The organism is Haliea salexigens DSM 19537 (genome assembly GCF_000423125.1).
Classification (GTDB): domain Bacteria; phylum Pseudomonadota; class Gammaproteobacteria; order Pseudomonadales; family Halieaceae; genus Haliea; species Haliea salexigens.
In genome coordinates this window covers 57,672-115,342 of record NZ_AUHJ01000012.1, presented here as the reverse complement: position 1 = coordinate 115,342, position 57,671 = coordinate 57,672, and the positions used below count along the sequence as shown (strand labels likewise).

Annotated in this window: 47 protein-coding genes and 2 tRNA genes (2 of these 49 cut by a window edge); 18 read left to right on the top strand and 31 right to left on the bottom strand. The window is 62.2% G+C overall.

Going from position 1 to position 57,671, the window contains the following annotated elements:
* The 3 genes from G533_RS0114180 to G533_RS0114170 all read left to right on the top strand — a co-directional run.
* Nucleotides 1-1,642, top strand: the 3' portion of a protein-coding gene (locus G533_RS0114180) for a TonB-dependent receptor domain-containing protein (protein WP_051230377.1). It extends 731 nt beyond the left edge of the window; 1,642 of the gene's 2,373 nt are visible here — the last part of the coding sequence; its start codon lies off the left edge, out of view; it ends in the stop codon at nt 1,640-1,642.
* 57 nt (nt 1,643-1,699) lie between these two features.
* Nucleotides 1,700-3,391, top strand: a complete 1,692-nt coding sequence (locus tag G533_RS0114175) for an alkaline phosphatase D family protein (protein WP_027950525.1) — start codon at nt 1,700-1,702, stop codon at nt 3,389-3,391.
* Between the two features lie 68 nt (nt 3,392-3,459).
* On the top strand, nt 3,460-4,110 hold the full coding sequence (locus G533_RS0114170; protein WP_027950524.1) for a tetratricopeptide repeat protein: 651 nt from the start codon (nt 3,460-3,462) through the stop codon (nt 4,108-4,110).
* Between the two features lie 16 nt (nt 4,111-4,126).
* Here G533_RS0114170 and G533_RS0114165 read toward each other — a convergent pair whose 3' ends face one another.
* Genes G533_RS0114165 through mpl form a run of 4 tightly spaced genes read right to left on the bottom strand, consistent with a single transcriptional unit; the run spans nt 4,127 to nt 8,988 of the window.
* Nucleotides 4,127-4,726, bottom strand: coding sequence for an LON peptidase substrate-binding domain-containing protein (locus G533_RS0114165; protein ID WP_035528275.1), 600 nt, complete (start codon nt 4,724-4,726; stop codon nt 4,127-4,129).
* A 13-nt stretch (nt 4,727-4,739) separates the two neighbouring features.
* Nucleotides 4,740-4,997, bottom strand: coding sequence for a YkgJ family cysteine cluster protein (locus G533_RS0114160; protein WP_027950522.1), 258 nt, complete (start codon nt 4,995-4,997; stop codon nt 4,740-4,742).
* The gene (locus tag G533_RS0114155; RefSeq protein WP_051230375.1) at nt 4,997-7,618 is read right to left on the bottom strand and encodes an efflux RND transporter permease subunit; all 2,622 of its coding nucleotides are present in this window, start codon (nt 7,616-7,618) and stop codon (nt 4,997-4,999) included. The genes G533_RS0114160 and G533_RS0114155 overlap by 1 nt, the downstream gene beginning before the upstream one ends.
* Nucleotides 7,618-8,988 (bottom strand): UDP-N-acetylmuramate:L-alanyl-gamma-D-glutamyl-meso-diaminopimelate ligase, encoded by a 1,371-nt coding sequence (gene mpl / locus G533_RS0114150; RefSeq protein WP_027950520.1) that lies wholly within the window; start codon nt 8,986-8,988, stop codon nt 7,618-7,620. Before mpl ends, G533_RS0114155 begins: the two co-directional genes overlap by 1 nt.
* A 176-nt stretch (nt 8,989-9,164) precedes the next feature.
* Between mpl and G533_RS0114145 the strand changes: the two genes are divergently transcribed.
* Nucleotides 9,165-10,427, top strand: coding sequence for a 6-phosphofructokinase (locus tag G533_RS0114145; RefSeq protein WP_027950519.1), 1,263 nt, complete (start codon nt 9,165-9,167; stop codon nt 10,425-10,427).
* A gap of 56 nt (nt 10,428-10,483) precedes the next feature.
* Entirely contained in the window at nt 10,484-11,029 is a 546-nt protein-coding gene (gene ppa, locus G533_RS0114140; protein ID WP_027950518.1) for an inorganic diphosphatase, read from the top strand.
* Between the two features lie 67 nt (nt 11,030-11,096).
* On the opposite strand, the gene G533_RS0114135 is transcribed toward ppa, so the two are convergent.
* The 3 genes from G533_RS0114135 to G533_RS0114125 are packed head-to-tail and all read right to left on the bottom strand — an operon-like array spanning nt 11,097 to nt 13,680.
* Nucleotides 11,097-11,792, bottom strand: a complete 696-nt coding sequence (locus tag G533_RS0114135) for a M15 family metallopeptidase (protein ID WP_027950517.1) — start codon at nt 11,790-11,792, stop codon at nt 11,097-11,099.
* The gene (gene sfsA / locus G533_RS0114130) at nt 11,786-12,505 is read right to left on the bottom strand and encodes a DNA/RNA nuclease SfsA (protein ID WP_027950516.1); all 720 of its coding nucleotides are present in this window, start codon (nt 12,503-12,505) and stop codon (nt 11,786-11,788) included. Before sfsA ends, G533_RS0114135 begins: the two co-directional genes overlap by 7 nt.
* The gene (locus G533_RS0114125) at nt 12,505-13,680 is read right to left on the bottom strand and encodes a pyridoxal phosphate-dependent aminotransferase (RefSeq protein WP_027950515.1); all 1,176 of its coding nucleotides are present in this window, start codon (nt 13,678-13,680) and stop codon (nt 12,505-12,507) included. Before G533_RS0114125 ends, sfsA begins: the two co-directional genes overlap by 1 nt.
* Nucleotides 13,681-13,900: 220 nt before the next feature.
* Between G533_RS0114125 and dksA the strand changes: the two genes are divergently transcribed.
* The 10 genes from dksA to panC all read left to right on the top strand — a co-directional run bounded on the left by dksA (nt 13,901) and on the right by panC (nt 25,002).
* A complete protein-coding gene (gene dksA, locus G533_RS0114120; protein WP_027950514.1) occupies nt 13,901-14,374 on the top strand; it encodes an RNA polymerase-binding protein DksA in 474 nt (157 codons plus the stop codon).
* Between the two features lie 78 nt (nt 14,375-14,452).
* A complete protein-coding gene (gene gluQRS / locus G533_RS0114115) occupies nt 14,453-15,388 on the top strand; it encodes a tRNA glutamyl-Q(34) synthetase GluQRS (protein ID WP_027950513.1) in 936 nt (311 codons plus the stop codon).
* A gap of 51 nt (nt 15,389-15,439) precedes the next feature.
* Entirely contained in the window at nt 15,440-15,658 is a 219-nt protein-coding gene (locus G533_RS24555; protein WP_144079887.1) for a hypothetical protein, read from the top strand.
* On the top strand, nt 15,648-18,617 hold the full coding sequence (locus G533_RS0114105) for an ATP-binding protein (RefSeq protein WP_027950512.1): 2,970 nt from the start codon (nt 15,648-15,650) through the stop codon (nt 18,615-18,617). Before G533_RS24555 ends, G533_RS0114105 begins: the two co-directional genes overlap by 11 nt.
* Nucleotides 18,618-18,712: 95 nt before the next feature.
* Nucleotides 18,713-20,140, top strand: a complete 1,428-nt coding sequence (locus G533_RS0114100; RefSeq protein WP_027950511.1) for a sigma-54-dependent transcriptional regulator — start codon at nt 18,713-18,715, stop codon at nt 20,138-20,140.
* Between the two features lie 428 nt (nt 20,141-20,568).
* Nucleotides 20,569-21,882, top strand: coding sequence for a polynucleotide adenylyltransferase PcnB (gene pcnB / locus G533_RS22115; RefSeq protein WP_035528272.1), 1,314 nt, complete (start codon nt 20,569-20,571; stop codon nt 21,880-21,882).
* A complete protein-coding gene (folK, locus tag G533_RS22110) occupies nt 21,882-22,409 on the top strand; it encodes a 2-amino-4-hydroxy-6-hydroxymethyldihydropteridine diphosphokinase (RefSeq protein WP_051230374.1) in 528 nt (175 codons plus the stop codon). The genes pcnB and folK overlap by 1 nt, the downstream gene beginning before the upstream one ends.
* The gene (locus tag G533_RS0114080) at nt 22,406-23,089 is read left to right on the top strand and encodes a deoxynucleoside kinase (protein WP_027950509.1); all 684 of its coding nucleotides are present in this window, start codon (nt 22,406-22,408) and stop codon (nt 23,087-23,089) included. The genes folK and G533_RS0114080 overlap by 4 nt, the downstream gene beginning before the upstream one ends.
* Nucleotides 23,090-23,097: 8 nt before the next feature.
* A complete protein-coding gene (panB, locus tag G533_RS0114075) occupies nt 23,098-23,889 on the top strand; it encodes a 3-methyl-2-oxobutanoate hydroxymethyltransferase (protein WP_027950508.1) in 792 nt (263 codons plus the stop codon).
* Between the two features lie 228 nt (nt 23,890-24,117).
* Nucleotides 24,118-25,002 (top strand): pantoate--beta-alanine ligase, encoded by an 885-nt coding sequence (panC, locus tag G533_RS0114070; RefSeq protein WP_027950507.1) that lies wholly within the window; start codon nt 24,118-24,120, stop codon nt 25,000-25,002.
* A 14-nt stretch (nt 25,003-25,016) separates the two neighbouring features.
* Here the strand turns inward: panC and G533_RS0114065 are convergent, their stop codons facing one another.
* From G533_RS0114065 to hppD, 14 genes are all read right to left on the bottom strand, one after another.
* Entirely contained in the window at nt 25,017-26,582 is a 1,566-nt protein-coding gene (locus G533_RS0114065) for an acetolactate synthase large subunit (RefSeq protein WP_027950506.1), read from the bottom strand.
* Between the two features lie 240 nt (nt 26,583-26,822).
* Nucleotides 26,823-28,949 carry a polyribonucleotide nucleotidyltransferase gene (pnp, locus tag G533_RS0114060; RefSeq protein ID WP_027950505.1) on the bottom strand — a complete coding sequence of 709 codons (2,127 nt, stop codon included), beginning with the start codon at nt 28,947-28,949 and terminating at the stop codon, nt 26,823-26,825.
* Nucleotides 28,950-29,009: 60 nt separating this feature from the next.
* The gene (rpsO, locus tag G533_RS0114055) at nt 29,010-29,279 is read right to left on the bottom strand and encodes a 30S ribosomal protein S15 (protein WP_027950504.1); all 270 of its coding nucleotides are present in this window, start codon (nt 29,277-29,279) and stop codon (nt 29,010-29,012) included.
* Between the two features lie 104 nt (nt 29,280-29,383).
* Nucleotides 29,384-30,313 (bottom strand): tRNA pseudouridine(55) synthase TruB, encoded by a 930-nt coding sequence (gene truB, locus G533_RS0114050; RefSeq protein WP_027950503.1) that lies wholly within the window; start codon nt 30,311-30,313, stop codon nt 29,384-29,386.
* On the bottom strand, nt 30,313-30,714 hold the full coding sequence (gene rbfA / locus G533_RS0114045; RefSeq protein ID WP_027950502.1) for a 30S ribosome-binding factor RbfA: 402 nt from the start codon (nt 30,712-30,714) through the stop codon (nt 30,313-30,315). Before rbfA ends, truB begins: the two co-directional genes overlap by 1 nt.
* 11 nt (nt 30,715-30,725) lie before the next feature.
* Nucleotides 30,726-33,407 (bottom strand): translation initiation factor IF-2, encoded by a 2,682-nt coding sequence (gene infB / locus G533_RS0114040; RefSeq protein ID WP_027950501.1) that lies wholly within the window; start codon nt 33,405-33,407, stop codon nt 30,726-30,728.
* Nucleotides 33,408-33,467: 60 nt separating this feature from the next.
* Nucleotides 33,468-34,961, bottom strand: a complete 1,494-nt coding sequence (nusA, locus tag G533_RS0114035; RefSeq protein ID WP_027950500.1) for a transcription termination factor NusA — start codon at nt 34,959-34,961, stop codon at nt 33,468-33,470.
* Nucleotides 34,954-35,448: a ribosome maturation factor RimP gene (gene rimP / locus G533_RS22105; RefSeq protein WP_051230372.1), complete on the bottom strand. Its 495-nt coding sequence runs from the start codon at nt 35,446-35,448 to the stop codon at nt 34,954-34,956. Before rimP ends, nusA begins: the two co-directional genes overlap by 8 nt.
* Nucleotides 35,449-35,576: 128 nt before the next feature.
* Nucleotides 35,577-35,653: transfer RNA gene (locus G533_RS0114025), tRNA-Met, on the bottom strand.
* A 169-nt stretch (nt 35,654-35,822) separates the two neighbouring features.
* A complete protein-coding gene (locus G533_RS0114020) occupies nt 35,823-36,299 on the bottom strand; it encodes a VOC family protein (protein ID WP_027950499.1) in 477 nt (158 codons plus the stop codon).
* A gap of 18 nt (nt 36,300-36,317) precedes the next feature.
* Nucleotides 36,318-37,190 (bottom strand): TIGR03619 family F420-dependent LLM class oxidoreductase, encoded by an 873-nt coding sequence (locus G533_RS0114015; RefSeq protein WP_027950498.1) that lies wholly within the window; start codon nt 37,188-37,190, stop codon nt 36,318-36,320.
* A 142-nt stretch (nt 37,191-37,332) separates the two neighbouring features.
* Entirely contained in the window at nt 37,333-38,334 is a 1,002-nt protein-coding gene (locus tag G533_RS0114010; RefSeq protein ID WP_027950497.1) for a fumarylacetoacetate hydrolase family protein, read from the bottom strand.
* Nucleotides 38,331-38,873 (bottom strand): VOC family protein, encoded by a 543-nt coding sequence (locus G533_RS0114005; RefSeq protein ID WP_027950496.1) that lies wholly within the window; start codon nt 38,871-38,873, stop codon nt 38,331-38,333. The genes G533_RS0114010 and G533_RS0114005 overlap by 4 nt, the downstream gene beginning before the upstream one ends.
* A gap of 10 nt (nt 38,874-38,883) precedes the next feature.
* Nucleotides 38,884-39,966: a 4-hydroxyphenylpyruvate dioxygenase gene (hppD, locus tag G533_RS0114000; RefSeq protein WP_027950495.1), complete on the bottom strand. Its 1,083-nt coding sequence runs from the start codon at nt 39,964-39,966 to the stop codon at nt 38,884-38,886.
* 227 nt (nt 39,967-40,193) lie between these two features.
* On the opposite strand from hppD, the gene G533_RS22100 reads away from it, so the two are divergent.
* Together G533_RS22100 and G533_RS0113990 are read left to right on the top strand one after the other, a co-directional pair.
* Nucleotides 40,194-42,041 carry a DUF3604 domain-containing protein gene (locus G533_RS22100; protein WP_035528302.1) on the top strand — a complete coding sequence of 616 codons (1,848 nt, stop codon included), beginning with the start codon at nt 40,194-40,196 and terminating at the stop codon, nt 42,039-42,041.
* A gap of 150 nt (nt 42,042-42,191) precedes the next feature.
* Nucleotides 42,192-43,931 carry an isocitrate/isopropylmalate family dehydrogenase gene (locus G533_RS0113990; protein ID WP_027950494.1) on the top strand — a complete coding sequence of 580 codons (1,740 nt, stop codon included), beginning with the start codon at nt 42,192-42,194 and terminating at the stop codon, nt 43,929-43,931.
* 4 nt (nt 43,932-43,935) lie between these two features.
* Here G533_RS0113990 and G533_RS0113985 read toward each other — a convergent pair whose 3' ends face one another.
* Both G533_RS0113985 and G533_RS0113980 read right to left on the bottom strand, forming a co-directional pair.
* Nucleotides 43,936-45,663 (bottom strand): N-acyl-D-amino-acid deacylase family protein, encoded by a 1,728-nt coding sequence (locus G533_RS0113985; RefSeq protein WP_027950493.1) that lies wholly within the window; start codon nt 45,661-45,663, stop codon nt 43,936-43,938.
* On the bottom strand, nt 45,660-46,568 hold the full coding sequence (locus G533_RS0113980; RefSeq protein ID WP_084639011.1) for a TauD/TfdA dioxygenase family protein: 909 nt from the start codon (nt 46,566-46,568) through the stop codon (nt 45,660-45,662). Before G533_RS0113980 ends, G533_RS0113985 begins: the two co-directional genes overlap by 4 nt.
* A gap of 225 nt (nt 46,569-46,793) precedes the next feature.
* On the opposite strand from G533_RS0113980, the gene G533_RS0113975 reads away from it, so the two are divergent.
* Nucleotides 46,794-47,906, top strand: a complete 1,113-nt coding sequence (locus G533_RS0113975) for a helix-turn-helix transcriptional regulator (RefSeq protein WP_027950491.1) — start codon at nt 46,794-46,796, stop codon at nt 47,904-47,906.
* Nucleotides 47,907-47,964: 58 nt separating this feature from the next.
* Here G533_RS0113975 and G533_RS0113970 read toward each other — a convergent pair whose 3' ends face one another.
* The 8 genes from G533_RS0113970 to ftsH all read right to left on the bottom strand — a co-directional run.
* A complete protein-coding gene (locus tag G533_RS0113970) occupies nt 47,965-50,262 on the bottom strand; it encodes a TonB-dependent receptor (RefSeq protein ID WP_027950490.1) in 2,298 nt (765 codons plus the stop codon).
* 96 nt (nt 50,263-50,358) lie between these two features.
* On the bottom strand, nt 50,359-52,146 hold the full coding sequence (locus tag G533_RS0113965; RefSeq protein ID WP_027950489.1) for a chloride channel protein: 1,788 nt from the start codon (nt 52,144-52,146) through the stop codon (nt 50,359-50,361).
* A 295-nt stretch (nt 52,147-52,441) separates the two neighbouring features.
* A tRNA-Leu gene (locus G533_RS0113960) sits at nt 52,442-52,527 on the bottom strand.
* A gap of 20 nt (nt 52,528-52,547) precedes the next feature.
* The gene (secG, locus tag G533_RS22095) at nt 52,548-52,919 is read right to left on the bottom strand and encodes a preprotein translocase subunit SecG (RefSeq protein WP_035528267.1); all 372 of its coding nucleotides are present in this window, start codon (nt 52,917-52,919) and stop codon (nt 52,548-52,550) included.
* A 44-nt stretch (nt 52,920-52,963) separates the two neighbouring features.
* Nucleotides 52,964-53,710 carry a triose-phosphate isomerase gene (tpiA, locus tag G533_RS0113950; RefSeq protein ID WP_027950488.1) on the bottom strand — a complete coding sequence of 249 codons (747 nt, stop codon included), beginning with the start codon at nt 53,708-53,710 and terminating at the stop codon, nt 52,964-52,966.
* 78 nt (nt 53,711-53,788) lie between these two features.
* Nucleotides 53,789-55,144 carry a phosphoglucosamine mutase gene (gene glmM / locus G533_RS0113945; protein ID WP_027950487.1) on the bottom strand — a complete coding sequence of 452 codons (1,356 nt, stop codon included), beginning with the start codon at nt 55,142-55,144 and terminating at the stop codon, nt 53,789-53,791.
* Nucleotides 55,141-56,040: a dihydropteroate synthase gene (gene folP, locus G533_RS0113940; protein ID WP_027950486.1), complete on the bottom strand. Its 900-nt coding sequence runs from the start codon at nt 56,038-56,040 to the stop codon at nt 55,141-55,143. The genes glmM and folP overlap by 4 nt, the downstream gene beginning before the upstream one ends.
* Nucleotides 56,041-56,055: 15 nt before the next feature.
* Nucleotides 56,056-57,671, bottom strand: partial view of an ATP-dependent zinc metalloprotease FtsH gene (ftsH, locus tag G533_RS0113935; RefSeq protein WP_027950485.1) — the 3' portion only. 310 nt of this gene lie beyond the right edge of the window; the window shows 1,616 of its 1,926 coding nt (coding positions 311-1,926); its start codon lies off the right edge, out of view; it ends in the stop codon at nt 56,056-56,058.

Below are 57,671 nucleotides of genomic sequence, written 5' to 3'. Positions count from 1 at the left end.
GTACATTTCCTACGACGACACACACGAAGACAACTACCAGCGCCTGTTCAGCCCCGAGGAATTTCGCAGCAACCCGGAGTGGGACCGACTAACGGACATCTGGACCGGCATTCCCTATGTGGACCAGGTTTATCGCCGCGGCTGGTCCACCCTGCGCGAAAACCTGCTGGCGTACGTGAAGGCCAGCATGGAGCTCAGCAGTGACGTGCGCCTGTCCGTGGGTGGCTACTATCACGACAACGAAGGCCGCGGAGACTGGATTCCGCCCTACCTGGTTGACGTCGTGAACGATGGTTCTGGACCCGAGTCAGAAGCACTGGGCGCAGCCAGCGTTAACGGTGGCGGCGCACTGGGCCAAATCTATTTCGTCGATGGCGCCGGTAATGCGCTGAGCCCACGCGCGGGCTGCACCTCCTCCATCACCTTTCCCTACGGTGGTGCCGGTGCCAACTACGACCCTGCCTGCTACGCGGCCGGGGCGATACCGGTGCAATCCTACCGCCACACCAACTACCAAAAGGAGCGCTATGGCTTCATGGTCGATGGCGATTGGAGCGCTGACCTGGGTGGCCTTGCCAACACGCTGCGCGCAGGGCTCTGGTATGAAGACCAGCAGCGCGACGAGACGCGCACCTGGCAGAAGCTTACCGACGCTCGCGTGGGCATCGAGTTCGACAACATACCGTACTGGACACAGTACGATCGCAGCTACCCGCAGGAAGTTTTCAAATGGTATGCGGAAGACAGTCTGCAGCTTGCCTCTGTGCAATTGACGCTGGGCATCAAGCAATTCCTGGTCGACCTGGAGCGCCAGGACAACTTTGCCGAGACCACAGATGTGAAGGTCAATTCTGACTCGGACGTTCTGTTCTCCGGTGGGCTGCTGTGGGAGACCCCGATTGAAGGACTCGAATTCTTCGCCGGCTACGCAGAGAATTTCAAAGCCATCTACGACGAGATTCTGGAACGGCCCGAGTCAGACCTGGACGCCCTTGAGCCGGAAACAGCCGAGAACCTGGAGGCGGGCCTGCGTTATCGCAACGGCGACCTGTTCCTTACCGCAACCGCGTTCCAGACCGACTTTGAGAATCGCATCATTTTCCTCAGCCCCGAAAGCGCCGCGGGACCCGACTACCTGATCGGCACCAACGGCACCTACTTCAACGCCGGCGGCATCGAATCGGATGGTGTCGAGCTTACAGCGGACTACCGTCTCAGCGACAAGCTCTCGCTCTACAGTGCATTCACTCTGAACGACGCCAGCTACGTGGGCACGGGTGACCCCGCGGTAGACACCGGCCTGGGTATTGCACCAGGCAACGATGTGGTGGGTATTCCCGACCAGCAACTGGTTCTGTCACTGGATTGGACCGGCGACCGACTGGCGACGGGAATCAGCGGCAAATATACCGGTGAGCGGCCCATACGGCTCGACAACAGCTGGGTAGCGGACAGCTACACCACGGTGGATGCCTACATCACACTCAACGGTGGCGGAGTGTCCAACGGCGCTGGCAACTGGAGCATCACCCTGCTGCTGAACAACGCCTTCGACGAAGACTATCTGGGCGGTATCGCAGGGGAAGGCGCCTGGATCGGCGCGCCGCGCACCGTCTCCGCGTCACTGACAGTGGATCTCTAGAACCCTGTAAGCGTGCTTGCCGGCCCACGGGCCGGCTTTTTTATGCGAGGAAATGACATGAAACGCCTTCCACTGACCCGCCGCCAGATTCTCTCCGGGTTGTCTGCAAGCCTGTTGCTACCGGTCGGGCTGCGTGTGCCGGGCGCTACCGCGAACCCGGATAGCGTCTTCCAACACGGCGTAGCAAGCGGAGACCCGGACCACAGCTCTGTTGTACTGTGGACGCGGTTGACCACCACAGCCAGCGTCGCCGAGTGCGAGTGGGAAATCGCTGAGAACCCGACCTTTGATCACACCCTGCAGCGCGGACGTAGCGCAACCGGGCAACAACGCGACCACACCGTAAAGGTTGTGGTCGACGGCCTGAAACCGGGTGCCACCTACTACTACCGCTTTCGTGCCGGTGCGCAGACATCGCCCGTGGGCCGTACTCGCACCCTCCCCAATGGAGCCCTGGATTACCTCGGCCTGGCAGTGGCGTCGTGCTCCAACTTCCCTTTTGGTTACTTCAATGCCTACGAGGCCATTGCCCGGGATGAGTCGGTCGAATTCGTGTTGCACCTCGGGGACTACCTCTACGAGTACGGCCCCGATGGCTATGGCGGCGGGATTGGTGCGCAGCTGGGGCGGCAGCACAACCCGCCGCGGGAAATGGTATCGCTCGCCGACTGTCGGCTGCGACACGCCCAGTACAAGGCGGACGCGCAATCGCGAGAAATGCATGCCGCGCACCCGCTGATTCCCCTGTGGGACGATCACGAATCCACCAACAACCCCTGGCAGGAAGGCGCGGAGAACCACCAACCCGCAACGGAGGGCAGCTGGCGCACGCGGCGCAGCGCTTCCCTGCAGGCCTGGTATGAATGGATGCCGGTGCGTGAACCGGGCCGTGGCGAAGACCCGGCGGCCTACTGGCGACATTTCCGCTTCGGTGACCTGGCCTCACTGGTAACACTGGAAACACGTCACACCGGTCGTGCACAGCAAATTGACTATGACATACCAGCGCTGCTGGAGATGACACCGGCCTCGGCCGTTGCCTTCCTGCGCGACGTTGTGGGCGCGCCCGGGCGGGAAATGCTGTCGGCTGATATGCAGGCCTTCGCGGCGACCGCACTGGCCGAATCAGTTTCGGCTGCGCGGCCCTGGCGCCTGCTGGGCAATCAGATACCCATGGCGAGAATGTCTGCCCCCAGGCTTGATGCTGCGGACATGAGCTACCTCAAGAGCCGGGTGAGTAGTGAAAATCTGCAACGCGCGCAGTACTTCCAGCGCCTCGGGGAGCTGGGCCTTCCGCTCTACCTCGACCCCTGGGACGGCTACCCGAAGGCACGGCAGGCGTTCTACCAGAGCTGCCAGGATGCCGGCGCCAACGACCTCGTGGTGCTGACTGGCGATAGCCACAGCTTCTGGCAGAATGCACTGTACGACAACGGAGGCCGTGCGATGGGAGTTGAGCTGGGTACCACAGGCATCACCTCACCCGGCGATTTCCTTGAATTCGGCACTGAGGGTGCGCGGAGGATGGACGAGCGGCTGGTCTCCAGCAACCCCGAGGTGCTTTGGACCAACGGCATCAGCAACGGTTACCTGCGTTTACGGGTCACCCCGGAGCGACTGCAGGCTGATTTTGTCAAGGTCAGTAATATCCTCAGCCGTGAGTACCACACCGGCATGCTTCGCAGTGTGGTAATGAGTCACAGCGACTCGGGGCTGCGCTACGAGGTTGCAGGCCAAAGTGCTGGCTGAGATGCGCATAAGGCCACGTTAAGGTTTTCCTCGTATAGTGCCCTGAACGCTCCTGGAGAGACTGCACCATGCGAACATACCCTCGACTGTGCTCCACACTTTTTGGTGTACTTGCAGGCCTTGCCGCCATCACACCCGCACTCGCTTCAGTAGACGCCGAGGTGAGCGCGCTTCGTAAACAGTGGGAACACGTCAACTTCGAACTGGCGGCGCAGGAGCAGGAAGGGGCCTATGGCGGTTTGCTCGCGCGCTGTGACAAACTGCTCGATGAGCAGCCGGATGACGCCCAGGCACTCACCTGGTGCGGCATCATCCGCTCGTCGTTCGCGGGCGTTGTCGGTGGCCTTGACGCACTGGGTTACGCCAAAGCCGCTCGCGACGATTTCGAGCGAGCCGTGGCCATTGATGCAACCGTCAGCGACGGCGCAGCTCTCACCAGTCTCGGCACGCTGTATGCGCGCGTACCCGGCTGGCCGGTGGGCTTTGGGAATAGCAAGAAAGCGCTCAAGTACCTTGAAGCGGGCCTGCAGGCAAACCCCGAGGGTATAGACAGTAACTTTTTCCTCGCTGAATTTCTGGCGAGCGAAGGCGAGACTGCAAAGGCAAAAGAGCATTTACGACGTGCCCTCAGGGCAGCACCTCGACCCGGACGTAGCGCTGCCGACGCAGCCCGCAAGGCCGAAGCGGAAGCACTGCTGGCAGAGCTTTCAGAGAGCTGACAGATTCTGACGCGAGCTAGCCCTCACCGCTGATATCGCTCAGGATGAGATCCAGTTGATCCATCAACTCCTCAACGTCGCCGGCGTTGAGGAGGGAGTACTTCAGTGACTCCTCCAGTGGCAACAGCTGCGCCAGCGTGTACCCCACTTGCCAGGCGTCATCAAAGTCGATCTCCAGCCCCATGCGCCTGACATGGGGATGCTGTTTCAGGTTTTCCAGAATTTCCCGCAACGATAGCCACGCATCATCAAATTCGGCCTGTTCGGGCATCGACTCGAATACGACATTACCCAATACCAGCCCATTCGACGCCACCCGCGTATCGCTGAGGTGAAACCGTTCCCGGCCTTCGATTGTCACGCCCAGCAAACCGTTCGGCAGCTGGTCGAAGTCCACAATGCGTGCGAGCGTTCCGAGGTCGCCAAGTTGTTGCCGCGAGCCCTTCACCGCCACTTCCTCACCGCGACGTATCCAGACTACACCGAAGTCGGTGCCGCTCTTCATGCAGTCACGCACCAGGTCCAGGTAACGCTGTTCAAAAATCTGCAGGGGCATCTTGCCGTAGGGCAAGAGCACCGCAGACAGGGGAAACAGGGGCAATTCGGTTGTCGACATCGGGTACTCCCGTTCAGTCAGGGCGGCTGAGAACTTCCAGCTGCTCCAGATTGGCCAATGCCACCCTGCGGTTGTCACCGCACACGTCGGCATCCGCCTGAAAAGCACTGCACACCGCGGGACGTCTGGGGTCGCCAAACAACCCGCAGAGGCGCTCCGGCGTCAGGTGAACACAGCGCACCCCCGCCGGCTTGCCCTCGGGCATGCCGTAAAAGCGTGTAGAGATGGAAGGTGCCACACAGCAGGCACCACACCCGGCGCGACACTGCATCAACCCACCTCCGCCCCGGTGGAAACATCGGCCTCGGGGCCGAGGGGGCGCATCAGCAGAATCAATCTGGGCAACAGCAGCAGCGCACCAATCACTGCCACCGCCATCGCCAGCACCGTGAGCAGGCCGAAATAAATACTCGGATTGAAATTGGACAGGGTCAGCATCGAAAAGCCGATCACTACCGTCACTGTTGTGTAGTACATGGCCCGGCCAATACTCCCGTGACAACGGTACATGGCCGCCACGTAATTGCGGTCGCGCGGGAACTCCCGCTGAAACCGGTGTACGTAGTGAATACAGTCATCCACACCGATGCCCACCACAATGGCGGCAATGGTAATGGTCATGATATCCAGCGGAATACCCGCCAGACCCATAACGCCGAGCACCATACCGGCGGCCACAATATTCGGCGCCAGCGCTATGAATGCCAGCGACAGGGAGCGAAACAGCAGCAGGAACATGAGCATGATGGCGATGAACACAGCGCCCAGAGTGAGAATCTGCGACTGGAACAGGCTTTGCAGGACGTTGTTGTACAGCACCAGCATGCCGGTGAAACGAATCCGCTCCGGTGCCAGCCCGGTCACCTCAACAAGCTCGTTGTGCAGGCGGGACAGGAATGCATCGCGGCGCAATTGCTCACTGGTTTCTTTGACCCGCACGGTAATGCGCGCCTGCTCTTTGTCCTCGGAAAAATAGGGATCTACCATCAGCTCGGCAACGTCCGCCGGGAGGCTCTTCTGCACCAGCGCCAGCTCGACGCTGCCGATGTCGTCGCCCAGCAGATCCTTCACCACCGAAAACGTGGTCGACAGCGACAGTACCTTGCCGGTTTCTTCCTGGCTGGCCACGTGCTCGTGGGCCGCATCCAGCAGGCGCATGCCTTCCAGGCTGAACCAGTAGCTCGGGGTGAAGCTGTCTTCGCTGCCAGCGAAGTCGTCGAATCCGCCATCGAAGTCATCGCCCCAGTCATCCGCAGCAGGCTCATCGGCGGCGGCGAATTCCGCTGTGTCACCGTCGAGGAACGGATCGTCGTCCGCGGGCGCGTCCGCCGCCGGTTGCATGCCTTCCAGACCCGGCAACGGCGCTGCGGCATCGGGGCCGGAGAAAATGATGTCCAGTGGAATGGTGCCGCCGAGACGGGAATCCAGCAGCTCCATACCCTGGTAGATTTCCGTGGTCTCCTTGAAGTAGTCGATAAAGCGGTTTTCCACCTGCAGGCGCGAAATACCCAGCACCGTGAGCCCCACAACAACCGCGGTCGCCACCAGGATGGTTTTGCCGAAGTGCTCGGTCGCCCGCGCAAAATGCAGCGTCAACGGCTCGCCTTCCTGACGGAAGCGGAAAGGGCGGCCTTTGGGCCACACTTCAATCAGGCATGGCACCATAATGAACGCCAACACCAGTGCCACCAGGATACCCACCGTCATCATCCAGCCGAAATCGATCACCGGCTGAATGCCGGACACCACCAGCGACATGAACGCGACGATGGTGGTAATGCCGGTATAGACGCAGGGTACCGCCATCAACGCCACCGTCTGCAACACACGGTCATGCAGGTCACCCTCCGGGGCCTCCGCATGCAGTTCCCGGTAGCGCACCACCAGATGGATGGCAATGGCGAGGCTGATGATCAACAACACGGCAACAAAGTTCGACGAGATCACGGTCATGCGCCAGTCCAGCCAACCCAGCAGGCCCAGCATCACCGTAACAGAGGCCATGCACGTAGCCAGAGGAATCACCGTCCAACGCACGCGGCGGAAAATGAGAGCGAGCACAACCAGCATGACGCCGAGTATGGCCGTGCCGAACAGCACCAGATCGCTGCGCACGAAACTGACCATATCCGCCGTGATCATTGGCACACCGCCGACAAAAATACGTGCGTGCTGGCGATAACCATCGGCGATGGTGCGCACCGATCGCACCAGCTGGCTCTGCTGCTCCAGCGCTTGTGCCGTGTGGGCCTTGAACTCCACCTCGACCGCCTCGAGGGCCGCCTCTTCCGCGGCGCTCAAGGTACCCGCCTCCGCCTTGGCGCGCAGCGCGTCACGCTGCTGCAACAGGTCGAAGTAGCGCGTGTCTCGTTGCAGGTTGACCTGCACAGCGGTCAGATCGCCGTCGCGGCTGGCCAGCAATTCCGCGTAAATGGGGCTGGTGGTGAACTCTTCCAACGCCATGGCGCGATCCACCTGCGGGTCGTTCAGGCTGGGCAGCGGATCGCCGGAGGTGATATCCGACAGGCTGACCGGCGGGCTCTCCAGCAGCGGCACATCCCACACGGTAACCACGGAGGACACCCGCGGCAGTGTGCGCAGCTCGTCCGCCATGCGCTTGAGCGGATCGAGCGACGCGTCACTGAGCAGCGGCGCTTCGGGCTGCCAGGTCAGCAGCAGGAAGTCCTCGGCACCGTATTCAGCGGACACCTCGCGAAAGAAGTCCAGCGCGGGGTCACCCTGCAACATCAGGGAGTCGGCCGACGCATCGAGCTTGATTTTGCCCAGTTGCGAGGCACTGAGTGCCAGCACCAGGGCGACGAGGGCCAGCGAGATCCAGGGGCGACGCAGTATCAGGGTGTCATAGGCGTGGAGCAGAGGGTGATTACGCATCAGGAGTTTACCGCCTTCAATTCATCCAGCAGACGCTGGTGAATGCCACCAAAGCCGCCATTGCTCATTATGACCACCCGGTCTCCGGGTCGCGACTCTTGCGCGACACGCCGCGCCAGCTGGTCGATGTCGTGGGCCACGGTGGCCGGTACAGTACTCGCCTCCGCGACCGCATCGAGCGACCAGTCCATGCCCGGCGGCTGGAACCAGTACACGGCGTCAGCGTCGCGCGTACATTCCTGCAGCGCAAGTCGGTGTTGACCGATACGCATGGTGTTGGAGCGCGGTTCAACTACGGCAATCACGCGGCCGACGGCGCTGGCGCGCAAACCCTGCAGGGTTGTCGCAATGGCAGTGGGGTGATGCGCAAAGTCGTCATAGACGGTCACACCACCCACCTCACCCAACCATTCCAGCCGGCGCTTGACCCCCCGGAACCCGGCCAGCGCTGCCGCACCCTGCTGCAACGGCACACCCACATGCCGCGCCGCTGCCAGCGCAGCCAGTGCGTTCTCCACATTGTGGTGCCCCAGGAACCCCCAGGCAACTTCCGCCGTGGACCCTGCAGGGTCGCGCACGGCAAAACGCGACGCATCCGGGGCCAGCAAGGTGGCACTCCAGTCGGCCTCGCCGTCCAGAGTAAACGACTGCGCCGGCGTCCAGCACCCCATGGCCAGCACATCATCAACCGCTGCCTGCCCCTGCGGATGGATCACCATCCCTTCCCCCGGCACACAGCGCACGAGATGGTGGAACTGGCGCTGAATGGCCGCGAGGTCCGGAAAGATGTCCGCATGGTCAAACTCGAGATTGTTGATGGTCACGGTGCGCGGCCGGTAGTGAACAAACTTCGAGCGCTTGTCAAAAAAGGCCGTGTCGTATTCGTCGGCTTCCACCACAAAGAAATTGCCGCTGGTGCCGCGTGCGGACTGACCGAAGTTTGCCGGTACACCGCCAATCAGGAAACCCGGTGCCAGTCCGGCATAGTCCAGAATCCAGGCCAGCAGGCTGCTGGTGGTGGTCTTGCCGTGCGTCCCCGCTACCGCCAGCACCCATTTGCCCTGCAGCACGTGTTCGGCGAGCCATTGCGGCCCGGAGGTGTAGGGCAGCCCCGCGTTCAACAGGTACTCGACCGCGGGATTGCCGCGGCGCATCGCGTTGCCCACCACCACCGTATCCGGCGCTGGCTGCAAATGCTCCGGCGCGTAGCCCTCCATCAACTCGATGCCCGCGGCTTGCAGCTGCGTACTCATGGGGGGATAGACGTTGGCATCGGAGCCGGTCACGCGGTAGCCGAGCTCGCGCGCCAACAGCGCAATTCCGCCCATAAATGTACCGCAGATACCCAGAATATGAATGTGTCCGCTCAAGCGCCGCTCCCTCCAGTGAAGCCGCGCAGTTTAGCACGCAGCAGGCAACCACAGCAGTAATCCACAACAAGCGGCCCGCGCACGGTCTACAAGCGCCTCAGTTTCCCGTATCATCGCCACTTGACTAAAAAACGCTCTCCCCGGCGCCGCAAGGCCCGGCCCACTACGGACTGACTATGCCTGTAAAGAATGCCTTCTATGCCCAGTCGGGCGGCGTCACCGCCGTCATCAATGCCTCGGCTTGTGGTGTTATTGAAACCGCACGGGAAAATCGCAAACAGATCGGCAAAGTGTACGCGGGCCGCAACGGCATAATCGGCGCCCTGCGCGAGGATCTGATAGACACCAGCAAGGAAACACCCGCGGCAATTCGCGGCCTGCTGAGCACGCCCGCGGGCGCCTTCGGCTCCTGTCGGCACAAGCTGAAAAGCCTGGAGGAAAACCGCGCCGAGTACGAACGCCTCATCGAGGTGTTTCGCGCCCATAATATTGGCTACTTCTTCTATAACGGTGGCGGCGACTCGGCGGACACCTGCCTGAAGGTTTCCCAGCTCAGCCAGGCCATGGGCTACCCGCTGCAGGCCATTCACATTCCCAAGACCATCGACAACGACCTGCCCCTGACGGATACCTGCCCGGGCTTTGGTTCGGTCGCAAAGTATGTGGCCATTTCCACACGGGAGGCGGCGCTGGACGTGGCCTCGATGTGCGAAACCTCCACCAAGGTTTTCATTCTTGAGGTCATGGGCCGCCACGCGGGGTGGATCGCCGCCGCTGCCGGGCTCGCAGCGGAACAGGAGGGCGATGCCCCCCATATCATCCTGTTTCCGGAAGTGGCGTTTGACCGCAAGAAGTTCCTGGCCCGGGTGAAGCACACAGTGAAGCGCTGGGGTCACTGCGTCATCGTTGCCTCGGAGGGCACGCAGGACCGCGAGGGACGCTTCCTGGCCGAGTCGGGCCTCACGGACGCCTTTGGCCACAGTCAGCTGGGCGGCCTGGCCCCCACACTGGCCGACATGATCAAGCAGGAACTGGGCTACAAGTACCACTGGGCCGTTGCCGACTACCTGCAGCGCTCCGCCCGCCACATTGCCTCGCAAACCGACCTCGAGCAGGCCTACGCCGTGGGCCGCGCCGCCGTTGAATTTGCCCTGCAGGGCCGCAACGCCATCATGCCCTCAATCGTGCGCGGCAAGAGCAAAAAATACAGCTGGCACATCGGCGAGGCGCCCCTCGAGGCGGTCGCCAATCAGGAAAAGAAAATGCCCCGCAGCTATATCAGCCGCGATGGTTTCGGCATTACCGATGACGCGCGCGCCTACCTGGAACCCCTGATTACCGGCGAGGCCTACCCCGAGTATCGCAGGGGGTTGCCGCGCTACGTGCGCCTGCGCCTGACCCCGGTGCCGCGCAAACTGAACACAGCGTTCAAGGTTTAGCCGCAGCCTGCTATACTCCGCTGCCCATTTAACAACCACTCGCAACAGGAAAGCCCATGAGCCTGCACCTCGTGCCCGCCGGGAAGAACATTCCCGATGAAATCAATGTCATTATCGAAGTTCCCGCCCATTCAGACCCGGTCAAGTACGAGGTCGATCACGACAGCGGCGCGATCATGGTCGACCGCTTCATGACGGCGGCAATGTTCTACCCCTGCAACTACGGCTATATTCCCAACACGCTGGCCGACGACGGCGACCCGCTGGACGTGCTGGTGCACACGCCGCACACGGTCATCAGCGGTTGTGTCATACCCTGCCGCCCGGTAGGCATTCTGCACATGTCGGATGAAGCCGGCGGTGACGCCAAGCTGATCGCGGTGCCGACCGACAAACTGAGCAAGGCCTACAAGGATATCAAGGAGGCTACCGATCTGCCGCCGCTGCTGATCCAGCAAATCCAGCATTTCTTCGAACACTACAAGGATCTGGAACAGGGCAAATGGGTGAAAATCGACGGCTGGGGCACCTCCGATGAGGCGCGCAAAGCCATTGTGGACGCCGTACGCAACTTCGACGAAACCAGCCAGATCGACCGCTGAGTCCGCTGCACGATCCCGGGGCCGGCCACTGCCGTGCCCCGGTTTTTTCCCTACCGCAGCACCGCAATCACCCGCACCAGTTCTCCGCAACAGCCACGTAGCGCGCCAGCAGTGCCGGCAGCTCGGCTTCAACCTCCGCGCGCAATGCCAATGGCTCGCGATCGCAATCCCAGCATTCCTTCAGCGCCTGAGCGGTTACTCGTCCAGCCAGCTCACGCGAGAGAGGCGCATAACTCAGGTGCCAACGCTCCGGCGCCACACCGCCACAATCGCGCGCATAAGGACGAAAAAAACCCTGCGAGGCGTACGCTGCCATCCGCTCGTCCAGCCAGCGATGCAACGCGTCAAAAGGCCCACCCGGCGCCACTTCCGCAGGGGTTAATTCCACCGCGTAGTCCGCCGGAACTGCCGCCGCATCATAGATATCGAGGTCTGTACCCCAGTGATGACGCGAGGTGCCCGGCAGCGCGGAGAAACGCAGAATGGCGTGCAGACGGGCGGCAGGCGGCAGCGCCAGCACATCCACCGGCGCTCCGGCATCATCGTGCACGGCGCGCTCGCCGCCCGCCTTGCCATTCCAGATAATGCGCTGGCGCTCGTAGGAACGGTGGCTGCTGGCAATCGCGAGCTCAAAGCCCGCCTCGCGGGCATCGGACTGCAGCCGTTCGAACGCGGCCGCCGCATCCGCCTGCAGGCGGTGGGGACCGGCGCAGGGCACGAGGTGACTGTCGTCGCGGCCGGTAAGCTGGGCAATGGTCAGCATGATGGTTGCGCCTGCGGATCGAGTGAAAACGGCAGCGGGTGCGCCAACGTGAGACCCTGGGGCGTGATCTCTGCGCCCCAGGCCAGCACCTCTACACCCGCCGCCTGCGCTTCGCGCAATGCCTCGCGGTACGCCGGGTCGATGCCACCGGCGCTGCTGACCCGCGCAATGCCGCGGTGGAATACGCAGAACAGCAGCACGCTGCGCGTGCCCGCATCGAGCACCTCACGTAGCGCTGCCAGGTGTTTGCGGCCCCGCTCGCTCACCGCATCGGGGAACAGGCCCTGACCGCCATCCACACACAGTGTCACCGACTTCACTTCGATGTACACCCGCCCCGCGGGCCCGCTGAGCAGCAGGTCCGCCCGGCTGCCGCCAGCGTAGGCCACCTCCGTGGCGATTTCGGGGTAGCCTTCCAACCCGGGTATACGTTGCGCCTGCACGGCTTCCTTCACCACCCGGTTGGCCAGCGCCGAGTGAATACAGGCAAGACCACGGGAGGTCTCCACCAGCTCCCAGGTATGCGGGTACTTGCGTTTGCTGTTGGCCGATTGCGACAGCCATACACGTGCGCCCGGCTCGGCACAGCCCGTCATGGCGCCGGTGTTGGGGCAGTGCACAGTCAGTGTTTCGCCCGACGGCATTGCCACATCCGCCAGGAAGCGCTTGTAGCGGCGTATCAGGCGACCCTCCAGCAGCGGAGCAAACTCCACTACGCCAGTACCCGCGACAGCCGGCTCACCGCTTCTTCCAGACGCTCCATACTGGTGGCGTAGGAAAAACGGATATGCTCGCGGGCCCGCACGTGGCCAAAGTCGACGCCCGGCGTGAGGGCAACGCCGTGTTCTTCCAGCAGGCGCCAGCAAAAGGCCTCGCTATCGTCGGTAAAGCGGGCCGTATCGGCATAGATATAGAAGGCACCGTCCGGTCTGCAGGGAATTGTCAGGCCCAGGCTTTCCAGCGCCGGCAGCAGGAAGTCGCGCCGCTGGCGAAAAATATCGCGCCGCTCTTCGAGAATGTCACGGGTACCGGGCTTGAAGCAGGCCAGGGCAGCGTGCTGGCCCATGGTGGACATGGAGATGAACAGGTTCTGGGCCAGCTTCTCCAGGCCGGGCACGGCAGCCTCTGGCGCCACCAACCACCCGAGCCGCCAACCGGTCATGCCGAAGTATTTGGAAAAACTGTTGACCACGAAGGCCTCCGGGTCCACTTCCAACACAGAGCGAGTGGGGCCGTCGTAACCGAGACCGTGGTAGATCTCGTCCACAATCAGGTGGCCGCGGCGGGCGCGCACGGCCGCTGACAGGTCGGCCAACTCAGGCAGGGAGAGCGAGGTCCCGGTTGGGTTGGCGGGCGAGGCAACCATCGCGCCGACGGTGTTCTCACGCCAGTGCGCGGTCGCCAGTGCGCCCGTGAGTTGATAGCGGGTACTCGCATCCACGGGCACCAGGTGCCCGCGCCCCTCAACCAGGCGCATGAAATGCCGGTTGCACGGATAACCGGGGTCGGTCAGCAACATGCCTTCGCCCGGGTTGAGCAGCAGCGCGCTGAGCAGTAACAGTGCACCCGAGGCGCCGGGTGTCACAATAATCCGGCGCGGCGCAATATCCAGGCCATAGACCTGCGCGTAATGCGCAGACAGGGCTTCACGCAGGGCCGGCAAGCCACACGCCGGCGAGTAATGGGTGTGCCCATCGGCAAGCGCCTGGCGACCGGCTTCCACAATGGGCGCCGCCGTGACAAAGTCCGGTGCCCCGGCAGACAGGTGCACAATATCGCGCCCCGCCGCCGCGAGCTCAGTCGCCCGCGTAAGCACTTCAACTACGCGAAATGGCTCGATATCAGCGATGCGGTCCGCAAAGCGGAATTCCCCTGCGTGCGTTGTCATGGTTCCCCCTGAACGGGCAAAGACCCGCATTCTATCAACGCCGGGCACACGGTGTTAGCTCCCCATAGCCCGCGCACGCTGACGTGCACCACAGCTGCGAATTTTGTGGCGAAGCCGGGTGATATCTGGTAGTTTCTCGGCGCTCAATCGCCGGCGCCCGGCGCCGACGCACCCACTCCGGTGGGTTTTCGAACCACCCGATCCGTATGGGGACCCAGCCATGCCCAAAGCAGCAAAGAAAGCGCCGGCAAAAGCAGCCAGCGCGAGTACCTCAGCGAGCACTGAGTTCAAGAACTTCGAGCCCTACAAGCCGAAGCGCGGCGAAGAGTACATGAGCGACAACCAGCGGGAGCACTTTCGCGCCATTCTGCTCAACTGGAAATCAGAACTGATGCAGGGAGTTGATCGCACCGTTACCCACATGAAAGACGAGGCGGCCAATTTCCCCGACCCCGCCGACCGCGCCACGCAGGAAGAAGAATTCAGCCTGGAACTGCGCACACGGGACCGCGAGCGCAAACTGATCAAGAAGATAGACAGCACAATTGAGCGCATCAACCAGGACGACTACGGTTTCTGTGATGCCTGCGGCGTGGACATTGGCATCAAGCGACTTGAAGCCCGCCCCACCGCTACCCTGTGCATCGACTGCAAGACCCTTGATGAAATCAAGGAAAAGCAGGAAAAGGGCTGATACCGGGTGCGACCATTGCCGCTGGCCTGCTGCACGCGGGTCAGCAGCGGTCGGCTGCACTGAGCTACACCGGATAGTATGACCACCGCAGGCCACAGCGCCTACCGCGGCCGCTTTGCCCCCTCCCCAACCGGCCCACTGCACCTTGGATCACTGCTCGCCGCCCTGGCCAGCTGGCTGGAAGCGCGCCATGCCGGGGGCTGCTGGCTACTGCGCATGGAAGACATCGATCCACCGCGAGAGCAGGCCGGCGCCGCTGACGCCATTCTGCACTGCCTGCAGCAACACGGGCTGCACTGGGATGAAGCGGTGCTTTGGCAAAGCCAGCGCGACGCGGCCTACGATAGCGCGCTCTCCGAGCTCAACGCCCGGGGCCACCTGTTCGCCTGTGCCTGCAGCCGGCAGCAGCAGGGCCCGCTGGGTGAATGTGTGCGGGGCTGCCATCAGCGGGGCTGCCATCAGCGGGGCTGCGGTGAGGAAGATTGGCGTGACACGACACCCCATCGGCCCCGCGCGCTGCGGGTCTCGGTACCACCGTCCTTCAGCACCCGCTGGCACGATACCTGGCAGGGGCCACAGCACTGGCCGTTGGGCGCAACGCTGGACAACTTCGTGGTCCGGCGCAAAGACGGGCTCTACGCCTATCAGCTCGCCGTGGTGGTGGATGATGCAGCGCAGGCAATCACCGACGTGGTGCGCGGTGCAGATCTGCTGGACTCCACACCCCGACAACACCTGCTGCAGCAGCTGCTCGGTCACCTTACCCCGCGCTACGCACATCTGCCCGTACTGACGGATGCCGGTGGCCAGAAGTTGAGTAAACAGAACCTGGCGCCTGCAATCGACCCGGACACGCCCGAGCGCAACCTGCGCGCTGCGCTCACCGCCCTCGGGCAAACGCCACCGCCTGCAACCGCGAACACCGCAAACGCGATACTGGCCTTCGCCCTGGCCCACTGGACACCCGCCGCAGTACCCGCACAGCCCGCCGTGGCGGGGCCGGCCTCCTTCTAGCTGCCGCTGGCGCCAGCGCAATGTCGCGCGCGCTTTACCGTGCGCCGGGGCTTGCGTAGTATCCATGACCACGGCGACGACAGGCCCAAGAACATGTACATCAACCGCGCGCTGCTCCTGCTCATGGGGTTGGCCTTCATTTTTCTGCCCGCCATAGACCAGTGGCTGTGGGCAGCGGACGCCGGCTGGTATCGCCCCTTTGTCCTCTGGATCGCAGCGATTTTTGCTGCATGGTCCAACCAGTTCCGTCGTCACACCGATGAGCTTTAGCCTGCCGGAAATCCTGCTGGCGATTGTCGGCTACCTGATGGTGCTGTTCCTGGTGGCGCACCTGGCCGACCGCGGCACCCTGCCGCGCGCCATTACCCACCACCCGGCGACCTACGTCCTGTCGCTGGCGGTCATCGCCTGCGCCATTGCCAGCAACGCCATTTTCGAACTCGCCTACCGCTTTGGCTACGGCTTCCTGCTCTACTACACCGGCGTGGTTCTCATGTTCCTCATGGCCACCCTGCTCCTGCTGCCGCTGCTGCGCCTGTGTCGGGTGTACCAGCTGGCTTCACTCGCCGATGTGTTGACCTTTCGTTTTCGCAGTCACCGCGTCGGCGGTGCCGTCACCCTGGCCATGTGCCTGACGCTCATGCCCCTGCTGGCACTCCAGATCCAGGCGGTTGCAGACAGCATCCATATACTCGCGGGGGCCCCTGACAGGGTGATGCCCGCAGCGCAACGCCAGGACATACTGGCGCTGTTGTTCTGCGTGATCATCATTATCTTCGCCATCCTGTTCGGCACCCGGAACCTGAATTCGCAGCGCCGCAATATCGGTCTGGTCACCGCGGTGGCCTTTGAATCGCTGGTCAAACTGGCAGCCCTGCTACTCATGATGGGTATTGCGGTCAGCGAGGTTTTTGGAGGCTTTGCCGGCCTTGATGCCTGGCTTGCGGCAACCCCGGCGGCCCAGGCCGTGATTGAACAGCCCGTTGCGGGTGATGCCGCGCGGGTCTTGCTGCTGGTGTTCTTCGCCGGAGCGGTGTGCATGCCACACCTGTTCCACATGGCGTTTGCCGAGAACAAGGAATCGCAGGACCTGCGCGCCGCCAGCTGGGGCCTGCCACTGTATTTACTGTTATTGGCCCTGCCAGTGCTGCCGCTGGCCTGGGCCGGCATGCGGCTGTCGCACGACCTGCCCGCGGCGTACACCGGGCTCGCCATCGGCATCGGCCTGCAATCCCCCGGTTTCGCCGCGCTCGCCTTTGTCGCGGGGCTGTCTGCCGCGAGTACCGCCATCATCGTGGCCACGCTGGCGCTGGCGAACATGTGCCTGAATCACCTTATCCTGCCGCGACAGCTACTGCAGCTGCGCACTGACCAATCACTCTACGACCAGCTCAAATGGCTGCGGCGCTCGCTGATTGCCCTGCTGATTCTCGCCGGCTACGGATTCTTCGTGGCCGTCAACGGCAAGCACAGCCTGGCGCAACTGGGGCTGGTGGCATTTTCCGGTACGCTGCACTTCCTGCCGGGTATTGTGGCCACGCCGTACTGGGCGCGGGCCAACCGCAAGGGCCTGGTCAGCGGCCTCACCGGCGGCCTGCTGATCTGGTGCATCCTGCTGCTGCTACCCGTGCTCGGCATCGACCAGCCCACCTGGATGGCCGATCTGGCCGGACGCTGGTTCGCGGGCAACGACACCGCCTGGGCAGCGGCCAGCCTCGCTGCACTGGCGGTGAACCTTGCGCTGTTCATTGTTGTGTCACTGCTGAGTGAGCCCTCGGAAGAAGAGCGCGTGGCAGCGGAGATCTGTTCCATGGATGTGCTGAGTCGATCGCCAAGGCGCACCCTGACCCTGCGCAGCGCGCAGGCATTCACCGAACAGCTCGCACTTGCGCTGGGCGAGGCCACCGCGCAACTCGAGGTCTCGCGCGCGCTGCGCGAGCTGCAATTCGACCACAACGAATCCAGGCCCTACGCCCTGCGTCGGCTGCGCAGCCGCCTTGAGGCCAACCTGTCCGGCTTGCTGGGACCGGCGGTTGCCCACTCGATTGTCAGCCGCTGTATCCCGTTCGACAACAACCCCGGCGGCAGCAGTGAAGACCTGTTCCTGATCGAGCGCCGGCTGGACCGCGCGGGCGGACAGTTCACAGGGCTGGCCGCGGAGCTGGACAACCTGCGCCTGCACTACCGGCAAACCCTGGACAACCTGCCCATTGGTGTCTGTTCCCTGGCACCCGACCGCGAACTGCTGCTGTGGAACCGCAGTATGCAGAGCATCACAGGTATTCCTTCAAGCGCCGTACTCGGCTCGCTGCTGGACTCCCTGCCGGCACCCTGGGGAGGGGTAATCGCCCAGTTCCTCAGCGAGGGTGAGGACACCGTGCTGAAACGGGAGGTGGTGCTGGACGACGACACCACCCGCTGGGTAAGCCTACACAAAGCCAGCGCCGGGGGCACCCCCGGCGGTGACCAACTGGTGTTGATCGAGGATATTTCCGACTACGAACGCCTGGAGCAGGAGCTGCTGCACAGTGAGCGTCTAGCCTCAATCGGTCGTCTCGCTGCCGGGGTGGCGCATGAAATCGGCAACCCCGTAACCGGCATCGCCTGCCTGGCGCAGAATCTCGCTTACGAAGACGACCCCGCAGAGGTGCGCAGCGCAGCGCAGGATATCCTCAGGCAGACCGACCGGATCAGCCGCATCGTCGACTCCCTGGTGAACTTCTCGCACGTGGGCTCAGGCGCCGGTGACGTGCACCTGGAACCGTGCAACCTGGCCGATTGCGTTGATGAAGCCATTCACCTGCTGCAACTGGACCACCAGGCGCGCCCGCTGCACTTTGAGAACCACTGCGACCGCGAGCTGCTGGTGCACGCCGACGCCCAGCGGCTGTTACAGGTGTTCGTCAACCTGTTGGGCAATGCGCGTGACGCGAGCCCCGCGAACGCGCGGGTTACGGTGAGCGCCTCGGTGCAACAGCAGCGCGTGTCCATTGAGGTTGAAGACCAGGGCAGCGGTATCCCGCCCGCACTGCAAACCCAGGTTTTCGAGCCCTTCTTCACTACCAAGGAACCCGGTGAAGGCACGGGCCTGGGCCTGGCCCTGGTTTACAGCATCATGGATGACATGCAGGGCTCCGTGCACATACAGAGCCCGGTGGGCCCGGCCGAGCAACCGGGAACACGCTTCACCCTGCAATTGCCCCGCGGGCACTACCTCACGGGGCCCTGATGTAACCGCAAGTGACAACGCAAGCACCTGAACCGACTGGAAAAACCGGAACGGCAAGGGTATGTTGTGTAGCCTGCGGCAAGAGGTAACAACGCATGCAACAGATACTGGTGGTAGAAGACGAATCGGTTATCCGCACCGCGCTGCGGCGCCTGCTGGAGCGCAACGGTTATGGTATTGCCGAAGCCGCCTCCGTACAGGAGGCGGAGTCCAAGCACACGCTCACCGATTTTGACCTGATCATCTCGGACCTGCGCCTGCCCGGCGCTCCCGGGACCGACCTGATCAAGAAAGCGGGCGACGTGCCGGTGCTGATCATGACCAGCTACGCCAGCCTGCGCTCGGCGGTGGATTCCATGCGCATGGGGGCGGTGGACTATATTGCCAAACCCTTTGACCACGGTGACATGGTCGCCGCTGTCCAACGTATCATTGCCGACCACCCGACGCGCCGCGGCGATGCCGCTCCACAGGCCCCGGCCAATGGCTCGCCGGTGACCGGCATCATCGGCAACTGCCCAGCGATGGTCACCCTGTCCGAGCATATCCGCAAAGTCGCCCCCACTGACTCCACCGTGCTGGTGCAGGGCGAAACTGGTACCGGCAAGGAACTGGTGGCGCGCAGTGTGCACCAGCACAGCCAACGCGCGGACAAGACCCTCATCTGCGTCAACTGTGCAGCCATTCCCGATACCCTTATCGAGTCCGAGCTGTTCGGTTACGAGAAAGGCGCGTTTACCGGCGCCAACGCCAGCCGCATGGGCCTGATTGAGGCTGCTGATGGCGGCACGCTGTTCCTGGACGAAATCGGAGAACTGCCGATGGAAGCGCAAGCCCGATTGCTGCGCTTCATTCAGGAAGGGGAAATTCGCCGGATAGGCTCGGTACACTCGCGCAAGGTCAACGTACGCTTGATCTGTGCCACCCACCGCAACCTGCACGCGCTGTCCGCAGAAGGCCTGTTCCGGCAGGACCTCTACTACCGCATCAATGTGCTGCGGCTGCAGTTACCCGCATTGCGCGAACGAGGCAAGGACATTCTGCAGCTGGCGGAACGCATGCTGGAAGTGCAGTCCGAACGCCTGGGCAAAGGCAGCATGACACTGTCACCGCGCGCTATTCAGGCTATTACCACCTACCAGTGGCCCGGCAACGTGCGCGAACTCGAGCACGCCATCGAGCGCGCGGTCGTGCTGTCCGAAGACACGGAAATCGACAACGAGGCCCTGGGCATCGACCTGGAACTGGTCAATGTAAACCGGATTCGCGGCCACGCCGGCCCGGCCCTGCAGACCGCCTATCAGGCGCCACGTCACATCACCTCGGATCCCGCCGAGGATCTGTCACTGGAGGACTACTTCCAGCGCTTTGTGCTCGAGCATCAGGACTCCATGAGCGAGACCGAACTCGCGCAGAAACTGGGTATCAGCCGCAAGTGCCTGTGGGAGCGGCGTCAACGCTTCGAAATTCCGCGCAAGAAAAGTGGCGGAACCAGCGCCCGGCGCAGAAAAACAGCTTCCTGAGCGTTACCGGCAGGCCCTGCTGTAACGTTCGAGGGAGTAGATGCGTAACAAACGTAAAATTTTGCGCGCTAGGGAACTCAGTCGAAATATTGTAACACTCTGTTTTTTATGCACATTTTATTTTCTGGCACACCGCCTGCATTACTTATCGCGGCAGCAACGATAACAATAACACGCTAGCCCCAATAACAATAACAGAGACACTGTGGACCTGGATGGGGAAGAATTCTTCCCCTTCGATTTCCAGGCTCAGATGCCGCAATAAGAACAACGGCGCCCGCATAACAATAATGATTCGCTTGTGATCTGGATGGGGAAGATGACTGTCTTCCCCGTCACTTGCATACTCCAGCAACCTCCTGCAGACCACGGCTTTTAGCCTGTGCTAAACTCGCGTCTGGTTACCCATCGCAAAAGGCAACGCGCGCTTGAAGGTCATTCCCAGGGACCAACACTGCATATCCCGCAAGAACATCAGCGACGGCGCCCTGAAGGTCATGGCGAGGTTGCGCAATGCAGACCATGAGGCCTATCTCGTCGGCGGCGCTGTGCGCGACCTGCTGCTCGGTGGCCACCCCAAGGACTTTGATGTGGCGACCGACGCCACGCCCGAGGAAGTCCACGCCCTGTTCCGCGGCTCGCGCATTATCGGCCGCCGCTTTCGCATCGTGCACGTGCGCATGGGCCGGGAAATCATTGAGGTCACCACGTTCCGCGGCCATCACGACGGCGAACCTGCACCCCGTCCGGGCAAGGTCAAGGGTCCTTCACACCGCTCTGAACAGGGCCTGTTGCTGCGCGACAACGTGTTCGGTACGCTGGAAGAAGACGCGGTACGTCGCGACCTGACGGTAAACGCCCTGTACTACGACTCCGCCAGTTTCGAAGTCTACGACCACGTACACGGCATGCAGGATCTCCAGCGGCGCAGCGTCTGCATTATCGGCGACCCCGAGCAGCGCTTCCGCGAAGACCCGGTGCGCATGCTGCGGGTGGTGAGGTTTGCCGCCAAGCTCGAGTTCGGCATTGACAGCGACACCGCGGCCGCCATTCCGCGCTGTGCACCGCTGCTGCGTGAAATCCCTTCGGCCCGGTTGTTTGACGAGTTCCTCAAGCTGTTCCTTTCAGGCTATGCGGAGCGCACCTTCGACGCACTGCTGACACACGAGTTGCTCGGCTACCTGTTCCCCGACGGCACAGAGGAACTGCACCGCGACCCCGCCGCCATGGCGCTGGTGAGGGCCGCCATGCGCAGCACTGACACACGCATCAAGGCGGACAAACCTGTCACTCCCGCGTTCCTGCTAGCCGCTCTGTTGTGGCCTGTGACCAGGCAGCTCGCTGAACAGCTGCAGGAGCGCGGCGATCCACCCGTACCCGCCATGCACAGCGCCGCGCAGCAGGTGATCGCCAGTGCCGTGTCCAGCATTGCCATCCCGCGCCGCTTCAGCCAGCCCATGCGTGAGATCTGGGAGTTCCAGCTGCGGCTGCAGCGCGGCAACAGCCGCAAGGCACGCGAGCTTCTGCAGAACCGACGCTTCCGAGCGGCCTACGATTTCCTGTTGCTGCGCGAAGAGGCGGGCGAGGACACCGGCAATGTCGGCGCTTTCTGGACTGAATTCCAGGAGCTTCCGGAAAACCAGAACCTGCCGATGCTCGACACCGCCAGCGAAGGCGGCGAGGAAGCCGCCGGGCGCGGACGCCGACGCCGGCCGCGCAAACGGCGACCGCCCGCCCCCTGATGACCGACGCCTGCATCGCGCTGGGCAGCAACCTCGGCCATCCAGCGCTGCAGTTGCAACTCGCCGTCAATGCCATCAACCGGTTGCCCGACACGCGTATTGTCGCGGGCTCCGGGTTGGTTGCCAGCGCCGCCGTGGGTCCGGGGCAGCAACCGGATTACCTGAACGCGGTGGTGCGCATTACCACCGGGCTGGACCCACTGGCACTGCTCGATGCCCTGCAGGGTATCGAGCAGGCTCAGGGCCGCGAACGCAGCGTGCGCTGGGGTGCCCGCACCCTGGACCTGGACATTCTGCTCTTCGGCCGCGAGGAGATCCGCTTGCCAAGGCTACAGGTTCCGCACCCGGCCATGGCACAACGGCACTTCGTCCTTTATCCTCTGCTCGACCTTTACCCGCACGGGCTGCTGGTTCCCGGGTTTGGCCCCCTGGCCGACTTGCTGGCCCGGTGCCCGGCCACCGGGCTTGCACGCAGTACAATCAGTCTCGACTATCATTTGCAGGACTCACGGGAGCCCGGAACGTGACCACAGACATCCCGACCACTGGCGTCGACCTCAAGGGCCGCACACCACCGGGCTATATCGCGGTAGAGGGGCCAATCGGCGTGGGCAAAACCACGCTGGCACGCCGTCTGGCAGCCACCTTCGGCTACCCCATGCTGCTGGAAGACGCCCACCAGAACCCGTTTCTGGAACGCTTCTATGGCAACCAGCGCCAGGCCGCACTGGCCACCCAGCTGTTCTTCCTGTTCCAGCGGGCACAGAAGATCAACGACCTGCGCCAGGGGGATATCTTCGCGGCGTCGCGGGTAGCGGATTTCCTGATCGAGAAAGACCCCCTGTTCGCACGCGTGAACCTCGACAGCGACGAGTTCCAGCTCTACCAGCGCGTCTACGAACAACTGCTCATCGAGCCGCCCACACCGGACCTGGTGATCTACCTGCAGGCGCCGACAGACATCCTGCTGGACCGCATTCACCAGCGCGGCATAGACCACGAAAGAGCCATCGAGCGCGACTACCTGGAGCGTCTGAACGAAGTGTACAGTGAGTTTTTTCTGTATTACGATGAAGCCCCTTTACTGATCGTCAACGCCAGCGAAATTGACCTCGCACGGGGTGAGGACGATTACCGGCATCTGGTCGATTACCTGCTGGATATTCGCAGCGGCCGCCATTACTTCAATCCCACGTTCTTTGGATAGTGCAGCGCATGGGCAAGATCACCATCAGCACCCTCGACAAAATGAAGGCCGCGGGAGAAAAATTCGTCTGCATCACCGCCTATGACGCCACGTTTTCGCGTCTCGTGTCCGAAGCGGGCGCGGAAACCATCCTGGTCGGCGATTCTCTGGGCATGGTGCTGCAGGGCCACGACAGCACGATTCCGGTGTCGCTGGAGCACATGGCCTACCACACCGAATGCGTGTGCCGCGGTGCACCCGCATCGCTGGTCATCGCCGACATGCCATTCATGAGCTACAGCACGCCGGAACAGGCAATGACCAACGCCACACGGCTGATGCAGGCCGGGGCACAGATGGTCAAGCTCGAGGGCGGCACCTGGCTGTCAGAGACCATTTCAATGCTGGTGGAGCGCGGTATCCCGGTGTGTGCGCACCTGGGTCTCACGCCGCAGTCCGTAAACGCGCTGGGCGGCTTCCGCGTCCAGGGACGCACGCCCAAGGAAGCGAAGTCGATTCTTGCGGATGCGGTGGAAATCCAGGATGCGGGCGCCAGCCTGCTGGTGCTGGAGTGCGTGCCGTCTCACCTCGCCACGGACATCAGCGACAAGCTTGATATCCCGGTCATCGGCATCGGCGCGGGCGCCGGCACTGATGCCCAGGTACTGGTGATGCACGATATGCTGGGGCTCTCCAGCCACAGCGCGCGCTTTGTGCAAAACTTCATGACCGGCAGCAACAGTATTCAGGAAGCCCTTGCCGCATTTGTGCAGGCGGTTAAATCGGGTGCCTACCCGCGCGAGGAACACAGCTACAGCTAGGCGACGCAGGCGCACCACCCAATTTGCAACACCACTGTTACCTTCGTTGGTCACTGCTTCTTACGGTAACAAAATCATCCAGACTTTTGATTTGCATCCATTGCCGGGTGTCTGCGCTTGGGGCATACTGCCCGTCCGCTCGCCGATGGGCACCCATCCCGGGCACATGACGACCAGCTTGTTCCGGTCTTGCGTCACCCTTTTCCGTGTTTCGGGGGGCATGTAGATATGCGAACGTATACCGCCATAGCACCACTGCAGTCCGCTCTGCGCAACTGCCGCCAACAGGGCCAGCGCATTGCCTTCGTACCGACGATGGGCAACCTGCACGAGGGCCACCTCGAACTGGTACGCAGGGCGCGCACGCTGGCCGATATCGTTGTGGTCAGTATCTTCGTCAACCCGCTGCAGTTTGGCCCCAACGAAGACCTGGATGCCTACCCGCGCACACTCGCGGCGGACAAGGAAAAACTTTTCAGCGAAGGGGTACAGCACCTGTTCCTGCCGGAGGCCGAGGATATTTACCCGGAGGGCATGGCACTGCAAACCCAGGTACAGGTGCCAGACCTGTCAGAAACCCTGTGTGGCAGCAGCCGGCCCGGCCACTTTACCGGTGTGACCACCGTGGTCAGCAAGCTGTTCAATATCGTGCAGCCCGATGTCGCGGTGTTCGGTGAGAAGGACTTTCAGCAGCTCACCATCATCCGCAAGATGGTCGCGGACCTGTGCATACCGGTACAGATCGAGGGCGTGGCGACAGCACGCGACACTGACGGCCTGGCAAAGAGCTCGCGCAACGGCTATCTCTCGAACGACCAACGCAAGCTCGCCCCCCTGATTCACGCTACCCTGGTGAGCTGCCGCGATGCGGTTGCCTGCGGTTTCGACAATTTCCTGCAACTCGAGTCCCATGCCCGCATGCAGCTGCTGCAGGCCGGTTTTGAACCCGACTACTTTGCGATTCGGGACGCTCGTACCCTGCGCGCGGTGAATGAGGACACCGAGGAAATTGCCATACTGGCCGCGGCGCGCCTGGGCTCCACACGCCTGATAGACAATGTCCGGCTGACGCTCAACCCGGTTTCCGACTGGGGCATGCTCGCCTCACCCTGATCGCGCCCACGCCCTCACCCCAGCTGCAATGGCGGCACACGGGCGTCGATCAGGCTCGGGCCGCCGCTGGCGAGGGCCGCCTCCAACTGGGTATTGAACTCCTCCGCCGTGGTCGCACAGCTTGCCGCAACCCCCATGCCCCGGGCCATCGCGACAAAGTCCATGTCCGGGCTGCCAATATCCAGCGAACTGGCGGCTTTGGGGCCGGGCTTGCCACCGCGTGCCCCGGTGCGCGCAAACTCGAGTTCGAGAATGCTGTATTTGCGGTTGTTGAAAATCACCACCGTCACATCGAGTTGCTCGCGGGCCATGGTCCACAGGGCCTGTACCGTATACATGGCACTGCCATCGCCCTCCAGGCAAATCACCTTGCGCTCGGGCGCGGCCAGCGCCGCACCCACGGCGGCCGGCAACCCCCAGCCGATAGCGCCGCCCGTCTGGTTAAGCCAGTCGTGCGGCCTGGCATTCGCCGTGAGCGGGAAGCAGGCCAGACCTGAGGTAATCCCTTCGTCCACCACGACCGCGTTCTCGGGCAGGTAGTGGGCCAACGCCTGCGCCACGCTGTTGGCATCCAGTGCGCCGCTGGGCAGGTCGGGCACCTGCAATGGGTACGTATCCGGGCTCACATCCACCGCGTCCAGCGCTTCCAGCAAAAATTCCAGTGCCTGCTCGATATCCTCACCGGGGGCCGCCAGTAGCAGTTCGTCGCAGCCCGCCGGCGGTATGACGCTGGCGACATCCGGGTAGGCAAAGAAGGATACCGGGCTGTCTGCGCCGACCAGTATCAACTGCTCAAGATCCTTCAGCGAGTCAATGGCCAGTTCCGCAAGGTAGGGAAGCCGCTCCAGTACACCTGTACCGGCGCCACGCCGCACGCGGGCCGGAAAGGTTTCGGTGAGCACGCGCGCGCCACTGGCCCGGCCTATCCGGCTCAGCAACAGGGTCTGCGTATCGCTGATGTGCCGTCCTCCCAACAGGATACCCGTGCGTTTGCCGTTGCCCAGCAGGGTGACAGCACGTTGCAGGCGCTCTGCGGGCACCGGTGCCGGCCCCGGGATGGCCACCGCCGGCGCCGCGCCATTCGGGTTGTCACCCCAGGAGACATCCGCAGGCAGCACCAGTGTCGCCACCTGGTCATGCCCCGCCTGGCGCACGGCTTCCGCTGCATCCCGCGCAATATCGGCAGGCTCGCTGGAGGTCAGCACCCAATGGGAAACCGGGCGCGCAATGCCCTCGATATCCGAGGTGAGGGGCGCATCGTACTGCAGGTGATAGGTGGCGTGGTCGCCCACCACATTGATCATGGGCACATGCCCTTTCTTCGCATTGTGGACATTGGCGAGGCCGTTGCCGAGGCCGGGGCCAAGGTGCAGGAGCGTGGCGGCGGGGCGCTCGGCGATGCGCGCAAAGCCATCCGCGGCTCCGGTAACCACCCCCTCGAACAGGCACAACACGCAGCGCATGCCCTCGACCTCATCCAGCGCGGCGACAAAATGCATCTCCGACGTTCCGGGGTTGGTAAAACACATCGTGACACCGTTGTTCACCAGCGTTGTAATCAGGCTTTCTGCACCGTTCATGATTGCTTCCCTTATGCCAGCATTGGCATATCGCTGAGACGTGGCCACAGTATACTGGCCACCGTATAACGATAAAACGGATCTACTCGAATGTCTCTCGGCGTCCTTTTCGGCCCCGTCGGCGTGGTGACCGTGGTGATACCGGTACTGGCAACGCTCATCTGCATGGCGGTCGCCAGCCCGTAGAAACCGCAGCCACAAAAAAGGGCGCCGAAGCGCCCTTTTTTGTGTGTCTCGGGTTTAACCCTCGTCTGAGCTTCCGCTCTCGGCGTCGGAGCCGGCGTCGTCTTCAAGCAGTTCCTTGATGGACAGCTTGATACGGCCACGCTGGTCCACGTCCAGCACCTTCACCTCGACTTCCTGGCCTTCCTTGAGGTAGTCGGACACATTCTCCACGCGCTGGTGCGCAATCTGGGAGATGTGTACCAAACCGTCCTTGCCCGGCAGGATGTTGACGAAAGCGCCGAAATCAACGATGCGGGCAACAGTACCCTTGTACACGGCACCCACTTCCGCTTCAGCGGTGATCTCTTCGATCATCGCCACAGCCTTGTCGCGAGCGGCCTTGTCCTGGCCAAACACACGCACCGTGCCGTCATCGTCGATGTCTACAGTAGCGCCGGACGCCTCGGTGATGGCGCGGATGGTCGCACCGCCTTTGCCGATGATGTCGCGGATCTTGTCGGAATCGACCTTCAGCGTGAGCATGCTCGGCGCGTTGTCAGACAGCACCTGGCGCGGCTCAGCCAGCACAGCATTCATCTGCCCCAGAATGTGCAGACGGGCCTGTTGCGCCTGTTGCAGGGCGATTTCCATGATCTGCTCATTGATACCTTCGATCTTGATATCCATTTGCAGCGCAGTAACGCCCGCCGCCGTACCGGCAACCTTGAAGTCCATGTCGCCCAGATGATCTTCGTCACCCAGGATGTCGGTCAGCACGGCAAACTGGTTGCCCTCCTTCACCAGGCCCATTGCGATACCGGCAACCGGTGCGCTCAACGGCACGCCTGCAGCCATCATCGCCATGGAGCCCACACACACGGAGGCCATGGAGCTGGAGCCGTTGGACTCGGTGATCTCCGAGACCACACGAATGGTGTAGGGAAACGCTTCAGCGCTCGGCAGCACGGCGGCCAGGCCGCGACGCGCCAGACGCCCGTGACCCACTTCGCGACGGCTGGTAAAGCCAACGCGGCCCGCTTCACCCACCGAGTAGGGGGGGAAGTTGTAGTGCAGCATGAAGGGGTCGCGGCGCTCGCCTTCGAGCGCATCAATGATCTGCGAGTCCCGGGTGGAGCCCAGGGTGACCGCACCGATGGCCTGGGTCTCGCCACGGGTGAACAGCGCTGAGCCGTGTACCTTGGGCAGAATATCGGTTTCGCAGGCAATGGCCCGAACAGTGCGCGTGTCGCGGCCATCAATGCGCGGCTCACCGGCAAGAATACGCTTGCGCACCAGGTTCTTCTCAACGGCCTTGAACACGTCCTTGATTTCGTCTTCGGAGGGGCCACCTTCAACCGCCAGCGCAGCCACACAGGCCTTGCGCACTTCAGACACGCGGTCGTAGCGCAGCGCTTTTTCCGTGATGCGATAAGCCTCGCCCAGGTCAGCCTTGACCTGAGTTTCAACGGCGGCGGTGAGCTCTTCGTTCACGGCCGGCGGCTGCCAGTCCCAACGCGGCTTGCCAGCTTCTGCGGCCAGATCGCGAATGGCCTGGATCACAACCTGCATTTCCTGGTGGGCAAACAACACCGCACCCAGCATCTGGTCTTCCGACAGTTCCTTGGCTTCAGACTCCACCATCAGTACGGCGTGCTCCGTGCCTGCCACGACCATATCCAGCTTGCTGTCCTTGAGCTGATCGTAGGTGGGGTTGAGCATGTAACCGGTGCTGTCATTGAAGCCGACGCGCGCGCCACCGATGGGGCCATTGAACGGGCAACCGGAAATCGCCAGGGCAGCCGAGGTGCCGATCATTGCCGGGATATCCGGGTCAATGTGCTTGTCCGCCGACATCACGGTACAGATAACCTGTACTTCGTTCATGAAGCCGTTGGGGAACAGGGGGCGGATCGGCCGGTCGATCAGGCGCGAGGTGAGGGTCTCTTTTTCGCTGGGGCGGGCTTCACGCTTGAAAAAGCCGCCGGGGATCTTGCCTACCGAGTAGGTCTTTTCCGTGTAATGCACGGCCAGGGGGAAAAATGGCTGGCCCGGCTTGGCGCTCTTTTCCGCCACAACGGTAACCAGAACTGAGGTGTTTTCGACGGTAACCAGAACCGCGCCGGTTGCCTGCCTGGCAATCCGACCCGTTTCCAGGGTGACTGTCTGGCCACCGTACTGGAAGGTCTTTCTAACTGGATTCACATTATTTCTCCAATGCTGAATATGACAACCGGGGCACAAGGCCCCGGTATGTGGTACCGCTTATCGACGCAGACCCAGTCGCTTGATCAGCTCGGCGTAGCGCGTCACATCCTTGCGCTTCAGGTAGTCGAGCAGCTTGCGGCGCTGGTTCACCATGCGGATCAGGCCGCGGCGTGAGTGGTGGTCGTGCTTGTGAGCCTGGAAGTGGTCCTGCAGCTGAATGATGTTTGCTGTCAGCAGCGCAACCTGGACTTCCGGCGACCCGGTGTCACTCTCGCTGGTCTGGTACTCTTTAACGATTTCTGCTTTCTTCGCAGCTTCTAAAGCCATGTCAATTTCCTCTCAATTAATCTGCATGTTCCACCCGCTTTAACAGAGCGCAGTGGAGATCGATAGAAAAAGCCTGTCCGTGCAGATTTACAGACAGGTTCACGTCACCTCCCGGTGACTATCAGGCGACGCGGCGCAACGCGCCCATCGTCCAATATTTCGCCTACGCCCAGAAACTCACCAGTTTCCAGAGCGACGCGCACCATACCATTGTGGGGCGCATTTGGCACCTGGACCGGCTGGCCCTGGCGCAGGTAATAACCGCCGGACTCGGTCAGTCGCACGGTGGGCAGTGCGTCCAGCGCCGTATCCGCGGGCAGCAGCAGCGCGTCCATATCCGCCAGCCGCTCGGCATCTTTCAGAGCCTCCAACGCCGCGAGCGTAACGCACTGGTCGAGCGCAAAAGGCCCGGCGCGGGTGCGCCGCAGCGCACTCACGTAGCCGCCGCAGCCCAGAGCTGCACCGAGATCCTCGGCAATCGAACGCACGTACGTGCCTTTGCTGCACTCGAGCTGTACGTCCACTTCCGCCCGTTCGCCGGGCCGAAACGCCAGCAACTCGAGCCGGTGCACTACCACAGGCCTCGCTGCACGCTCCACTTCCTGTCCTTTGCGCGCCAGCTTGTACAAGGGCTGACCGGCGTGCTTCAGTGCCGAGTACATTGACGGCACCTGCTCGATTGCACCGCGGAACGCCTCCAGTGCCTGCTCGACCTGCTCACGGTTGATGGCGCCGGCACCTGCCGTGGCCAGCACCTCACCTTCGGCGTCCCCCGTACTGCGTCGCTCACCCAACACAAAGGTGCTGGCGTAGGCTTTATCGGCATCCAGCAGGTACTGGGAAAACTTGGTCGCCTCGCCGAAGCACAGTGGCAGCACCCCTGTCGCCAGCGGGTCAAGGCTACCCGTATGGCCTGCCTTGGCGGCAAAAAAGAGCCGCTTGGCCCGCTGCAGCGCCTGGTTGGAGCTCAACCCGACGGGCTTGTCCAACAGCAATATGCCATCCAGCGGCCGCCCCTTGCGTTGCCGAGCCACTAGGACTCTTCGCCCGGCTCGTCATCGCGCAGGCCCAGTTCCCGGTCCGCTTCGCCAGCCCGCCGGATCAGCGCTTCCATATCCCGTCCGCGGCCCACGCTGCTGTCAAAATAGAAACGCAGTTGCGGCACGCTACGCATATTGCTGTCGCGGGACAGCCGGCTGCGCAGGAAACCTGCGGCCTTGTTGAGCACCTCCGCGGCCTCACGCGCCTCGTCGGCGCAATCGCTGCCGAGACGCGTAAAGTAGACCTTGGCATGCCCCAGGTCGCGGCTGACATCCACGCCCGTGATGCTGACCATGCCGATCCGCGGGTCACGCAACTCGAGTTGGATCTGTTGCGCCAGTTCGCGTTGCAGGTAGTCCGCAACGCGTTGGGTACGACTGTATTCCTTTGCCATAGCAGGGCCGCCTACAGGGTGCGGGCAAACTCCTTGACTTCGTATACTTCAATCAGGTCGCCCGGCTTGACGTCATTGTAGTTCTTGACGCCGATACCGCACTCCATGCCGTTGCGCACCTCGCTGGCATCGTCCTTGAAGCGGCGCAGGGATTCGAGTTCACCCTGGTAAATCACCACGTTGTCGCGCAGCACGCGGATGGGACGTGAACGGTACACCGTGCCCTCGATCACCATGCAACCGGCAATGGCGCCGAATTTGGGTGAGCGGAATACGTCGCGTACCTCGGCGATGCCGAGAATTTCCTCGCGCATCTCCGGCGCCAGCATGCCGGTCAGGGCCTGCTTCACGTCATCTATGAGATCGTAGATCACGTTGTAGTAACGCAGATCCACGCCCTCGTTTTCCACCAGACGGCGCGCAGAGGCATCGGCGCGCACGTTGAAACCAAACACCACGGCACTCGAGGTGATCGCCAGAGTGATATCGGTTTCCGCCAGGCCGCCAACGCCACCGGAGACAATGTTCACTTGCACTTCCTCGTTGCCGAGGTCCAGCAACGCCGTCTGGATGGCCTCCAGAGAGCCGCGCACGTCTGCCTTGACCACGACGTTGAGCGTTTTCTTCTCGCCCGCCGTCATGCTCTCGAACATGTTGTCGAGCTTCGCCGCCTGCTGCCGCTGCAGCTTGCTGTCGCGTGTCTTGTCCTGGCGGTACTGGGCAACTTCGCGCGCCCGCTTCTCGCTCTCGACCACCGCAAACAGATCACCGGCATCCGGCGTGCCATCGAGACCCAGGATCTCCACCGGAATACTGGGGCCAGCTTCGGTGATGTTCTTGCCGTTTTCATCCAGCATGGCGCGCACGCGGCCATACTGTAGCCCGGCCAGCACAATGTCGCCCTGGCGCAGGGTGCCGCTCTGGATCAGCAGCGAAGCCACCGGGCCACGGCCTTTATCCAGGCGCGACTCAATCACGATACCCTGTGCGGGTACGTCGCGCGGCGCCTGCAGCTCAAGCACTTCGGCCTGCAGCAGGACGGCGTCCAGCAGGTTATCAACGCCGTCGCCGGTGTGTGCAGACACTTCGATAAACTGGGTATCACCGCCCCAGTCCTCGGGAATGACCTCGCGGGCCGCCAGTTCACTCTTGACGCGGTCGGGGTCGGCGCCCTCCTTGTCCATCTTGTTGATGGCGACAATCAGGGGCACCTTGGCAGCCTTGGCGTGCTGCACGGCTTCTTCGGTCTGGGGCATGACGCCGTCATCGGCGGCCACCACCAGAATGACGATATCCGTGCTCTTCGCACCGCGGGCGCGCATGGCGGTAAAGGCCGCGTGCCCGGGGGTGTCGAGGAAGGAGATCATGCCGTGGCCAGTTTCCACGTGGTAGGCACCGATGTGCTGGGTGATACCACCCGCCTCACCGGAAGCCACCTTCGCCTTGCGAATGTAGTCGAGCAATGAAGTCTTGCCGTGGTCTACGTGGCCCATCACTGTCACCACCGGGGCGCGCGGCTCCAGCGTACCCTCGTGCTGTGCCAGGGTCTCTTCCAGTTTTTCTTCCAGCGCATCGGCGCTGATCAACTTCGGTTTATGCCCCATCTCCTCAACCACGAGAATCGCCGTATCCTGGTCGATCATCTGGTTGATGGTGGCCATGACGCCGAGCTTCATCAGCTCCTTGATCACTTCGCCGGCCTTCACCGACATCTGCTGCGCCAGGCCGCCGACCGAGGTCATATCGGCCAGTTCGACTTCGTGGGCTCTTTTCTCTGTAGGCATCTCGAATCCGTGTTTACCGTGCTCCGCATGGGAACCACCACGCATCTTCTTGCGCCCGCCGCGGCGGCGCATCATGCCGGATTCCGCTGCTTCCAGGTCGGACAATGACAGGTTATGGCCACGCTGTTTACCGCGACCACCGGGAGAGCTGCGATCGAGCCGGCCACGGGCCGCCTTCTTGCGCTGCTCTTCGGTTTGCGGCGCGGGCGCGTCGTGCAGGCGCTTGGGCCGCTTGGCTGCGGCTTCCTTTTCCCGTTCCACTTTTGCCGCAGCTTCCGCCTTGACCCGCTCTTCCTCGGCCTTGCGTGCCTCCATGGCCGCTTTGCGCGCCTCGGCCTCCGCCGCCTCGCGCGCCATACGCCGCTCGGCTGCACGCTGCCGCAGAATTTCCGGGTCCAGGTCTTTTTCGTCTTCCGGCTCGGGCTCGGGCACCGATGCCGCGGCGGCAGCAACCGCTGCCTCTTCCTCGGCCTCGGCCGCTTCGCGGGCTGCTTTTTCTGCCGCCTCCGCTTCTTCCGCAGCACGCGCTTCCGCCGCCTGTCGCTCGGCCTCTGCAAGTGCAGCGGCTTCCAGCTTGGCCGCGTCCTGCATTTCCGAATCGGCGTCCGAGGCGTCGCGCTTCACGTAGGTGCGTTTCTTGCGCACTTCCACGTTCACCGTTTTCTTGCCCTGTGAACCTGACGTTCTCAACGTGCTGATCGTCTTGCGTTTCAGGGTGATGCGCTTGGGCGCCGCGGTGGATTCACCATGGCTGCGCTTCAGGAAGGTGAGCAGCGTCTGCTTGTCTTCTTCCGACACGGCCTCACCGGCAGCCGAGTGAGGCAGACCCGCTTCCTTCATCTGCGTCAGCAGACGGTCAACGGGCGCTCCCACTGTTTCCGCGAGCTGCTGTACTGTCACTTGCGCCATGCAAAATTCTCCTTAATCCCGTGAAACCCTGATGCCTAGAGTAAAAACGCCTGTACTGGCTTATTCACTCTCCTCGGCAAACCAGGGTGCGCGCGCTGTCATGATCAGCTCTCCTGCGCGCTCCTCGGTCATTTCCGGAATGTCCATCAATTCATCGACACCCTGTTCCGCGAGATCCTCCATGGTGACCACACCACGGCTGGCCAACACAAAGGCCAGGTGACGGTCCATACCGTCCATCTCCAGCAGGTCCTGAGCGGGCTCGTTGGCGCCGAGTTGCTCTTCCGAGGCAATCGCCTGGGTCAGCAGCGCATCCTTGGCACGCGCCCGCAATTCCTCGGCGATATCTTCATCGAAACCGTCCACGGCGGTCATTTCTTCCAGTGGCACGTAGGCCACCTCTTCCAGCGTGGTAAAGCCTTCCTCGACCAGGATCTCGGCCACTTCCTCGTCGATATCCAGCTGCTCAACAAACATCTGGATCACTTCGCCGGCCTCCGCCTCGTGCTTCTCGGCGGCTTCCTCATTGCTCATGACGTTAATGGTCCAGCCGGTCAGCTCGCTGGCCAGTCGCACGTTCTGCCCCGAGCGGCCGATGGCCTGCGCCAGGTTGTCTTCCGCAACCGCTACATCCATGGTGCCGCTGTCTTCATCGACCACGATGGATTCGACCTCGGCCGGCGACATGGCGTTGATCACCAGTTGCGCCGGGTTATCGTCCCAGAGAATGATGTCCACACGCTCGTTGTCCAGCTCATTGGACACCGCCTGTACACGCGAGCCGCGCATACCAACACACGCCCCGACCGGGTCGATACGCTGGTCGTTGGTTTTCACCGCAATCTTGGCACGCGAACCCGGGTCGCGGGCGGCAGCCTTGATCTGGATAACCTCTTCGGCAATCTCCGGCACTTCAATCTTGAACAGCTCGATGAGCATTTCCGGACAGGAGCGGCTCAGCATCAACTGCGGGCCGCGCGTCTCCGCGCTGATCTCGCGCAAAATGGCACGCACACGATCGTTGACACGGAACGTCTCGCGACCCACCAGCTGATCGCGGGGCAGCAGGCCCTCGGCATTACTGCCGAGGTCAACAATCACATTGTCGCGCGTGACTTTCTTCACGGTGCCGGCAACCAGCTCGCCCACGCGCTCAAGATAAAGCTCAACGACTTGCGCACGCTCGGCGTCGCGCACACGCTGCACGATCACCTGCTTGGCGGTCTGAGCGGCAATGCGCCCGAAGCCTACGTTCTCCACCGATTCCTCATAGATGTCGCCGGGCTTGAGGCTCGGCTCCTTTTCTATCGCTTCCTCGGTGGTGAACTGGGTGCCCAGCAGCGCCATTTCATCATCGGGAACCACCAGCCAGCGACGCACAGTGACGTAGTCGCCCGTCTTGCGGTCGATCGTCACCTCGATATCGGCATCCTCGTCGTAGCGCTTCTTGGTCGCTGTTGCCAGCGCCAGCTCGATCGCCTCGAAAATGATGTCCTCGGACACGCCTTTTTCATTCGAGACGGCCTCAGCCACCATCAGGATCTCTTTAGTCATTCGTAGCCTCGTCAGTTACGCTGGCCGCACCCTCGATGCGGGGATGAACACGCGCCTTGTCCACGGCGCCATAGGGCAGCAGGTACTCATGGTCGTCAACACGCACCACGACCTCATCGCCTTCGATACTTTGCAAAATGCCTTTGAAGTTGCGTCGCCCCTCGAAGGGCCTGCGCAAACGCACCTCAATCCATTCGCCAAAGAACGGTGGAAACTGTTCCAGGCGAAACAGCAGGCGGTCGACGCCGGGCGAAGACACCTCGAGGGTATATTCACCGGTGATAGGGTCCTCGACATCCAGCACGGCACTGACCTGCGCACTCACCGCGGCGCAATCGTCCACAGTCACGCCCGACTGGGCGTCAATGAAGATGCGCAGCACACTGTGCTTGCCCTGAGCAGCATACTCGATGCCCCAGAGGTCAAAGCCGAGGGCGACCACTGTGGGTTCCAGCAGTGCCTGCAGTTCCTGTTGCCTGGCCGTCAATCCGACTCCATTTCCGCCACTGGCGGTTACGCTTGCAAAAACGCCTGCATTATTCGCAGATACGAAAAAGCCCCAAGAAGGGGCTTTGACGAAACGTGCCGCCAATTCGGAGCGGACGACACGTATGTTGGTAGCGGGGGCCGGATTTGAACCGACGACCTTCGGGTTATGAGCCCGACGAGCTACCAGGCTGCTCCACCCCGCATCAAAACTTCCTCGACCTGAAGGCCCCTTGGCACTTCATACTGGGCCCAACCAACATCACCGGCCCAAATTCGAGGCTGTGCATTATAGGTACGCCGCCACGCCCGGTCAACAGCCCTGCGGAGAAAAAAGCACTGTTTCAACGCGCCCGTTACGCCCCGCGGCAATTGCTATGGCTGCGGCGCGCCCGCGCCCTCTTGCGGCATTTGCAACAGTTCCAGGCAGAGTGGGAAATCCGGGTTCTCCAGGTAGGCAAATACCGTATCGCTGTTCCAGCGCTTGTACCAGAACGGTGTGTACCCGATGGCTGCGAGCTTCTCAACCCAGTGGTCGGTATCCTCGACACGAAAACGCAGGTGATGCATACCCTCGCGCCCGGACTCAATGAATTCGCTGTGTGGACTGACGCCCGACTGCCACTCAATCAGCTCGATTTCAACGTCCCCGCTGCGCCCAAAGCCCAGCCGCAGCTGCACATCTTCGCGGCGGCCACGGAAGTCGGCGCCATCTACCGATCCATTCATCAGGGAAAAGGGTCCAAATACCGGGTCGAAACGGGCTATCCACGCATCGAGGTCTTTTACTACAAAACCGATCTGGTCAATCGGGGGCAGGCCGAGCGCCTGCAGTCGCTGGTCTTCTGGCATGTCATTCCTCTCCATTGTTCAACCCCGTAGCGGACGCATGATGCGCCGCTCGAAGTCCTCCATGAAACGTTTCTTGGCGTCGAGCGTTGAATGCTTGCCCAATGCAAAACTGAAAGGCAGGTTCACCGCCGAGGTCATACCGGCCTCTTCCAGACGCTGCAAGGTCGCAACGTCCAGCGGCGTCGTCAGCCCGACAATGGTCTCGAAGGGATCGGCCGCGCGCCCGGCCGCCTCGCGCAGTGCACGCAGCCGCGTCATCAGCGCGGGCACCTCGTCCGGGTGGTTGCCCGCACCAATCCAGCCGTCGCCGCGCACCGCGGCGCGGCGCAGGGCCGCCTCGTTGGCACCGCCGACATAGAGGGGCACGTTGTGCCCCGGCGCCGGCTCAATGCACAGGCGAGGAAACGGAAACAGAGGGCCCTCGTGGTCTACCATGCCGCCCTGCCAGAGCTTGTGCATCACATCGATCATTTCATCCATACGCGCGCCGCGCCCGCCGAACGGCACGTCATAGACATCGTACTCGTCCTTCATCCAGCCCGCGCCAACCCCCAATGCAAAGCGACCACCGCTGAAAATATCCAGCGAGCCTGTCGCCTTGGCCACCTCAAAGGGATTGCGCAGCGGCAACACATAAACCGATGTGGTGAAGTGCAGGCGCCGGGTGGCGGCGGCCATGAACGCGATACTCACCCAACAATCCGGATAGGGCGCATCCGCTGTCATCGGTGGCACACCGCTCTGCGCGTACGGGTAGGTGGCTTTCACTTCCTCGGGAAACACGGCGTGGTCCGCATTGAACACACCGTGGAAGCCCAGCTCTTCGGCAAACTGTGCCAGCGGCACCAGTTGCTCCGGCTCAGTCCACACCAACGGTTGCCAGAATTTCATGCGCTGCTCCTCGACTATGCAAGGAACTATACTATCGCAGCCGCCATCCGCGGGACTCAAACTTTTAATACGAGCGCATTATTTTATGCATAGTTGAACCAACGCCACTGCGATAGCGCGGCGCGAAGCCGTAGCACCCCCATCAGCTGCGTGAACGCGCCACAACCTGCTGCTCGATGCGGCCAAAAATAGAGGCCCCGCCCGCATCAGCCATTTCAATACTGACCCTGTCACCGAACTGCATGAACGCCGTGGAGGGCTGGCCATCGCGCAGGGTTTCGATCATGCGCAACTCCGCAATGCAGCTGTAGCCCAGCCCGCCCGCGGTTACCGGTTTCCCCGGCGATCCGTCGGCACCCTTGTTGGATACGGTGCCAGACCCGATAATTGTGCCGGCAGACAGAGGGCGGGTTTTCGCCGCATGGGCGATCAGCGTGGGGAAATCGAAGGTCATGTCGACCCCGGCATTCGCCTTGCCAAACAGGGCGTCATTGAAGTGTATGCTCAGCGGCAAGTGCAGCCGACCGCCGTCCCAGGCCGGGCCCAGCTCGTCCGGCGTCACACACACCGGGCTGAACGCGCTGGAAGGCTTGGACTGGAAGAAACCGAAGCCCTTGCCCAGCTCCGCGGGGATCAGGTTGCGCAAAGACACATCGTTGACCAGCATGAGCAGGCGGATCGCCCCGGCGGCCTGCGCCGCGCTTGCACCCATGGGCACATCCCCCGTGATAACCGCCACCTCGCCTTCGAAATCGATACCCCAGGCAACATCTTCCATGACAATGGGATCGCGTGGGCCGAGAAAGCTGTCTGACCCGCCCTGGTACATCAGGGGGTCGCTCCAGAAGCTCTCCGGCATCTCCGCACCGCGCGCCCTGCGCACCAGCTCCACATGATTCACATAGGCCGAACCATCCGCCCATTGATAGGCACGCGGCAGCGGCGATGCACAATCGGACTGAGCAAACGGTGATCCCGCGCCCTGGTTGACCTGCTGCGACAACGCCGCGAGCACAGGCTCCTGCGCCGGCCAATCATCCAGCGCCTGCTGCAGGGTCATCTCTGCTGTCAGGAAACGTTGCAGATCCCGCGACACAACCACGAGGGCGCCGTCGCGGCCCGCGCGCAAAGAGGCCAGTTTCATGTACTTTCTCCAGAATCGCGTTGGTGTAGCCAGGCGGCATGACGCGGTGCCCGACGCGTGCGGGACCACTCCTCGATCATCTCCGGGGCCACTGCATGCAGGCGAGCGAGATCGCCCGGCTGTGCAATATTGACCGCAAGCTCCAGGCGATGGCCATTCGGGTCAAAGAAGTAGATGGAGCGGAAAATACCGTGATGTGTGGGGCCCAGCACCGCAATATCCTGCTCCTCCAGCTCCCGCTTCGCCGCGAGCAACGCCTCCTCGCTGTCCAGTTCGAACGCAATGTGCTGCACCCATTCCGGCGTGTTGCTGTCGCGCCCCATCGGGGGCGAATTCGGCAGCTCGAAAAAGGCCAGTACATTACCCATACCGGCATCGAGAAACACATGCATGTACGGGTCGGGCTCCTGCGTGGACGGCACCTCATCCTCGGCGATTGCCAGCACCAGCTGCATGTTCAGCGCGCGCTGGTAGAACTCCACGGTTTCCCGGGTATCGTTGCAACGATAGGCCACGTGGTGAATACGGCGGATATTCATGTCGCCTCCTTCATGCCTCCCGCGCCGCGCCGATGACACCGCGGGCCAGCTGGTCACGCTCTATGGATTCGAACAGCGCCTTGAAGTTACCCTCACCAAAACCCTCGTCGTCCTTGCGCTGGATGAACTCGAAGAACATCGGCCCGAGCAGGTTGGCAGAAAAGATCTGCAACAGCAGGCGTGGCACCCCGCCCTCGGTGCTCCCATCCAGAAGAATGCCGCGCGCCTGCAATTCCGCCACCGATTCGCCGTGCCCGGGCAGGCGACCTTCGAGCATGTCATAGTAGGTTGCCGGAGGGGCCGGCATGAATGTCATGCCCGCTGCCTGCAAGCGGTCATAGCAGGTCAGGATGTCGTCGCAGGCCAGCGCAATGTGCTGTATGCCCTCGCCGTTGTACGCCATGAGGAACTCCTCAATCTGGCCGCCACCGCGCGACTCTTCGTTGAGGGGAATACGGATCTTGCCATCGGGGGCGGTCATCGCTTTCGACAACAGTCCCGTGTGCTCACCTTCGATATCGAAGTAGCGGATTTCGCGGAAGTTGAACAACTCCTCGTAATAGCGTGCCCAGTAGCCCATGCGGCCCCGATACACATTGTGGGTCAGATGGTCGAGGGTATGAAAACCGAGGCCCGCGGGTTTTCTGTCCACGCCCTGCAACCAATGGAAATCAATGTCGTAGATACTCTGCCCTTCCGCATAGCGGTCGATGAGGTAGAGAATGGCACCGCCGATGCCGCGAATGGCCGGCAAACGCAGCTCCATCGGGCCGGTTTCCACGGCAACCGGCTGCGCGCCTTTCTCCAGCGCACGGTTGTAAGTCCCGGTGGCGTCCTGCACGCGGAAGGCCATGCCGCAGGCTGAGGGGCCGTGTTCGCGCGCGTAGTACCAGGCGTGGCTGCCGGGCTCGTAGTTGGTCAGGAAATTGATATCACCCTGCCGCCACAGCGCCACCGCCTTGCTGCGGTGGCGGGCAACACAGGTAAACCCCATGGATTCGAAGACCGGCTCCAGAACCCCGGCCGCGGGGGCCGTAAATTCGACGAATTCAAAGCCGTCCAGCCCCATCGGATTTTCGAACAGATCGACCATTTTGAGCCTCCTTACAGACCGCTGCCGCACACTTGCTGCTGAGCGCTGAGTATAGGCTCGACCCCATTTAGTTACAAATGAAACTTTATTCGTGGCAATTCGGGCATGCCACCCCTGCCCCAGACGGTCCGGCTATACAAACCAGCGCGAAAGAACCCGGCTCTGCGGCTCGCCCTGTACCGGCGCAAGCACCTATTCTGTGGTTTCACAACCGGAGAACCACTGCCATGCAACGAAACAACCCTGTCCGCACGCGCTTCAGCTGGCCACTGCGTCTGGGCGCTGCCCTGTGCATCACTCTGGCACAGGGCGCTGCACACGCCTCCGCAACCGGCAGTGCCGACACCGCTGCAGCGCCGCGACAGGCTTTCTTCGGCGAGCTCCACGTACACACCATGAATTCACCCGATGCCTTCATGCTGAACGTGCGTACCACGCCGGATGATGCCTACCGCTTTGCCCAGGGCGAAGCCATACCGCATATCAGCGGCGTGACCATTCAGTTGCGAGCCCCACTCGACTTCGTCGCCATTACCGACCACTCCGAATACATGGGCATACTGCCACGGCTGTTCGCGCCGCAGGGCGAGTTGGCGGCGCTGCCGATTGCGGCCCGTCTGACCGACAAGGATCCGGAGCGCCGTCAGGCCGCCGTGCTGGAGGTGCTGATGAGCATGGGTGACAATACCCCCATGCCAGCACTGGTTGATAAGGCCCTGCGCCAGTCCATCTGGCAAGAGTATGTACGTAGTGCCGAGCGCTATTACCGGCCGGGAGAATTCAGCACGCTGATCGGCTACGAGTGGACATCCTCCGGCGCCCTGGAAGAAGTCAACCTGCACCGCAACGTGATTTTCCGCAGCAGCGATGTGCCGAAACAGCCTTTCTCCAGCTTCGACAGCGTGGAGCCGCGTGCACTCTGGGCCTGGCTGGATGAGCAGCGCAAGCACGGCGTAGAGGGCATGGCCATCGCCCACAACAGCAACCTGAGCAACGGCTTGATGTTTCCCAGCGAGGTGGCGTTTGGCGGCGAGAAAATCGATGCCGCGTATGCCGCCCTGCGCCAGCGCAATGAACCGCTGGTTGAAATTGCGCAGATCAAGGGCACCTCGGAAACCCACCCGCTGCTGTCTCCCAATGACGAATGGGCGGGCTTTGAATTGCTGGAGGATTTGCTCGGCGGGCGTGGCACCCGGGGCGAGGTCAAGGGTAGCTATGCCCGCGATGCCTGGCTGGCGGGCCTGGTGATGCAAGAGCAGCAGGGGTTCAACCCCTACCGTTTTGGGGTTATCGCCGCGAGTGACAGCCACAACTCCGGTTCCCAGGTGGAGGAGGACAACTACCACGGCAAAATCGGCAGTGCCGATGGTACGCCGGAGACACGCCGCGGTGGCAGCTTCATCAACACGCACCATATCAAGTACAGCTCTGCCGGCCTCGCGGGTGTCTGGGCCAGCGAGAACACGCGCGAGGCACTCTACGATGCACTGGCACGCCGGGAGACATTCGGCACCAGCGGTCCGCGCATCAGCGTGCGCTTTTTTGCCGGCACTGACTGGCCCGCTGACCTGCTTACGCAAGCCGACTGGGCGCAACAGGCTTATGCCCAGGGCGTACCCATGGGCGGGGAACTGCATCACGGCACGGGCGATTCCGCGCCCGAATTCCTGCTCTGGGCTGCCAAGGATCCGAGCAGCGCCTGGCTCCAGCGCGTGCAAATCGTCAAGGGCTGGGTAGAAGATGGTGCCACACGTGAGGCGGTGTTTGACGTGGGCTGTGCAGACGGGTTGAGCCCCGACCCGGCAACGCATCGCTGCCCCGACAACGGCGCCACGGTATCCTTGGAGACCTGCGACTTCGATCGCCACAAGGGCGATGGCCAGATCGCCGCGCGCTGGCGCGACCCCGATTTCAACCCCGCACAGGCGGCGTTTTACTACGCCCGCGTGCTGGAAAACCCCACCTGCCGCTGGAGCACCTGGGACAGCCTGCGCACCGGCCTGCCGCTACCGGAAGACGTGCCTGCCACTTTGCAGGAACGCGCCTGGACGTCACCGATCTGGTATCAGCCCTGACAGCACTGGCAGCACGCGGCGAGAGCCACGCATGTGTGCCACACACACCGGCTTGGGAAGCAAAACGCCCAAGCGGCGTGCAGAGTGCTTCTTTTCTTTCTCCCGGCGCGGTAGATTGTCGCTTCAGGGTTATTAACAGGAGCGCACGCAGTGGGCACCAAGATCGTGGTCAAAAAGCCACTTGTGATTCTTCACGGTGATGAGATGGCACAAGTTGCCTTCGATAAAATACTTGAGCAGTTCGTCACCTCACGTCTGCAAATCGATTTGGTCGAGGTGGACCTATCAGCGGAAAAAAGGCTCACCAGTAACGGTCAGGTGGTGCTTGATGCTATCGAAGCCCTGCGGGAACACGGCATCGGGGTCAAGAATGCCGGCATGACGGTAAACCGGCGTCAACTGAGCGAATTACTCAGCAAACACCCCGGCATCGCCGAGTCGTCTTTGCACAAGCTGGCGACGAAATCACCGAATGGCGCAATCCGCAAGGGCATTGGCGGCAATATCACACGCGAGGATATCGAGTTCCGCAATCTCAGGAGCGTGCGCCCAGAGTGGAAAGATCGCGACATCGAAGTGGACACCATGCACAGCGGCGGCCTGGATTTCAGCTACAGCGAGCTGTCCAATGCCACGGGCGTTGCCAAGGTAGTTTTTGTCGGCAGCAGCGGCGACCCGGTGGAAATGCACCGTCGAACCCTGAGAAAGGGCGACCCCTGGATGCTGGCGACCAATTGCATTGAGGAGGTGCAGGCCTGGGCACACCGGTTTTTCCAGCGAGCGCTGGAAGAGCAGCGAGATATCTACCTCGGCCTGAAAGATACCGTCGTTCCCGGTTATGACGGCGTGATGCGTGCGGCTATTGAGGAGATCTACGAACGCGACTACAAGGACCAGGTGGCCTCCGCGGGACTGTCCTATCACTACGAACTCATTGATGCCCAGGCAGCGCGCATTGTCTCCAATCCTCCACAACGGGCGCTGTGGGGGGTGCCAGACAACGTCGTCGGCATGAAGCTGTTCAAGTTGGTGCAACAGCTCAAGCACTATGGCCTCCCCGAGCGCAAAGCGCACGTGTCCATCTCCAGAATGAGCGCCGGGGGCGGCGACCAGTACGGAAGTTTCAACCTGCCAGCACCTGAAGATGGCATTATCAAGGTCATCGTCGATGGCGAGGAAAAGCACGCCCGGGACGTAAAAGCCAGCGACCCCATTCTTTTCATGTCAAATGATCGGGAGGCTATCAAGGACTGGGTAAAACAGGTGTTCCGCGATGCCGTGGTCAACAAGAAGGAAATCTACTTCGGGCTGAAACGGGAATTCGTCAATTACGATGAGGTTTACAGCTCCATCATTCTCGAGATACGCAAGGAGCTGGCGGCCCTCGATACGCCGCCGCCATCCTTCATGATCATGCGGCCTTCGCGACAACTGAGCAAAATGATCTGCGATCCGCCACGCTGGGGCCTGTATCCCGCGCAGAATCTGGACGGTGACATCTTTTCCGACATCTCCGCGGCGCTGGGTGGGAGCCTGGCCACCGCCAGCTCAGTGATCGAGAGCAAAGAAGGCACCATGCTCTACGAAGCACCGCACGGCACGGCACACGACCTGTACCTGCGCTACCTGGAGACCGACGGCAAAGAGGCCAACTTCAATTCTTCTGCCCTGATTTTCGCCGTCGCGAACGCTCTGGAGGAAATGGCCCGGCGGGAGGTCAATCCGCCGCTGGCCGATTACGCGAAGAAGCTCAAGACGGCCCTGATAGAAACCGTCGCGCAGGGCACCATCACCGGCGACCTCAAGGGCAAGACCACCAATCCTGACACTGAAAAGGTGGTGGATATGTGCGGTTTTCTCGACGCGGTAGAGGCTAACCTGGCAGCGTGAGCGGCTAAAGCCTATGCGGTGCGCCCTGCTGGCCCCGGATCAACTGACCAGGCAAGGCGCCCGTCGCTTCACCATGGCGATACACTGGCACGCCGTTTACGAGTGTCGCCACATAACCCTCGGCGCGCTGCACCAAGCGTCGCCCGCCGCCGGGTAAATCATAGGTGATTTCCGGCGCATGCAGGGCCAGGCGGTCAAAGTCGATGACGTTGATATCGGCCTTGAAACCGGGCGCCAGCAGGCCACGATCCTCAAGACCCATGGTGAGCGCTGTCGCCCTGCTTAATCGATGCACCAGGTCCGCAACCGGGATACGGCCCGCAGGGCGATCCCGGCCCCAGTGCGTCAAGGCGAAGGTGGAATAGCTGCCGTCGCAGATTGTCGAGGAATGCGCGCCACCGTCGCCCAGCCCGGGCAGCACATCCGGATGACGCAGGATCTCACCCACAGCATCCAGCTTGCCGTCGGCGTAATTGGCCATGGCCAGGTACAGCACCGTTCCCCGCTCGCCCTCCACCATGAGGTCGTAGGCCAGCTCGGCCGCGCTGACACCCTGCGCCTGCGCAAGACCTGCAATGCTCTGCTCCCAGGGCTGCTCGTAGTCCGGCGGATCACCGAGCAGGAACATGTAGTCGAAATCGCGCACCATGCGGCCCAGCACCAGAGTCGGGTCGGGGTCCGTGGGTTCCCCGAGAATACGGGCGCGGCGCGCAGGATCGCGCAGTTTCGCAAGGCGCTCAGGTAGTGGCAGGCCGGCCACCTCGCGGTAGCCTGCAGTGGTGTAGAACGGATTCAGCGTTAGCTCCACCCCCAGCATCATGCCGATGGCACGGGGCATAACCTGGCCCTTGATGGTGACACCCGCGGCATTGGCTTCTTCCAGCCCCTGCAGCAGTTGCGGCCATATCTGCGGGCCGCTATTGCCGGTGCCCATGGAAAAGGTCAACGGCCGACCGGAGGCCTCTGCCAGCTGGCGCAAGACGCTGACATCCTTCCCCGGAAGGTGCACGTCTTCCACAATCTGGAACACACCCTTGCCCGCCTTGCGCAGCGTGCGGGCAAGCGCCAGCAACTCCTCGTTGGTGGCGTCAAGGGTCGGTATGGGGGAGCCATCACTGGCGCGATGAAACAGTGTGCGCGACGTGCCAATACCCATGGCACCCGCGTCCAGCGCTTCTTCCAGCAGGGCACACATACGCTTAATGTCCTCGGCGGTGGCGGGCTCGCGCCGCGCACCGCGCGCTCCCATCACGTACACCCGCAACGCCGCGTGAGGCAGGTAACCTCCTACATCCATGTCGTAATCCCGCTCCGCGAGCACGTTCAGATATTCCGGGAAGCTCTCCCAGGTCCAGGGCAGACCTTCTGCCAGTACGGGAAAGGGGATGTCCTCCACGCCGTCCATCAGGCGAATGAGCGTATCGTGATCCTGCGTCCGGCACGGGGCGAAGCCCACACCGCAGTTGCCCATGATGGCGGTGGTAACACCGTGACAGGAAGAGGGCTTGAGACGGTTTTCCCAGGTCACATGGCCGTCATAGTGCGTGTGTACATCGACGAACCCGGGCGTCACCAACATGCCTCGCGCATCGATTTCTTCCCGACCCGGCCCCAAGCCCGAACCCAGTGCGGCAATCACACCGCCGTTCACTGCAACGTCTGCCTGCCGCTGCTCGCCGCCGCTGCCATCCAGCACGGTGCCGCCGCGAATTACCAGGTCGTAGTCACTCATGCCGTCTGCTCCTCACCGCTGTCGATTGTTCTGCCCATTTTCACCGTACCGCGAAGGGTGCTGCGCTGCACAATGCGTGTTTCACTCACAGGATGCCCGAACGCCATGTGCATGGTGCGGCGGTTATCCCACGCCACCACATCATTGTTCTGCCAGGCGTGAACGTACTGGAAGCGCGGCTGCAACGCGTGTGCCACCAGGGTTTCGATCAGCGCATTACTCTCCGCTGCTGGCAGCCCTTCTATGCACTGGATGTTCAACGTGCTGATATTGAGAATGCGCCGGCCCGTTTCCGGGTGCACCCAGACCAGCGGGTGCGCCACCGGCGGGAAGCTGGGCAGGTCTTTCATGGAAGCCTGCAGCAACGTTCCACCGGGCTTGTTGAAGCGCATGCCACTCAGGTCCGGGCAAAAAATATAGCGAGCCTCAAGCCCCTCGATGCGCTCCCTGGTAGCGGTATCCAGCGCATCGTAGGCCAGCGCCGTATCGATCCAGCCCGTCTGCCCACCGTGCTCGCTGTTGCGCACCATGCGCAATACGGCGCCCGCGTTCGGAGTGGTGGTAAATGCCAGGTCCGTGTGCCAGGGAATACGCCCGTAGGTGGGCACGCCGTCAAACTCATACACGGGGCCCGTGAGTGATTTCTCATTACTCAGGAGAATGAGGTCCGGATAGCCCTGCAGGCGAAAATGTTCAATGGGATGGGGTTCAAGCTCACCCAGGCAGCGTGAAATGCTCAACAGCGCTTCCGGCGAAGTACCGATACCGCGAAACAGGACAATACCCGCATCCAACCAGAGGTCACGCAGCGCGCGGGCAGATTCATCCGGAATATGCTTGTCGGGATCAAGCCCCAGCACCTCGACACCAACTCCTCCGGATAGCGGAGTAACGCTGAAATCCATGATACAACCTCTTGGCGTTCACACTGGCAGAGGTACCCATCTCCGCAGCTCAACGCTATTATTGAATGTGCATCGGCGCGGCCGTGACCACGCCTGTGAACACACTATACCCGCAGCCCGACGCGCGCCGCATAACACAAATGCACTAGCAAGGCCCCGAGGCGTTACCATCTCACCAGGCTACGAGAACGACCGGCGCACAAAATCCCAGAGGGCAGAACACGAATGAGCTTGCCTGACACACTGGTTTCCACCCTGTTCAGTAGCCTGCTGGAAGAGCCGCCCTGGCTGAGTTTTCTGCAAGCGTTGGAGCATTACCTCGACGGCCATCATGCCACCATGGTCCTGCGCAGGCCCAGACAGGGAGACCCCGGGGTCCTGATTTCCACCCAAAGCAATACCGCCGCGCTTGTGCTCCTGCAGAACAGTATCTTTCGGGAGACACCGTTCCTTGACATCCCCAGAGACGAAATCGTCATACTCAGCGAAATGATGAGCCGGCATGAACTCACGCGTCACCACGCGAACTTCTACGCCTATATTCAGGAATACGGCGACACAGATGATCTTATCGGCATCAACCTGGAGGAACCGGAAACCGCCATGATCTTCCGCCTGCGTTGCGCCCGTGTGCGGGGCCAGGCTCACTTCAATGATGATGACCGCCAGAAACTGGCCGCCCTGACACCCTGGCTGCGCACCGCCATCGCGATCTATGCGCGGCTTGCCAGGCGTGAGTACCAGCTCAGTATTTCTGATGCGACAGAAGACCAGCTGGCCATTGGCTCCATGGTCCTTGGCGACAGGGCAGAAGTCCTCACCACTAACCCGCTGGCAAACCGGGTACTGCAACACGCGGACGGGCTGCTGATCAGTGGGGACCGCCTACAGTGCAGTTCGCCTGAAAGCAATACTGCGCTGCACACCGCGTTGCGCCGGCTGACTCGCGGCGATGTTGCGCAACAGCCCGAATCCTTGCACATAAAACGGCCGGCAGGACAGCAGTGGAGCGTGCTGCTGAAGCGGATTGCGCCGCGTCCGGGCATTGAAGAAACCGCATCGGCCACGACGTTGCTGCTGTTCCGCGATCCCGCAGGCACCCGCATCATTACCGAGGAGCTGCTCATGGAGTTGTTCGCCCTGACCAGGGCGGAAGCTGTACTGACCAAGCGCCTGGTTGCAGGCGAGAGTCTTGCGGAAATATCCACGAGCCTCGGGCGCTCACGGCATACGACACGAGCACAACTGACTGCCATCTTTTCGAAAACAGGGGTGAACCGGCAACCGCAACTGGTCGCTCAGGTACTGCGCACTGCGCAGCAGATATGGGGAGAGTAAAGAAAACGTTCCGGTTCGGCCCAGCGATGCGAACATCGCCGAACCGAACCGGAAGGGATCAGAAGGTGTACTGCGCTTCCAACCCATAGGTGCGGGGGTTGCCGAAGAAGCTCACCGTGAATGGACCGAAGGGTACGGTATTGACCCGATACTCCTCATCCAGCAGGTTCTTGCCCCACAGCGCCACCTGCAGCTGATTATCGCCTACCGGAATGTTGATCAGGGTGAGGCGACCGTTCAGCGTGCCGTAGCCATCAATGTCGGAAACCGCCTTTTGCTCCGGCTTCACGTACGGGGTGTACTCATCGTTGTAGCTGTAGTCCAGGCGGCCCAGCAGGTCGCCGTAATCGCTGCGCAGCATGGTGTACTCAACGCTTAAGTTTACCGTGTGCTCGGGCGTGTACTGCGTGAAGCGCTCATCAGACACATCGACGGTTTCACCCAAAACCGGGTCGAACTCCAGGAACTCGGTGAACTCGGAATCCAGGTAGCCGTAGTTTGCACTCAGCATGAGATCCGCATTGGGCATGTACACCACTTCCAGCTCAAGACCCTGCTTCACTGACTCACCGGCGTTCTCGATAACCGAGGCCACGCCGCCATCGCGGGGAATGAACACGGACAGCTGGATATCAGACTCATCGTTATAGAACGCTGCGCCGTTCAGCTGCAGGGTGTTGTCCAGCCAGCGGCTCTTGAAGCCGATCTCATAGGAGTCGATTTCTTCCGGGTCAAAGCCGACGTTGAAGTCCTCAATGCTGCCCGCTTCACCGTTGAAGCCACCCGCTTTCCAGCCCTTGGCGTACTTGGCGTAGGCATTGAATTCATCGGTGAATTCATAGCTGAAGATCAGCGTGGGCGCTACGTTGCTGTAATCGTCAGTGTTTTCGCCGGCGAAGGGCGGATTGTCGTTGGGATGGTCGATATAGACCGACTTCTCTTCTTCCGTCCAGCGAATGCCCGCGGTGATGGTGAGGCGATCATCCAGCACCGGTGGGCGCCAATCCGCCTGTCCGTAGACGGCAAACTGCTCGGACTCCAGACCGTAGGCATTGCGCGACAACAGCGGCCCGAAGAAGGAATTCAGCGGCTGCAGGGGGTTATAGACGTCCGCATCTTCCTCGAAATAGTAAAGCCCCATGACATAGTTCACCCGTTCATGAGACCCGGTGAGCTGCACCTCGTGGGACTGCTGCGTGTACTCTTCCTCAATCGCGGAATGGAACAGGCCGAAGGGCGTGCCATCGTTGTCCAGGCTCTGGGCAAAGCTCAGATCGCGGTGGTTGTACACATACTTGACCGATGCATCACCCAGGATGCCGGCGGAGCCAAGATCATAGTCCATAGTCAGCGTATTGCTGGTGGAATCGAATTCTTCGTAGACATCCGCATCAATGCTGTTTGCCTCGAGGTTATCGGTCTCGCTGGTAAGAAACTGGGCGAGGTCACCCGGCAGCGGGAAGCCGAATACAAGGCTGGTGGGGTCAAAGCTGGTGAACTGTGGCTTGCCGGGGGTGTTCTCGACGTCAACCTCATCCAGCGAGTAGCGCACGGAAAAGCGGTCGCTGACATCCCAGAGCAGGTCCAGGCGGCCCACGGTGCTCGAGGCTGCATTCTGCTCATCTTCCGCGCCGGGTGGGTTGGCCGGAATCGGCTGGCCGGTAAAGGGGTGGGTGATGGTGGTGCCGGGCGCGGCCGCAACGTTGTCATAAAAACCGTCGCGGTCATCCCAGGACAGGCTGACGCGGCTTTTCAGATTACCTGCGCCACCCAGATCGAGCTGCGGCAGGTTCAGGCTGCCGTCAATCTCGGTGTAGCCAAAGTTACCCACCCCGGCGCGCAGGCGACCGCCCAATTCGCCGGTAGGCTTCTGCGTAACCACGTTGACCGCACCGCCCGACGTGTTACGGCCAAACAGGGTGCCCTGCGGGCCGCGCAGTATTTCGATGCGCTCCACTTCGGCCAGCTTGAACACGTTGCCGGAAAATTTGCCGACATACGCGCCGTCGAGGTAGATACCCACCGTGGGTTCCCAGTAGATGCCCGGGTTCGAGGTCACCGAGCCGCGAATGGCCACTGTTGCCTTGGCGGTGTTGGACGGCAGCGGTGCCACCTTGACGTTGGGCGCTATGGTGCCGAGATCGACGAGGTCGCGAATGCCACGCTGCTCCAGCTCATACTGGCCAAACGCAGTGATGGCAATCGGTGCATCCTGCAGCGACTGTTCACGTTTCTGGGCGGTTACCACCACTTCCTCAAGCCCCTGGGCCTGCGCCTGGCTGGTGGCCAGCACGGCTGCGGCAAGCAGCATTTTCGGGAAATGATGGTGTGCGGGTACAGATGCAATTTTTTTCATGGCTGACGATCCCTTTATTATCGAGATGTTGAAAGCTAACACTCGTAGCGCCACCACCCTAGCCGCTTGCTGCGGCCGCCGCATACCCCAAATGCGTTAGACGCGTACAACACCCGCCTGGTAGTAGCTGTCGATATCCGCCCGATGCAGCACGCCCGCAATGCGCACAATGCCGTATGAGAGATACTGGCGCACGTAAAGCACCTCGGCACCCGTACGTTCGAAGGTCTGCAGCGCCTCCTCCAGCGTGGCCTGGTAGGACACCGCCGATACATCCTGCCGCTTGGCCGGAATCGCCATCAGGTCGACCGCTGCCTCGACCGCAGCCGGCTCGCCGCGCTCCCGCGCCTCCGACTCGCGCTGCTCTACAAACCGCGCGAGGTCCGCCGTCAGCAGCAGCGATACCGGGCCCTTGCTGCCTTCCACCAACACCCAGCGCGTGCCCGCCGCCAGCAACCCGGCAATGCTCTCCCCCTCCAGCATACGCGGCGCGACCTTGACACTGCATTCCATGATGGCACCTACGCCCACGCGCCGCAGCGCCTGCGTCACCGGTGAGGCGTCATAGCTCAGGCCCTGGGCCTTCAGCATGCTCTGGAACACCGCCTTCTTGCCAAACACCTCGCTGGTCACCAGGCTGGCCACGGTGATGGCCAGCATGCCTGGCATGATGATGTGCGGGTTGTGCGTGAACTCCAGCAAGGCCATGAGCGCGGCAAGGGGGGCTTGCAATACCGCGCCCATCATCGCGCCCATGCCCAGCATGGCGTAGAACCCCACAGTGGATGCCTGTTCAGGCATGAGTGCGGCACCCACCAACCCCAAAGCGCCCCCGAGAGTGGCCCCGGTTACCAGCGTGGGGCCAATGATGCTGCTGGGCATGCCGAGGCCCACACTGACACCGGTCGCCACCAGTTTCGCCAAACCGACACCCAGCAGCACCCAGAGTGCGAGCTGCCCGTTGATGGTCTGCTCTACCGTATCGTAGCCGATACCCATCACCTCCGGGACCAGCAGCGCAAACGGCACCATGAACAGGCCGGCCATCAGCAGGCGCAGCAGAATCGGGCGGTGATCAAAGCGCCCCGCCGCCTCGATCAGCTGGATAAAAAGCGCCGCCGCGACCCCGATCAGGGCTGCCACAAGCAGGATCCAGGGAAGCTCCAGCAGGGATTGCAGCGTTACCAGTGGTACTTCGAAGGCCGGCTCCGCACCGTAGACGGCCCGCGTCAATACCGCGGCACTCACTGCCGCCAGAATCACCGGTGTAAATACGCCGATGGTGTATTCCATCATCACCACTTCCATGGCGAAGATCACACCGGCAATCGGCGTGTCGAAGGACGCCGCAATAGCCGCGGCAACGCCGCAAGCCACCAGCGTACGAATGCTGTTGTTGGGCAGGCGCAGCCACTGGCCGAGCTGGCTCGAGAATGCTGCACCCAGGTGCACCGCCGGCCCCTCTCGCCCGGCGGACTGCCCGGTGATCACGGTACCCACCCCGAGCAGAAACTGGATCACTGCGCCACGCAACTGAATGTAGCCCTGATGGTAATTCAGCCGGTGCATCACGTGCGCAACACCCACCCGACGGTCGCTCACCGACAGGAAGTGCAGTAACAGACCAAGCCCCACGGCACCCGCCAGCGGCAGCAACATGCGCGCCACGTGGCCCAGCTGCTCAAAGGCCTCGCTGTCGGCACCTGGCAAGAAGTGCTCAAGTGGCCATTCGATGGCGCTGCGAAAGAGGAGTATGACCCCGCCTGTTCCGATGCCCGACAACAGGCCCAGCAGGGCCAGTTGCAGCACACCCTCTCCGTTGGAGAGGCGGCTGCCGAAATGTGTTGAAAGCTTGTCCTTGACTTGGCTGCTACGCCTGAGCATCGGCTACGCTCTCCTTTGTGCGGACCACGGCCGCCCCTGGACCCCATCGGTCCGGGTGTGCCCCGACACCCTGCGGAGTCGAAAACCGTTGTCATCCACTGCAACACCCCCCGGCAAGCCGAACCCTCAATACACTACCACACTGGTTTACATGACCCTATTCGACCGCACCGCGTGGCTGGCGGCACAGCGCAACACGTGTGAAACGAAGGCGAACGCAGGAACGACAGGCACAAAAAAGCCCGGCAAAGTGCCAGGCTCTCAGGACATTCCGGATCACTCCTGAACATCAACTTGGTGCCGAAGGCGGGACTTGAACCCGCACGAGCTATGCTCACCACCCCCTCAAGATGGCGTGTCTACCAATTCCACCACTTCGGCAAAAACGTTGCGCGACCGGTTTACAGTTCCGGCACGTCGCCTGCAGCAGCCTCGGCTGCCGGCTCGGCATTATCCACAGTTGGCAGGTCGGAATCCAGTACTGGCGCCATCCTTTCCTCCGCGGCGGGTATGACCAGATCCAGGTCGTCCACCACCTGGGTTTTCTGGCTGGCCAGCATGGCCAGGCCAAAGCTGGTGGCGAAGAACAGCACGACCAGCCAAGCGGTTGACTTGGTCAGTACATTACTGCTGCCGGCACTGCCAAACAGCGTCTGCGAGGCGCCGGCACCGAATGAAGCGCCAACGTCCGCTCCCTTGCCCTGCTGCAGCATGATCAGGCCGATGATAGCCAGCGCGATCAGCAAATGAACGATCAGAATTATCTGTTCCATAACACCCTTGCCCACCCGGGCTCTACACGTCTGTATTGCGTTTGTCAGCCCTGTGCTGCGGCAACAATCGCCTGAAAATCCTGTGCGTCGAGCGATGCACCACCGACCAGCGCGCCGTCGATATCGTCCTGCGCAAACAACTCTGCTGCGTTGTCCGGCTTCACGCTACCGCCGTACACCACGCGGACTGCCGCGGCGTCAAGCCCCGGCAACGCTTCCAGCTGGCCGCGGATGAACGCGTGCATGGCCTGCGCCTGTTCGGGCGTGGCCGTCAACCCGGTACCTATCGCCCAGACTGGCTCGTAGGCGATAACCAGGCTGTGCAGGCTCGCCTGTCCGCGCAGCGCACCCTGTAACTGTCGCGCCACTGTATATTCGGCCTCACCAGCCTCACGCTCGTCCCGGGTTTCACCAACACAGACCACCGGCGCGATGCCCGCGGCCAGCGCCGCCGCCAATTTTGCCGCGACCATGTCGTCTGACTCACCGTGGTACTGGCGCCGTTCCGAGTGCCCGAGAATCACCCAATGGCAGCCGCTATCGACCAGCATTGCCGCCGCCACCTCGCCCGTGTAGGCGCCCTCGGCCATGTGACTGCAGTCCTGTGCGCCCACGGCCAGCGCGGAGCCTTCACACAGGCTGACCGCCAGCGGGATATGCACGAACACCGGGCAAACCGCAACGTCTACCGACGCCGGCGCGCCCTCGGACACCAGCCCTGCGAGCAGTTTATGCACGCTGGCCCGGGTGCCGTGCATCTTCCAGTTACCCATCACAAGCGGTTTGCGCACTGGCTCACCCGGCCTCAAAAAACGGTCGGCAATGGTACCCAAGAAGACCGCCACATACAAGGCGCGCCAGCGGGTGTATCAGCCCGCCTGCAGGGCCTCTGCCACGTCGCTGGCAAGTGCCTGGCACAGCGCTTCCACTTCCGCTGCGTCCTCACCTTCGACCATCACCCGCACCAGGGGCTCCGTACCGGAGGGACGCAGCAGCACGCGCCCACGCGTGCCCAGCACCTGCTCCACCGATTCGACCGCCGCCGCCACCGCAGGCAGTTCGCTGAGCACAAAACGGCCGTTGACCGGTACGTTGATCATGGTCTGCGGGCACTTGCGCAAGCCCGCGCGCAATTCTGCCAAACTGCGCCCGGCATCGGACATGGCCACCAACACCTGCAGGCTGGCAACAATACCATCGCCCGTGGTGGTGTGGTCCGCGCAGATGATGTGTCCGGAGGACTCTCCGCCCAAGCGCCAACCACGGGCCTCCATCAGCTCCTTGACATAGCGATCGCCGACCTTGGCCCGCGCCAGCTCCAGGCCCAGCTCGCGCAGCGCCAGCTCCAGCCCCAGATTGGACATCAGTGTGCCGACGACGCCCGCTTCGCTGTGCCCCTGAGCAGCCCTGTGCACAGCAATCACATAGAGCAACTCGTCGCCATCCACCAGGGAACCGTCAGCGTCGACGAACATAACGCGGTCACCATCGCCATCGTAGGCGATGCCCAGGTCGGCGCCACTTTCCAGCACAAGGGCAGACAGGCGTGAGGTGTCTGTGGAGCCCACACCTTCGTTGATGTTGTAGCCATCGGGCCGATCGCCCATGCTGACCACGTCCGCGCCGAGTTCGGCCAGCACATTGGGCGCGATATGGTAGGTGGCGCCGTGGGCACAGTCGACCGCGATTTTCAGACCGCGCAGGCTGAAACTGTCTGGCACTGTGGCCTTGCAATACTCGATGTAACGGCCCGCGGCGTCGGCAACCCGCACAACCTTGCCAATATCCCGCGAGGGCACGACCACCAGATCACAGGCCAGTTCGGCCTCGATGGCCAGCTCCACATCGTCGGCCAGCTTGGCGCCATCCGATGAGAAAAACTTGATGCCGTTATCGTAATAGGGATTGTGGGAGGCGCTGATCACAATCCCCGCCACGGCGTTCTGGGTGCGGGTCATCAATGCGACAGCCGGCGTCGGCATGGGGCCCAACAGCTTGACGTCCACGCCGGCGGCCACCAGCCCCGCTTCCAGGGCAGACTCAAACATGTATCCCGAGACCCGGGTATCCTTGCCGATAATGACCGTGTTGTGGGTGCCGGGGCTGGCGCCCCGCGCGAACACGCGACCACAGGCCCAGCCCAGCTTGAGCATGAAGTCCGGGGTGATAGGGGCTTCACCCACTGTGCCCCGAATGCCATCGGTACCGAAGAACTGTCTACTCAAGGTCGCCCCCATCGCTTCGTTGCCACACACACGGCCAGCGCATCCACCGTTGCCGCCACATCATGCGCTCGCACTATAGCGGCACCACGCTCGACTGCAAGCACCGCCAGGGCCAGACTGCCGGCGAGACGGTCTTGCGCAAGGTCCACCCCCGCTTGCCCGGACACCGTAGCACGACCCAGAATCTTGCCAATCAACGACTTGCGCGACAATCCGACCAGCAGCGGCAGGCCGTCCAGCGCCAGGTCGCCGAGGCGGTCCAGTAACTCCAGGTTGTGCGCCACCGTCTTGCCAAAGCCAAATCCGGGGTCGAGAAGAATCTGCCGGCGCGCCATGCCCGCCTCCAGGCAGGCCTCCAGCCGCTGCGCCAGAAAGCCGCGCACCTCGGCCACTACATCGGTGTAGACCGGCGCTTGCTGCATCGTGCCCGGCTGGCCCTGCATATGCATCAGACACACCGGCAGGCCAGACGCCACCGCAGCCTCCAGTGCACCCTCGCGGGTGAGCGCTCGCACATCATTGAGCATACCCGCCCCGAGTGCCGCCGCTTCACGCATCACCACCGGGTCACTGGTATCCACGGAGATCACCACATCGAGCTCGCGCGCCACGCGATCAACCAGCGGCAACACGCGATCCTGCTCCTCGGTTGATGACACGGGCGGCGCGCCGGGGCGCGTGGACTCGCCGCCGATATCCAGAATAGCGGCACCTTCCGTGCACAAGCGTTGGGCATGAGCGAGGGCGCGTTCGAGATCGAGGCGGCCGCCCCGGTACAGGGCGCCACCGTCAGAAAAGGAGTCGGGGGTTGTATTGACCACGCCCATGACAACGGGGCGTGAGAGGTCGAGAACACGCCCGGCGCAATCAAGCGCCGGGCCTGGGGCAGCACTCACTGCGCTGCGGCGGAGTCAGTGCTCACCGGCGGGGCCGCCAATGGGGCTGGCCGCTTCATCGTCGTCCTCGGCCGTTGTCGCCTTGCGTGCACCGGCCTGTGGACCACCATCCGAGCCACCCCAGTCAGCGGGTTCACGCGGGGTGCGCCCTTCCATTATGTCGTTGATCTGGTCGGCATCGATGGTCTCGTACAACATCAGGGCGTCAGCCATGGCGTGCAACTTGTCCACGTTCTCTTCCAGAATACCCTGCGCCGTGCTGTAACATTCATCGATGATGCTACGGACTTCCTGATCGATCAGCTTGGCGGTCTCCGCCGACAGCGATTTGGTCTGATGCCCGGCAGAACGGCCAAGGAACACCTCCTCCTCCGCTTCGTCATACATCAGCGGGCCCAGCTTCTCCGACAGGCCCCACTTGGTCACCATGTTGCGAGCGATACTGGTAGCGCGCTGGATATCATTGGAAGCGCCGGTGGTGACGCCGTCCTTGCCCAGGGTCATTTCCTCGGCAATGCGCCCACCGAACAGACTGCACACCTGGCTGATGATGTGCCGGCGGCTGTGGCTGTAGCGGTCTTCTTCCGGCAGGAACATGGTCACGCCCAGGGCGCGGCCGCGGGGGATGATGCTCACCTTGTACACCGGGTCGTGCTCAGGCACCAGGCGACCAACAATGGCGTGGCCCGCCTCGTGGTAAGCCGTGTTACGCTTTTCCTTTTCCGACATGACCATGGACTTGCGCTCGGCGCCCATCATGATCTTGTCCTTGGCCAATTCGAACTGCGTCATGCCCACCGTGCGCACACCGGCGCGCGCGGCAAAGAGCGCTGCCTCATTCACCAGGTTCGCCAGATCGGCGCCGGAAAAACCGGGCGTGCCACGGGCAATGCGCGAGGCCACAACGTCCTCGGACAGCGGCACCTTGCGCATGTGCACCTTCAGGATTTGCTCACGCCCGCGAATATCGGGCAGCCCGACCACAACCTGACGATCGAAACGGCCCGGGCGCAGCAGCGCGGGGTCGAGCACGTCGGGGCGGTTTGTGGCGGCGATCACGATAACGCCATCATTCACTTCGAAGCCGTCCATCTCCACCAGCAGCTGGTTGAGGGTCTGTTCGCGCTCGTCGTGCCCGCCACCCAGGCCTGCGCCGCGATGACGGCCTACCGCGTCGATTTCGTCGATGAAAATAATACAGGGCGCCTGCTTCTTCGCCTGGTCAAACATGTCGCGTACGCGGGAGGCGCCCACGCCAACAAACATCTCCACGAAATCTGAACCCGAGATGGAGAAAAACGGCACCTTGGCTTCACCCGCAATGGCTTTTGCCAGCAGCGTCTTACCGGTGCCGGGCTGACCCACCATGAGCACACCGCGGGGAATACGGCCACCGAGCTTCTGGAATCGGCTGGGATCGCGCAGAAATTCGACCAGCTCCTGAACATCCTCTTTCGCTTCATCAACCCCCGCCACATCGGCAAACGTGGTAGTTATCTGGTCTTCGCCCAGCAGGCGCGCTTTGCTCTTGCCGAAACTCATCGGCCCACCGCGGCCACCCGCACCGCCCTGCATCTGGCGCATGAAAAACATGAAGACCGCGATGATAATGAGGATGGGGAAACTGGCGA

Coding starts and splice junctions, on each gene's coding strand:
- G533_RS0114175 (WP_027950525.1), top strand. CDS start 1,700: ATGAAACGCCTTCCACTGACCCGCCGCCAGATTCTCTCCGGGTTGTCT.
- G533_RS0114170 (WP_027950524.1), top strand. CDS start 3,460: ATGCGAACATACCCTCGACTGTGCTCCACACTTTTTGGTGTACTTGCA.
- G533_RS0114165 (WP_035528275.1), bottom strand. CDS start 4,726: ATGTCGACAACCGAATTGCCCCTGTTTCCCCTGTCTGCGGTGCTCTTG.
- G533_RS0114160 (WP_027950522.1), bottom strand. CDS start 4,997: ATGCAGTGTCGCGCCGGGTGTGGTGCCTGCTGTGTGGCACCTTCCATC.
- G533_RS0114155 (WP_051230375.1), bottom strand. CDS start 7,618: ATGCGTAATCACCCTCTGCTCCACGCCTATGACACCCTGATACTGCGT.
- G533_RS0114145 (WP_027950519.1), top strand. CDS start 9,165: ATGCCTGTAAAGAATGCCTTCTATGCCCAGTCGGGCGGCGTCACCGCC.
- ppa (WP_027950518.1), top strand. CDS start 10,484: ATGAGCCTGCACCTCGTGCCCGCCGGGAAGAACATTCCCGATGAAATC.
- G533_RS0114135 (WP_027950517.1), bottom strand. CDS start 11,792: ATGCTGACCATTGCCCAGCTTACCGGCCGCGACGACAGTCACCTCGTG.
- G533_RS0114125 (WP_027950515.1), bottom strand. CDS start 13,680: ATGACAACGCACGCAGGGGAATTCCGCTTTGCGGACCGCATCGCTGAT.
- dksA (WP_027950514.1), top strand. CDS start 13,901: ATGCCCAAAGCAGCAAAGAAAGCGCCGGCAAAAGCAGCCAGCGCGAGT.
- gluQRS (WP_027950513.1), top strand. CDS start 14,453: ATGACCACCGCAGGCCACAGCGCCTACCGCGGCCGCTTTGCCCCCTCC.
- G533_RS0114105 (WP_027950512.1), top strand. CDS start 15,648: ATGAGCTTTAGCCTGCCGGAAATCCTGCTGGCGATTGTCGGCTACCTG.
- G533_RS0114100 (WP_027950511.1), top strand. CDS start 18,713: ATGCAACAGATACTGGTGGTAGAAGACGAATCGGTTATCCGCACCGCG.
- folK (WP_051230374.1), top strand. CDS start 21,882: ATGACCGACGCCTGCATCGCGCTGGGCAGCAACCTCGGCCATCCAGCG.
- panB (WP_027950508.1), top strand. CDS start 23,098: ATGGGCAAGATCACCATCAGCACCCTCGACAAAATGAAGGCCGCGGGA.
- panC (WP_027950507.1), top strand. CDS start 24,118: ATGCGAACGTATACCGCCATAGCACCACTGCAGTCCGCTCTGCGCAAC.
- G533_RS0114065 (WP_027950506.1), bottom strand. CDS start 26,582: ATGAACGGTGCAGAAAGCCTGATTACAACGCTGGTGAACAACGGTGTC.
- rpsO (WP_027950504.1), bottom strand. CDS start 29,279: ATGGCTTTAGAAGCTGCGAAGAAAGCAGAAATCGTTAAAGAGTACCAG.
- rbfA (WP_027950502.1), bottom strand. CDS start 30,714: ATGGCAAAGGAATACAGTCGTACCCAACGCGTTGCGGACTACCTGCAA.
- infB (WP_027950501.1), bottom strand. CDS start 33,407: ATGGCGCAAGTGACAGTACAGCAGCTCGCGGAAACAGTGGGAGCGCCC.
- nusA (WP_027950500.1), bottom strand. CDS start 34,961: ATGACTAAAGAGATCCTGATGGTGGCTGAGGCCGTCTCGAATGAAAAA.
- G533_RS0114020 (WP_027950499.1), bottom strand. CDS start 36,299: ATGCCAGAAGACCAGCGACTGCAGGCGCTCGGCCTGCCCCCGATTGAC.
- G533_RS0114015 (WP_027950498.1), bottom strand. CDS start 37,190: ATGAAATTCTGGCAACCGTTGGTGTGGACTGAGCCGGAGCAACTGGTG.
- G533_RS0114010 (WP_027950497.1), bottom strand. CDS start 38,334: ATGAAACTGGCCTCTTTGCGCGCGGGCCGCGACGGCGCCCTCGTGGTT.
- G533_RS0114005 (WP_027950496.1), bottom strand. CDS start 38,873: ATGAATATCCGCCGTATTCACCACGTGGCCTATCGTTGCAACGATACC.
- hppD (WP_027950495.1), bottom strand. CDS start 39,966: ATGGTCGATCTGTTCGAAAATCCGATGGGGCTGGACGGCTTTGAATTC.
- G533_RS22100 (WP_035528302.1), top strand. CDS start 40,194: ATGCAACGAAACAACCCTGTCCGCACGCGCTTCAGCTGGCCACTGCGT.
- G533_RS0113985 (WP_027950493.1), bottom strand. CDS start 45,663: ATGAGTGACTACGACCTGGTAATTCGCGGCGGCACCGTGCTGGATGGC.
- G533_RS0113980 (WP_084639011.1), bottom strand. CDS start 46,568: ATGGATTTCAGCGTTACTCCGCTATCCGGAGGAGTTGGTGTCGAGGTG.
- G533_RS0113975 (WP_027950491.1), top strand. CDS start 46,794: ATGAGCTTGCCTGACACACTGGTTTCCACCCTGTTCAGTAGCCTGCTG.
- G533_RS0113970 (WP_027950490.1), bottom strand. CDS start 50,262: ATGAAAAAAATTGCATCTGTACCCGCACACCATCATTTCCCGAAAATG.
- G533_RS0113965 (WP_027950489.1), bottom strand. CDS start 52,146: ATGCTCAGGCGTAGCAGCCAAGTCAAGGACAAGCTTTCAACACATTTC.
- secG (WP_035528267.1), bottom strand. CDS start 52,919: ATGGAACAGATAATTCTGATCGTTCATTTGCTGATCGCGCTGGCTATC.